Raw genomic sequence first — 56030 nt, 5'->3', positions numbered from 1 at the left:
GCCGTTGAAAGTGAGGAACATGAAGGCGCCGGAATCGACCTTGTCCAGCGCCAGCGCGCTGTTCGCCTCGATCTGCTTCATCGCCGACCACGGGACGTAGTCGATCAGGTCGACATCCCCCGCCGTCAGCGCGGCGACCCGTGCGTTTTCGTCGACATAGGGCGTGATGAGGATGCTTTGCAGATGCGGCAGCCCCTCTTTGAAATAATGCTCGTTGGGCTCCAGCTCAATCCCGACGCCTTTTTCCGCTGACACGATCCGATACGGACCGGCGCCGGTGCCCTGATCCTCGGCATCGGTCGATCCGGCCTTGAGGATCGAGAAGAACGGATAGGTCATCAGCGAGGGGAGGGTCGCCATCGGTGCTTCGGTGGTCAGCCGGAAGGTCAGATCGTCCACCACCTCGAAGCCGGTGATCTTCTTCACCCCGTCATACATATAGGCGCCGGAGTTATCTGCCGCGATCTGCTCGAAGGTCCAGCGCACATCCTCGGCGGTGACCGGGCTTCCGTCGTGGAACATGGCCGCGCGCAGCTTGAAAAGCCAGGTCGTCGGGGACTCCGAAGTCCAGCTTTCCGCCAGTTCGCCGACAAGCTGCCCGCTGGGGTCATAGTTGATCAGGTTGCGGTTGATCAGCGACGAAACCATGTGGCCGGAATAGCCGACCAGAATCCACGGGCGCAGATGGGCCGGATAGGTCGAAAGACCGATGCGCAGGGTCTTGCTGGCCTGGGCGGTGGCGAAGCGGGTTCCGAACATGAAGCTTGCGGTGCTTGCAGTGGCGATCTGCAAGAGGGTGCGGCGGCTGAAATTCATCGGGCGGTTCCTGTTGGGTTGAAGTTGGCCATCGCAATGGCGGTCACGGTGCTGCGTTCTGACCACCCCGACGGGCGGAATGCGCATGTTCCAGTAGGGTCAGGCTAGGGTCACAGCGCGTGAAGGGTCAAGAAAATTCCAACTAAGGGACCGGATATCAACTTGTCAGTCCAATAATCAGATTATACCGTGATGAATTTATGCTCATCCTTGCGGCTTCTGACCGTCAGAAGCAGTCCTCCACATCGTAATGTACCGGAATGGTTGAGACAGAGGCGCTTGGCGGAAGTTCCAGCGCCATACCGACAATCCGTGCCACATCCTCGGGCCGGGTAAGGCGTTCCGAATCGACCCGCCCGCCCGCCGCACCAAGGCCCATGTCGGTGGCGATGAAGCTGGGACAGACCTCCGTCACACGCAGCCCACAGTCGCGCCCCTCTTGTCGCAGGGCGGCAGCCAGCCCTGACACCGCATGCTTGCTGATGCCGTAAAGCCCCGATGCGCGCGATTTGATCCGCTTGCCCGACAGCGACGAGATAACGACGATCCGTCCCACCGGAGGGGCGGCCAGCGCGGGCCAAACGGTTTGCGCCAGCCGCAGCGGCGCTTTCAGATTGACCTCCAGCAGCCGGTCAAGCTCGTCCATCCCGGCCTCAAGCACCGGCGTGGAGGAATGGATGCCCGCATTCAGCACCAGCCCGTCCACCCGCCCGAAATGCGCCAGTGTGGCCGCAAGCCAGGCCTCGCCGGTCTGCGGTTGCAGCGCGTCATAAGGGCAGACAAGGCAATCCGGATGATCCGGCACGACCGGGTTGCGCATGCCCGCACTGATGCACCAGCCACGCGCCAGCAGATCCTGCGCGATGGCATGGCCCAATCCGCGCGAGGCGCCACTGATCATGGCGACGCGACGGGGTTCGTCCATATTCTTCTCCCTGGGGTGTCAGATCGCCTTGGCCTGCCGGTCGGCCTCGTCGATACGGGCCAGTTCTTCCCGCATCACGGCGACGATTTCGAGTTCCTGTTCCTGCGTCAGACTGCCGATCGGGGTCAGCACCGACATGGCGACCTCCAGCCCCAGCCAGGTATCGCTGAGCACCGGCAGCGCCAGTGCCAGCGATTCAATCCCCAGTGTCGAACGCACGCCGCGCACATAGCCTGTCTGGCGATAGGCAGCGATATCGGCCTCGATCTGGTCCAGCGACAGTTTCCATTGCTGCAAGGCACTGGCATTCTGGTCGAACACCACCTGTCGGCTACGGTCGTCCATCTTGGCCAGCATGACGATCCCCGCCGGGCTGACCGAAAGCGGAATCCGCCCGCCGATACCGCTGACGAAGGGCTGTGCCGCAATCACACCCAGCTCCAGATCCAGACAGGCGATATCCACCCCTGCCCGCATCATCAGATAGGTCGACCGCTGCACCCGCGCCGACGTCGCGATCAGCGCCGGGCGGTAACGGCGGATGATCTCGCCCACCGCAGGCACCCGATGCGCCAGCGCATAAAGCGTCGGACCCAGCCGGTAATTGCCGCGCGTCCCGCTCTGGATCACCAGACCACGGCTGCCAAGCGCCACAAGGCTGCGATGTACGGCGGATTTGGCATCGCCGGTCGCCTCGGCCAGTTGCGCCAGCGACATGCCCAACGAACCGGCCTCGCCCAGAATCAGCAAAAGATCGGCCGCGCGTTCGGCGTTGGAGGAGGATTGTCTGACCAAGGTATTCTCGCTGGTTGGGGCGATGGCAGGCTTTCCCGCCATCGCCCCGCTGTCAAGCAGGTAAGCCGCTCAGACCCGGCGCCGTTCCCTGAGGTCGGTGGCACGGCGGTCGGCAGGGCGGCGGGCCGGATCGCCATAGCCACCCGCGCCGGGCGTGACGATTTCCAGCACATCGCCCGGCTGCATGTCGACAGAGTGCCGCTCGAACCCGCTTTTCACCCCATTCAGCGTGAAATAGCCAGATCCGCCCGACTGCCCCCCGGCAAGACCCCAGGCTGCCGTCGACAGCCGCGCGCCCATGACCTGCACCCGGCAGGCGCGTTCCGCACGGTAGACGCGGCGCAGGCCCATGCCGCCCACGAACTCTCCGTCACCGCCCGAGCCGTCCACCAGCTCATACCGGCGCAGGGTAATCGGATATTCGTTCTCCAGCGCCTCGACCGGCAGGTTGGACGTGTTGGTCATATGCACATGCACGCCATCCAGCCCGTCCTTGTTGTGACGCGCCCCGAAGCCGCCGCCGATTGTTTCCAGATAGACCCACAGCGCGCCATCCGGCCGGGTGCCGTTGAAGCTTGCGACATGGACCGAGCCGTTACAGGCCGCCACCACCCGCTCGGGGATCACCTGCGCGAAAGCACCATGGATCAGGTCGACGACCCGCTGGCAGGCGGTGATGCGCCCGTCCACGGCCGCCGGATGGGCGCAGCGCAGGATCGTGCCTTCCTCTGCATTGACGGTAATCGCCCGCGCCAGCCCGGCATTCGGCAGAATGGTCGGATCAACCACGGTTTTCATCGCGTAATAGACGGTGGCGAGCAGCGCGGTGTAAACCACGTTCAGACCGGCGCGCACCTGTGGCGGGCTGTCGAAATCCAGCGTGGCCTCATCGCCGGCAATGGTGATGCGGACCGAAAAATCCAGCGGTTTATCGAGCGATTCACTGTCGAACACATCGGAGAAGGCATAAACCCCGTCAGGGATAGCCCGGATACCCGCACGCATCTTGCGGTCGGCGTAATCCATCAGCTCCTCACCTGCGGCAAGGACATCGGCCAACCCGTACTTGACGCAAAGTTCGGCCATGCGGATCGCGCCCAGACGGTTGGCGGCGATCTGCGCCCGCAAGTCCGAGATCCTTTCGGACGGCACCTGACAGTTCAGCAGGAACAGGCGCTGGATATCCTCTTGCAGCACACCGGCACGATACAGCCGCACCGGCGGGATGCGCAGACCTTCCTGATAGATATGGTCGTGCCCGCGATCCGCGAAATCGGAATGGTGCGCGGTGTTGATCGCCCAGGCGATCAGCGCGCCATCGTGAAAGATCGGCTCTGCCAGAACGATATCGGGCAGGTGGGTGCCGCCGCCCTCGTAGGCATCATTGCCCATGAAGATATCGCCGGGCTGGATGCTGTCCGCCGGGAATTGCCGCAGGATATAGGGGATGAAGCCAATGAAGCTGCCAAGGTGCATCGGGATATGTTCGGCCTGGCACAACATGCGACCCGAGGCATCGAACAATGCAGTCGAACAGTCGCGGCGTTCCTTGATATTGGTCGAGTAGGAGGCACGCACCAGTGCCTCGCCCATTTCCTCGACAGTCGAGGCGAAAGCAGAACCGATGACCTCTACGGTGATCGGATTCAGCTTCGCACGGGAAACCGGGGTCTGCGCATTCATGCCGATTGCTCCAGAATGAGGTTGAGATAGGCATCGACCGTCGCGGTCATGTCGGGGGGCACCACGGTTGTGCTGTCCATCTGGTCAATGATGGCAGGGCCTGCGATGCGGTTGCCCGCCAGCAGCCTGTCGCGGTTGTACAGGGTAGTTTCCACGAAATCCCCGGTCTCGGGCATCCAGACCGGGCGGGTGCCGGTGATCGCAGCGGTGGCGTCCGCCCCGGCATCGGGCTGGGGCTGGAAATCGGCCTTTTCCACCAGCCCGCTTGCCGCGATGCGGAAGGTGACAAGCTGGATCGGCTCGCCTTCGGCGACAAAGCCGTAAAGCTGCCGGTGTGCCGCTTCAAACCCGGCCTCGATCTGGCGCAGGGTTTCCGCCGTCACCGGCCCGCTCGCCACCGGAACCGAGATTTCATAGTTCTGCCCGGCGTAGCGCACATCGACACTGCGCTCGATCAGGCGGGCGCCGGTCAGGATATCCTCTGCGTCGAACCAGGCTTCGGCCTGCGCCTCCAGATCGGCATAGGTCGCCGAAAGCATCCCGTTATCCGCGCCGCTGAGCGGTGTCAGGCTGGTGGCCGAGAAATCGGCGCGCAGATCGGTCATCAGCAGGCCAAGCGCACACAGCACGCCGGGCGTGCGCGGGATCATCACGCGAGTCATCCCCAGCGCGCGGGCCAGCCGCGCCGCCTGCACCGGGCCCGCGCCGCCAAAGGCCAGAAGGGTGTAATCCCGCGGATCATGCCCCCGCTGGACCGAGATCACCCGGATCGCCTTTGCCATATTGGCGATGACGATATCCAGAATGCCGTTCGCCGTTTCCATCAGGCCAAGGCCCAGCTTGTCGGCCAAAGTCTGCACTGCCACCTGCGACAGGCTGCGGTCGATCTTCATGCGGCCATTCAGCAGATATTCCGGGTTCTGGGTCTGCATCAGCACATTGGCGTCGGTCACGGTGGGTTCGGCATTGCCCAGCCCGTAGCAGGCCGGCCCCGGATTGGCTCCGGCCGACCGGGGCCCGACCTTCAGAAGCCCGCCATTGTCGACATAGGCGATCGACCCGCCCCCTGCACCGACCGTATGAATGTCCAGCATCGGCACTTTCAGCGGATAGCCATGCACCACGGATTCGTTCACCACGCGGCATTTGCCATTGCTCAGCAAAGCCACATCGGAGGAGGTTCCCCCCATGTCAAAGGTGATCAGGTTGTCAGTGCCGGTCATCCGGCCGATGGCCTGCGCCGCCACCACCCCGGTCGATGGCCCTGAAAGGACGGTACGCACCGGGTTTTCGGCGGCGGTGTCGAAGGCGATCACCCCGCCGTTCGATTGCGTCAGCTGCGGTGCCACGCGCAGACCCAGATCAGCCAGTTTCTTCTGCAAAGCCTTGACATAGACCTGCATGACTGGGCCGAGATAGGCGTTCACCACCGTGGTGGACAACCGCTCATACTCACGGAACTCGGGCGCGATCCGGTGCGAGATGGCAGCGAAAGCCTCGGGGAATTCTTCCGTCAAAATGGCTGCGGCGGTCTTCTCATGCTCGGCATTCAGGAAGCTGTAAAGGAAGCTGACGGCGACGGATTGCACGCCTTCGGCTTTCAGGCTGCGCACTGCCGCGCGGAAGGCATCAGCATCAAGCCCTTCCTCTACCGTGCCGTCCGGCCGCACCCGCTCGGCCACGCCAAGCCGCAGGTCGCGCGTCACCAGTGTTTCGGGCTTGTCGGCTTGCAGGTCGTAAAGATGCGGGCGTTTCTGGCGGCCGATCTCCAGCAGGTCGCGGAACCCTTCGGTGGTGATCAGCCCGGTCTTCACGCCGCGCCCCTGAATCAGCGCGTTGGTCGCGACCGTCGTGCCATGACCCAGAAACGAAACTTCGGCGGCACTGGCGGAAACCTGTTGCAGACCTTCGGCCACGCCCTGCGTGATGCCCCGCGACGGATCGTCGGGGGTGGAGGAAACCTTCCAGGTGACCACCTCGCCGCTGTCCTCGTCAAAGAGGCACACATCGGTGAAAGTTCCGCCGGAATCGACGCCAATCCGCCAAGTCATGTTCTGATCCTAAGCTGTCCGCAAGCGCGCAAAGGCGCCCTGTCTGCGTTCAGCCAAGCGGCAGGAGGGGTGGAGTGTCAATCTAATTCCAAATTTTAATATTATACGATATTATAAAATCCTATAAAAGGAATAATTTGTGCATTCTCTAGACTTCTACATAGCATCCCGCGCCCGCGCGCCGCCGCCAAGGAAGGTGATTCAACGAGTCAACTTCCGGCAGCAGATGCGAAGCGACCGCGATCAGGCGGAGTTGCTGCACGACATACCAGTCTGTTTTATTGTGGCCTATCTCGGGGCAACAGATGCGGCAGAGTAACCAACACCATAGCAATCCCGCGAAGCATGCCACTGATGGCTCAAAGGTGGTTGCGCCAGTTTCGGCTACCACCGCCGAAGCCGCGCTGAAACCAAGATGCACTGCATCAAGCTTCTCGGGCAGCGCCTGTCCGCGCGGGACTTCGACCGTCAGGTTGCAGAGTTCCAGGTCCGTGTCGCCGTCCTGAACGGGTTCACCGCCCTCGGCACACCCATCACAGAGGTCGCAGGATAGGTCTGTCCGGGGAAAGGGGAGGCACGGCCATCACCCGATTTGTGCAACACAGCCCAACAGAGCCCTCCTGCAGTGCTCCCAAACTGAAACAGCTCGGGCGGTTCTATAATGAACCGGCAGGAGGGGCATCCAATCCATTATTTTAGAATGTGCCCGCGCCACATCAGTTATTCAGATAATGATAGTTATGTTGCATTAAAAATATGTCAGCCCTGCCGTCCGCCACGAACGGCAGCGCTGAGTGTAACGCTTCACATTGTCACGTCGGGCACCGCATGACGCAGGTCGACCGCCTGACCCGTGCGGGCGCTTTCCTGTGCGGCCATGCCGATGGCTACGGCCCACCAGCCGTCGGTCAGGCTGACTTCGGGGGCCTGAGCGCCTGCAACCACGCGGGCAAAACCCTGATGCTGGTAGAAGGTCGACCCGTTGTGATCGCCCGCAGCCAGCAGATCCGGATCCACCGGCACTTCCAGCAAGCGCGGCCCCTTCGGCTCGCGCGGGCTGACAATCACCTGCGGCACCGGCGGGGCACCGAGATGCGCAGGCCAGAACCGGCCCGGCCCCGGTACGAGACATTCGATCTTGCCCAGGGGCCCGACGGCGCTGATCTCTTCCTGATAGCGACTGCCTTCGGCGAACATGCACAATTCCAGCATCGCACGCATGCCGTTTTCAAAATCGACGATGACATAGGCATGATCCCAGATATCTGGCGTCGCGCCCTCGTAACGTTCGTCGAGATGGTTCACCGCCTGCCCGCCAGAAGCCATGACCCGGACCGGATCGCATTGTGCGATCAGGCGCATCAGGTCAAAGAAATGGCAGCACTTCTCGACCAGGGTGCCGCCGGTCCTGGCGTTGAATCTGTTCCAGTCACCCACCTTTTCCAGAAAAGGAAAGCGGTGTTCGCGGATCGTCAGCATGCGAATGCCGCCGGTCGCCGCTTCGGCCTCGCGGATCAGATGCGCGACGGGGGGCATGTAGCGATATTCCATCGCCACCCAGATCGGTGCGGGATAGGCCGCGCGCAGAGCCGCCAGCCGGGGCGCATCGGCGGGATCGGTGAACAGCGGCTTTTCGCACAGCACCGGCAGGGGGCGAATAGCGGCAATTTCCTCAAGCTGCGCCAGATGCAGGAAGTTCGGGCTGGCAATCAGCAGACAATTCACCGCAGCCACGGCCAGAACTGCCGCCACCGAATCGACCAGCCGCGCGCCGGGGCAATGACGCGCCGCCTCGGCCCGCATCGCCGCATCAGGTTCGAATATCGCCACCACCTCGGCATCGGGCAGCAGCGCGATGTTGCGCAGATGTTCCTGCCCCATCATGCCGCAGCCGATGATGCCGTAACGCAAGGTTTTCATGGGAATCCTCATTTCAGCCGCGCGACATAGCGCACGGTATCGGGGTCATACCAGGTGAAGGATGCTTCGGCAGACTGGCCTTCCTGGGACCAGCTGATCCGGGTGATCAACGGCAGCGGCGCGCCGGGCCGGTGGGTAAAGCGCGCAGGCGCCCAGTCGGGGCAAGGGCCAAGGCCGATGCGGTCCTCGGCGCGCGCGATCCACAGGCCAAGCCGATGCCTGTAGAACAGGTAAAGCGATTCCGACAGGTCATCGGCGCCAATCTGCGGAACGATGTCACCATCGAGCCAGATCTCCTCGACCGCCGCGACCTGCCCTGACAGAAAGCGCAGGCGGCGGATGCGGTGGCCTTCGGCGCTGGTGCCGAAGGCTGGCAGATCGGGTGATTTGGCCAGTCGGTCCACCGAAAGCACCTCGGCCGTCGGCAGGCCGCCCCCTTCCACCCGCTCCAGCCGGAACATGGCATAGACCGAAGCCGGGTCCGATTTCGCGCGGATATAGTTGCCTGACCCCTGCACCCGATCCAGCAACCCCTTTTCTGCCAGCGATTTCAGCGCCTGCCGCAGGGTTCCGACCGCGATGCCAAGGCCGGAGGCCATCTCGCGCTCCGGCGGCAGGCGTTCGCCATCCATCAGCCGACCGGCCGCGATGTCACGGATCAGCAGTTCCGCAACCTGTTGATAGACGGGCAGAGAGCCGGGCTTCGCCATGACCACCTCGAATTGATACAGTATTGATCTACATATTGGCGGATGCTACGCAAGAGAAAAGATGCATGTGGAATAGAGAGAATCGATGACTGTCGTTCCCGTAACCTCCGCCGATCTGGATGCCGCCGAAGTCAGCTGGTTCGCGGCGCTTTGCTCCGATGATTATGAATATCTCGGCGTGCCGGACGGCCGCCTGCGCTCCAGCTGGGCGCATTGCTCCTCTATCGTGCAGCGCGCCGAGGGGCACGGGTTTCGCAATATCCTTTGCCCGTCCTCGTATCAGGTCGGGCAGGATACCCTGTCATTCGTGGCAGGCTGCGCGCCAATCACCGACCGCATCAACTTTCTCGCCGCGATCCGCTGCGGGGAAATGCAGCCCGTGATGCTGGCCCGCACCGTAGCGACGCTGGACCACATGTTGCAGGGGCGGCTGACGCTGAACGTCATTTCCTCTGATTTTCCGGGCGAGGTGGCCGACAGTGCCTATCGCTATCGCCGCAGTCACGAGGTGGTCGAGATCCTGCGACAGGCCTGGACCCGCGATCACATCGAATATGACGGCGAGGTGTACAAGATTGCAAAAGTCAGCAGTGATCCGGCCCGGCCCTATCAGCAGAACGGCGGCCCGCTGCTGTATTTCGGCGGCTACAGCCCCGATGCGCTGGAACTCTGCGGGGCGCAATGCGACGTCTATCTGATGTGGCCCGAACCGCAGGAGATGCTGGCCAACCGGATGCGCGCAGTTCACGAGCGCGCGGCGGAGCATGGCCGCACACTGGATTACGGGCTGCGGATACATATGATCGTCCGCGACACCGAGGCAGAGGCCCGCGAATATGCCGATCATCTGGTCAGCAAGCTGGACGATGAATATGGCAAGCTGATCCGCGACCGGGCGCATGACAGTATCTCGCTGGGTGTCGCGCATCAGTCCCGCGCGCGCGAACTGGCCGATCAGTTCGGCTATATCGAGCCGCAATTATGGACGGGCATCGGACGCGCCCGCTCCGGCTGCGGCGCGGCGCTGGTCGGATCGGTCGATCAGGTGCTGACCCGGATCGAGGAATATCGCAGGATGGGCATCCGGGCCTTCATCTTCTCGGGCTATCCGCATCTGGATGAATGCGATCACTTCGGGACCAGGGTTCTGCCGCAGATCAAGACCTGCTCGCTACCCCATGCCTATGGCCGGGTGCCCGCCAGCCCTCCCGCCACGCCCCTTGCAAACGGAGAACGCCGCTGATGATGGAACGCATCACGCTTGGAAACGTCACCTTGTCGCGGCTGGTCTATGGCATGTGGCGGCTGGGGGACGATGCCGATACCTCGCCCGCCCATGTGCAAGCCAAGGTCGAGGCCTGTCTGGCACAGGGCATCACCACGATGGATCAGGCCGACATTTATGGCGGCTATACTGCGGAGGGGCTCCTCGGCGCGGCCTTGCGCGCGGCGCCCGGTCTGCGTGACCGGATCGAGATCGTCACCAAATGCGACATCGTGGCGCCGGTGGGCCGTCATGCCGCCGCGAGGGTAAAGTATTACGACACCAGCGCCGCCCATATCACCGCCAGCGTTGAAACCAGCCTGCGGGAGATGGCAACCGACCGCATCGACCTTCTGCTGATTCACCGCCCCGATCCGCTGATGGATGCGGATGAAACCGGGGCCGCGCTGGATGCGCTGGTGGCCAGCGGCAAGGTGCACGCGGTGGGTGTGTCGAACTTCCGCCCGTGGGATTTCCGCCTGCTGCAATCGCGCATGGCCGCGCCTCTGGTCACCAACCAGATCGAGCTGAATCTGCTGGCGCGCGAGGCTTTTGTAAACGGCGATCTGGCGTTCCTTCAGGAAAACCGTATCGCGCCGATGGCATGGAGCCCGCTCGCCGGCGGGCACCTGCTGGCGGAATCGCGCGAAGGCCTGCGCCTGCGTCTGGCCGAGCTTGGCGCGGCAGCAGGGGCGGACTGGTCGGCGGCGGCAATCGCCTGGCTGCTGCATCACCCTGCGCGCATCCTTCCGGTGCTGGGCACCAATACCCTGTCGCGCATCGCGGGCATATCCGATGCGCTGCGGGTGCCGATGGACCGGCAGACCTGGTTCGAGCTTTACACCCTTGCGCAGGGGCAGGAAGTGCCATGAGTGCAGACGTCGCCTTCACCCCTGACGCGCTGAGCGCCCGTGCCTTCCGGGATGCCCTTGGCTGCTTTGCAACCGGCATTACTGTCGTCACCATCGACAGCGCCGAAGGCCCTATGGGCTTTGTCGCCAACAGCTTTTCCAGCCTGTCGATGGACCCGCCGCTGGTGTTGTGGTCACCTGCCCGCGCCTCGCGCCGCTTCCGCTTTTTCGCGGATGCGCCGCATTATGTGATCCATGTGCTTGCAGAGGATCAGGCCGACTGGATCGCCCGCTTCGGGCGGGACGGGGGCGGATTTTCCGGCCTCGACGTGCCGCGCAACCCGGAGGGTGTGCCGCTGATCCCCGGCGCGCTGGCGCGGTTCGACTGTGCGCAACACGGCACGCATGACGGCGGCGACCATCTGATCATCGTGGGTCGCGTGCTGCGGGCCGCAATGCAGGAAGGCGCACCGCTGGTGTTTTCCCGAGGCAGATACGGGCAGTTCCTGCCCGCCGCCTGAATGTAATGGTTCTGCGCTCCCGGGGAGGGGAGACGTGACAAGGGAGGGGGAATTTCATGGGGGCCTTCACAAGGCTTTTGAACGGTCTGGGCGCCTTCAACGCGACCCTGCTCTGGCTGGGTCGCGTGCTTGGCGCAACCGCCATGGGCCTTATGGTGCTCATCATTCTGGCGCAGGTTTTCTTCCGCTATGTGCTGGGTAATGCGCTGGCCTGGCCCGAGGAGGCAGCACGGTTCCTCATGCTCTGGGCGACCGGGCTGATGATCCCGACCGCCTATCGCCGGGGCGGGTTCGTCTCAGTCGAAATGCTGGTGTCCTTCCTGCCCCGCATCGTCGGGCGGTTGTTGGGCCTTGTGCTTCTGGCGCTGGCGCTGGTTGTCCTGGTCGCGGGCTTTCGCATCGGCCTGTCCGAGGTCACGGGCTTTGGCGGCAGGTTTGCAACCGACAGCCTGAAAGTGCCTGCCTCGCTGGCCCTTGATACCTGGGTGAAGGTGCCGAAATCCTGGATGATGGCCTCGCTCGTCACCGGGCTGGCCATGCTGATCCTCGTCAATGTCGAACTCATGCTGCGCGGGCTGGCCGAACTGACCGGGCAGCATCACGGGCTGGTCGCGATTGCCGATGCCGCCGATCTGAGGGCCGAGTGATGCTGAACCTGTTCCTTCCGCTGTTCCTTGTGCTGCTGCTGATGGGCCTGCCGGTGTTCTTCGGCCTGATCGCGGCACCCGGCCTGCTGCTTTGGGCCAACGGGCAAGAGCGTGATCTCGTCCTGCTTTACCGCAATGTCTACAACGGCATGGACAGCTTTCCGCTGATGGCCATTCCGTTCTTCATGATGGCGGGCGAGGTGATGAACCGCTCGAACATCACCTTGCGGCTGGTCGAGTTCAGCCAGGCCATGATGGGCCATCTCCGCGGCGGGCTGGCGCATGTGAACGTGCTTTCGTCCATGCTGTTCGCAGGTCTTTCCGGCTCCGCCGTGGCGGATGTCTCCGCCCTCGGGTCCATGCTCATTCCGGCGATGGAGAAACAGGGCTATACCCGCCGCTTCGCCGCCGCGATCACCGCCGCATCGTCGATCATCGGGCCGATCATCCCGCCGTCGGGCATCATGATCATCTATGCCTATGTGATGGGCGAAAGCGTGGCCGCGCTGTTCCTTGCCGGGATCGCGCCGGGCATCCTCATCGGCGGTGGCCTGATGCTGGCCATTCATCTGCTGGCCGACCGCTATGACCTTCCGGCGGCCACGCGTCGCGCCACATGGGCCGAACGCGGACAGGCGAGCCTCAAGGCGATCTGGCCGCTGATGACGCCGGTCATCATTCTCGGCGGCATTCTGGGCGGCGTATTCACCCCGACCGAGGCCGCTGCCGTGGCCGTCGGCTATTCAGTGCTGATCGGGATGTTCGTTCTGCGCAGCCTGCGGCTTGCCGATCTGCCCGGCATCCTGACGCGGGCAGGAATCACCTCGGCTGTCGTGCTGCTGCTGGTCGGCGCCGCCATGGCGTTCAAGACCGTCGCCTCGCTGTCGCACACGCCCGAGCTGCTGGCCTCGATCATCCTTGGCCTGTCCGACAATCCGCTGGTCCTGCTGCTGCTGATCAACCTGCTGCTGTTCGTGGTGGGCATGTTTCTGGATGCCGGTCCCGCCATCATCATCCTTGGCCCCATTCTCGGGCCGATCTTCACCTCGCTGGGCGTCGATTCCGTGCATTTCGCCATCGTCATGGCGGTGAACCTGACGGTCGGCCTGCTGACCCCGCCGATGGGGCTGGTGCTGTTCGTGACATCCTCGGTGTCAGGCCTCCGGGTCGAGACCGTAGCGCGCGCCACCCTGCCCTTCCTCGCGGTCGAAATCGTCGTGATCTTCCTGATCACCTATTTCCCCGCGCTGAGCCTGACCATCCCGCGCCTTGCGGGCTTCGTGAACTGACCAAGAGATAATGACAGGGAGGAAAGCATGATCTCGAAGACGCTGAAGGTGCTGCTGCTGGCATCGGCGCTTGCCGGGGCTGCCGGTGGCGCGTTCGCACAGGACATCGTTCTGCGCGCCACCGCCAATTCCAACGAGAGTGACGAGGATTACGACGGGCTCGTCGTATTCAAGAACTATGTCGAGAATGCCTCGAACGGGCAGATCGGGGTCGAACTGTTCATCGGCACCCAGCTTTGCGCCAAGGGCGATGAATGCCTCGCAGGCCTCGCCGACGGGTCGATCGACATCTACATTTCCACCAGCGGCGGGGCGGCGGGGCTGTTCCCCTATATTCAGGTGCTGGACCTGCCCTATCTGATGTCTGATGACCGCGTGGCAGAATCCGTGCTGGAGGGCGATTTCACCCGCAAGCTGCGCGACATGGTGCTTGAGGATTCAGACAGCAAGATCCGGCTGATGACCATTGGCAATACCGGCGGCTGGCGCAACTATGCCAATACCCGCAAGCGCATCGCCGCCCCTGCCGATCTGGCCGGGATGAAGATGCGCACCGTTCCGGCCGATCTGCCGCAGACGCTGGCCACCACGCTGGGCGCCGCGCCAACGCCGATCCCGTGGCCCGAGCTGTTCACTTCGCTTCAGACCGGCGTGGTCGAGGGCACCGCGAACGGGATCACCGATATCATGTCGATGAAGTTCACAGATGCCGGGGTGAAATACCTCACGCTTGACGGGCACAGCTACATGGGCGCCTTCTGGTGGATGGGCAATGACCGCTTCAACAGCCTGACGGACACTCAGAAACAGGTGGTTCTGGACGGGTTCGCGGCGCTGCAACAGGCCACGTTCGCCTCGCCCAAGCGCAAGGAAATTCAGGCTTACGCCGATTTCCGCGCCGCGGGTGGCGAAATCTATGTGCCTTCGGCGGAAGAGAAGGCCGCGTTCAAGGCTGCCGTCGATCCGGTGTTCGACTGGTTCCGCAACAATGTGGCGCGGGGCCCCGAGGTGCTGGACCTGTTCAACGCCGCCGTTGCCGAGGCGCAGGCCAAGGTCGATGCCGACCGCGCGGCCGATCTTAAGTAAGGCCAGACAGGGGCGGGGCGCTGCCCCCGCCCCGTTTCGAGACACGCCATGCACAGCCTTTCCCTTTCCGCGCGCCGTTACTTTCCGGGCCTTGCCATCGCGGCGGTCGTGGCGCTTTCGGCGCAGTTTCTGGCCGATCACTACGGCCCGCCCGCCATGCTCATGGCCATCCTGATCGGGCTCGCCCTCAACTTTCTGGGGGCAGAGGCGCGCACCGCGCCGGGGATCGCGCTTGCGGCGCGTCATGTGCTGCGGCTGGGTGTGGCACTTCTGGGTATCCGCATCAGCGCCGACATGCTGCTGGGGCTGGGGGCGCTGCCGCTGGTGATGGTGGCGCTTTCGGTGCCGCTGATCATCGGCTTTGGCCTGTTGCTGTCGCGTCTGCTGGGCCAGCCGGGGCGGTTCGGCTTTCTGACCGGCGGATCGGTGGCAATCTGCGGTGCCTCTGCCGCCATGGCCATCGGTGCCCTGCTGCCACAGGATGACCGACGCGAAAGGGATATTGCCTTCACCGTCATCGCGGTGACCGTGCTTTCCACCCTCGCCATGATCCTTTACCCGATCATCGCCGCGAACCTTGGCCTGTCGACCACCGCCACCGGGCTGCTGCTGGGGGGCACGATCCATGATGTCGCGCAAGTGGTCGGCGCGGGCTTTTCGGTTTCGACCGAGGTGGGCGAGGTGGCAACCCTGTTCAAGCTGTTCCGCGTGATCATGCTGGCCCCGACCGTGGTGATCGGCGCGCTGATCCTGCGGGGCACGGCGGCGGGCAGCGGCACGCGGCCGCCGCTGGTGCCGGGCTTCGTGCTGGGCTTTCTGCTGCTCGCCGGGGCCAATTCCTTCGGGCTGGTTCCCATGGCCTTGCGCGACCTGCTGGAGCCGGTGGTACGCGCCTGCCTGCTGATGGCAATTGGCGCCGTCGGCCTGCGCACCGATCTGCGCGGTCTGATGTCGGTCGGTATCACCGCCGCGCTGATGCTTCTGGCCGAGACGGTGCTGCTGTTCCTCGTGATCCTCGCAGCGGCCATCTGCCTGCCGCAATGACCCGACAGACAGACCGGCGGCTCAGGCCGCCGGTGCCGCGGTCAGAAACCGGCGCAGCGCGGCAAGCTCCGGCGGCCGGATCTCATGCCCGCCGGGTTCGATCAGGCTTTCAACCGCTGCATCCTGCGCCTTGAACCAGTCAATCAGCGCAAGCGATTGCGGCAGCGGACAGATCGGATCGCTGCGACCGGCGGTGACAAGGATCGGCAGCCCCTGCAAACCGGGCTGCGGCGCCGGAGTCCAGGGGATCAGCGGATGCAGCAACGCCGCCCGGTCGAACAGGCCCGGCTGGCGGAACAGCATGGCGGCAAGGATATTCGCGCCGTTCGAATAGCCGAAGGCCAGAAGTGGACGCGACGGCGCCTCGGCCCGCACATCGGCAACGAAGGCCAGCAGGGCATCGGTGCGATGGGCGAGATCGGCCATGTCATAGACCCCTTCGCCCGTGCGCCGGAAAAAGCGGTTGGCCCCATATTCCGAAACGTCGCCGCGCGGTGCGACGATCCCCGCCCCCGGCATCATTTGCCGGATCAGCTCGACAAACTGGAACTCGTCTCCCCCGGTGCCGTGCAGCGCAAGGATGACCGGCTGGTTCGCCCCGGCGGGGGCACGAAAACTGTGATAGCTCATATCAGCACTCCTCGGCAGAAAGACGCCCCGGCCTGCATGGCCGGGGCAGCGGAGCATCATGCCTCCAGCGGGTCAAGATGCGCCTCGATCCGATCGCGATACTGTTCGTAGCGGCTCGGCAGTTTCAGCGCCTCGCCCAGATGCGCGGCATCTTCATCGCGGTCGAAACCGGGTTCATTGGTCGCAATTTCAAACAACACCCCGCCGGGCGTGCGGAAGTAGATCGCCCAGAAATAATCGCGGTCGATCACCGGCGTAACCTGATAGCCGGTATCCATCAGCGCCTTGCGCACCTCAAGCTGTGCGGCCCGGTCCGGCACCGCGAAAGCGATGTGATGCACCGATCCGGCACCTTGCCGGGCAAACGGCGTGCCCGACAGGGCCTCAAGGTCGATGGTATCGGCACCATTGCCTTCTGGCAGGATGAAGCGGGTCACATTGCCCTCCACCCCCGCCTTCTCATAGCCCATGAAGCCCAGAAGCTCGGCCGTGGCGGCAGTATCGTTCAGCCGCAGGCTGGCCCCCGAGAAGCCACGGATCGCCGCTGCCTCAGAAATACCGCCACCCGTCCAGGCGGCGCGGCTGTCGCCCTCCGTCTCGACCAGCGAGAAGCCGTCACCATCCGGCCCCCGGAACCGGAGCCAGCCTGCCCCGAAGGCCGAGCCCTCTTCCAGACCGGCAACACCGGCGGCCGCAAAATGGTCTTTCCAGAACCCAAGCGCCCCCTTCGGCACCGAGAACCGGGTTTCCCCCACCTCGCCCACGCCGGGGCGGCCCCGCATGATCTGCGGGAAGGGGAAATAGGTCATCACCGTGCCGGGAGTGCCCGCCTCGTCGCCATAATACAGGTGATAGACGCTGGGCTCGTCGAAGTTCACGGTCTTCTTCACCCGTCGCAGTCCCAAAGTCCCGGTAAAGAAGTGGTTGTTCTGCCGGGCATCCGCCGCCATCGAGGTGACGTGATGCAGGCCCTTGATCTGATTCAGCATGGTCTCTGCCTTTCTGCGGCCTTGCCGCGACACGACTGGGTTGCCCTGTAGATAGCCCGCCTGATAGTTTCGCGGAATTGCCGCAAAAATTGCGACAGCATTGCACAGGACGTAATAATCGGCATGAACGACCTCAAGGCGCTTCGCACCTTCCTGCTGGCCACCGAAAAGCGCAGCTTCGCTCAGGTTGCACGCGAGATGGATACCACGCCGGCTTCGGTCACCCGCACCATCGCGGCGCTGGAGGATCAGGTTGGCGCCCAGCTTTTCGTGCGGACCACCCGGCAGGTCTCGCTCACCACGGATGGTGCGGTCTTTGCCGCACGCATCGCCCCGGCAATCCGGGCGCTGGACGAGGCGCGCGCCGATCTGCGCAACGCCCGCAAGGCTGACGAGGGCCGGTTACGGATCAATGCGCCGATGTCACTCGGCCAACGGGTGCTGCCGCAGATCCTGTGTGGCTTCCGCGACCTCTATCCCCGGATTGATGTCGAGATCGCGCTGAACGATCAGCTTCTGGACATGGTGGAGGAAAGCTATGATCTGGCGATCCGCATTTCCGGGCCGCCCTCGGACAAGTTCACCATCTGGCGCAAGATCTGCGAAATCCGCCGCCTGCTGGTGGCAGCGCCGGGCAGTCCCTGGGTCGCCGCCCGGCATCCGAATGACCTGCCCGCCGATGCCTGCCTGGGCTACAGCGGCGAAAGCCGCCGGGAAAGCTGGGTGCTGGCCAATGGCGGCGTCAGCGTCACCTTGTCCGCCGGGCGGGCGGTCAGCGCCAATAACGGCGAGGTTCTGGCGCATCTGGCCGCTGATGGTGCCGGGGTCGCGCTGTTGCCGGTCTTCATCGTGGCCGAGCAGTTGCGGACCGGCCGACTGGTGCCCATCCTGCCGGACTGGCAGCCGCCGCAGCTGTGGCTCACCCTGTTCTATCCGCCCTACCAGAAGCTGCCGCCCCGGATCGCCACCTTCTCGGATTTTTTCGAACGTCAGATCCCCGCGCTGGTCTCTGCCATCGAATAGCGGATCGCGCGTGCCTCAATAGCCCATGTCACGGGCCTTCAGCGCTGCCTCGACCCGGTTCCGCACCTGTAGTTTTTGCAGGATATTGGTCATGTAGTGCTTGATCGTCTTTTCCTGCAAATCCAGCATGCGGGCAATTTCCTTGTTGGACCGTCCGGTCGCCACCAGCCGCAGGATTTCCTCCTCGCGCGGGCCAAGCGCCTCGGCCTCCGGCACGTCGCGCGGCCCATGCCCCTGCATCGCGGCAAGCACCCGTGCCGCCAGCGCGGGCGAGACATAAGAGCCGCCACTGGCCACGCCCTGCAAGACCTCGATCAGTTCGCGGGCAGAAACACCCTTCAGCACATAACCACGCGCGCCCGCCCGCAACGCCGCCAGCAGGTCGTCATCGGCCTCAGATACGGTAAGCATCACGATACGCACTGCCGGAAACTGCTGCGAGATTACCGCCGCCGCCGTCAGCCCCGAACCCGGCATCGACACGTCGAGAAGCGCAATATCGGGCATATGCGCCTCGACTGCCTGCACCGCATCGTCCGCCGTACCTGCCTGCGCGACCACGGCAAAGCCTCCATGTTCGATCAGCGACAAGACCACACCGCCGCGCAACAGCGGATGATCGTCGGCCACGATGATATGGATGGGATCGGTCATCGCATCTCCTCCAGCGGCAGGCTGATCGACAGGCGCACCCCTGCCCCTGGCACAGCACGGATGCGAAACTCACCGCCGATACTTTCGACCCGTTCCCGCATTCCGGCCAGCCCCATCCCCGACCCCGATACGCTGTCGCTGCGGAGATCGGGGTCAAAGCCCGGCCCGTCATCGGCGATATCGACGCGCAGCCGCCCGGCCTCGACATGGCAACCCACCGTCACCCCCGCGCCCGGCGCATGGCGGAAAGCGTTCATCAACCCCTCCTGCACAAAACGATAAAGGCAGATGAGAATAGGGTGTGGCGGCGCGACCTCCGGCCACGGCCCGGCGGTGTCGTCGCGCTGCACCGTGGTGCCGGTGCGGCGCTCATGTGCTCCTATGGCGCGATCAAGGGTCTGCGCCACGCCCAGCCCTTCCAGTTCGGGCAGTGTCAGCCCCCGGCACAGGTCGCGCACATCGCTGAGTGCGGCATTCAATGTTTCGCGCAGCGCCCGCGCCTCCGCGTCATCCCCCGCCACCGAGGCCCGCCGCAACAGGCTGTCCAGCCGCAGCGAGGCCAGCGCCAGGGCCTGCGCCGGACCATCGTGCAATTCGGCACTGATCCGCCGCATCTGCCGCTCGTTCATCTCGCTCACACGTTGCGCCGCCCCCTGCACCCGTGCCCGCAGCGCCACGTTCTGCGCCGAGACCCGTGCCAGATCCTCCAGCCGCCCGGCCAGCGCGCGGTTTTGCGCCGCAATCGTCCGGCTGCCCGCCCGCACGATGCCAAACAGCGCGGCAAAGGTGACCGCCGTGACCGCCGCCACCATGGCCCAGGCATTGGCCTTTGCCGTCCACAGATCGGCCTCAAGCTCTGGCGCGACCAGATAGAACTCCGCCACCGCGATCACCTTGCCGGTCAGGATCGAATGGATCGGGTTATAGACCTCCAGCAATGGCACGCCGCTTTGCCGCTCTGCCGCGCTTTCCGCGCCCTCCAGCTCGTCGAAGGTCGCCGAAAGCTGGCCTTTCCAGGCCGCCCGCAATTCATCGCCCGGCGGGAAGGTTTGCCCGATCAGAGCGGCATCGCTGGCAAACGCCACGAAACCGCCCTCGCGCCAGATCTTGACCGAACGCACCCGCTCGGACAGCGGCGGCTGCTCCAGCAGGGCACGCATCCGGGCCAGTGTGACCGGCGAGAACTGCCGCGCCTCGGCAAGCTCTTGCGACAGCGGCGCGATGAAGCTTTCCATGTAGACCGCGCTGGAAATTGCCGAATTGCGCACCACCCCGCTTTCGATGGAGCGGCTGACCAGATCGCCCACCACCAGCATACCGATCAGACTGACGAAACTGCCGACCAGTGCAAAACGGTAATGCAGCGGAAGAGTGGCAAAACGGTCGCGCATCGCCCGCCACAGGGGCGCGCGTGCAGGGGCGGAAACGGGGCGGTCGGCAGGGCGCATGCTGGCAGACTGACGGATTTTGCGCCCGCACGCCATGGGGCGACCGGGCCACCCGACCTTGGTCCGATGCCGCACCGCCGCTGGTCGGACCGGCGGGCGCAGAGGTCGGGATGATCTGGTGCGACTCTGCGAAGACAGGCCTGATACAGTCATCGGCCACCCTGACCCAATCGGAGGATTGTTCATGACGATGATTTCCCTGCGCCGCCTCGCCACTGTCAGCCTGTCACTGGGCCTCCTGGGCCTCGCCGCCCCTGAACCCGCCGCTGCCGCATGGGATTCCACGCTGCCGCAGGCAGGCGTGACCACCGCAGCGCAGCCCACGCCCAAACGGATCGAGACGGCCCGCCGCGGACGCGGTGCCGATGACGGCCCCGGGCATCAGCGCGGCGGCAAGCGCCGCGGTCGGGGCGCCGACGACGGCCCGAACCACGGCTGAGACCCGGCACTGGTGGCTCTTGTCCGGGGCCACCCTGAACACGGAGAACCGCAATGAAGCTTCTGATGATCACCGGCCTGTTGACGCTTGTCGCCACTATGGCAGAGGCAGATCCCGCCACGATCGCGCAAACCGCCAAGGGCGCCACCTATGTCGATGCCGCGGGCATGACGCTTTATACCTTCGCGAAAGATGGCCCCGGCACATCCGCCTGCGAAGGCACCTGCGCAAAGAACTGGCCCCCCTTTGCCGCTTCGGCTTCGGATCATGCCAGCGGGGAATGGACCGTGATCCAGCGCAGTGACGGCCTGCGGCAGTGGGCCTACGAGGGCCACCCGCTCTATACCTGGATCAAGGACGCGGCCCCCGGCGACATCACCGGCGACGGCTTTCTGGACGGGGCATGGCAGGTCGCACAACCCTGACCCGGAAAACAGCCTTTCCTGCGCCCGGCCGCCCTGCGGACCGGGCGCTTTTTCTTGACGATCGGGCCCGGAACGGGCTGCCGGCTCGCCCCTGCCCCCAAGATCCATTCTCAATCTGCGCGAATGGATTGAAGCCAGCGGTCCAGACTGAGGCACGAAAACCGATGGCGGGGCTGTTTCAGCAGTGGCCACCCCTGCCCGACCTTCTCATAAAATCACATAAAATCATATAGATATAATTTTTCCCGCCTATTCTCCCACATACCACGCAGCGAGCCGAATCCGCTCTCGATATCACATTATGCATCCATAAGCTTGATCTTCATATTTTTCTCTCATTAATTATTGACATTTAATAACACTGAAATCTATCTTCCGCCAGAACCTGCGAAGGCACTCCGACAGTCGCGCAGCGACCGCACCGCCGGGCGCGCTCAGGTAACGCGACGAGACCATCGCCCCGCGCAGACACCGGCCCATCAAGTGAGGAAAGGACGCCCGACATGGCAGCCAGAGTTATCCCCGTCGTCACCCGCGCCCTCGCGCTGGACGACAGCACGCAGCAATCGGGCGAATGCGTCCGCCGGTCAGGCGTCAGCCCGCAGAACACCCCGGCGACGAAGATCTGGTTCGGCCGTGTCTCGAACGAACCCGGCCACCGCTCGCCTCCGCATCACCATGAGGAATGCGAGACCGGGGGCTATGTGCTGAAAGGGCACGGCCGGATCTACTATGGCGAAGACTACAGTGAATATGTCGACCTTCACGAAGGCGACTTTGTCTTTGTGCCGCCCTTCATGCCGCATGTCGAGGTGAACATGTCCACGACCGAGGAACTGGTGTGGCTGACCTGCCGCACGCCGGACAATCTGGTGACAAACCTGCCCGACGTGCCGGATTCGGCGCTGGAAGGCTATCGCCGGGCCTGACTGCGGCGCAACACCAGCGGGCGCGCAGCAATGCGCGCCCAATATTCACTCCCATCAAAGTATCGCATTGCGATAGTGATTTTTAGACATGCCTACGCCAAACAACTGGCAGGCAACTCCTTCCCTCTAACGGCTCGACGCAAAAATCTGCATAATTCACTGAATTTATGAAAGTTTTCGCTCAACCCTACGATCACCCTGACGCAAGACCTGCAAGAAACATATATTACCCATTAATAATTTATTGACATCAAATCTCACTATCTGCGAAACAGGTATCGCGCCGCAAGGAAAGCGGCCATAACGCTCTGGGAGGAGTCATGACCAACTTTAAGGCCGCCACCGCGGCATCCCTGATCGTGCTTGGCGCCACCGCGGCGCAGGCGGATGTGATCAAATTCAGCTATCCGGTGGCCGAGGACAGCACCATGGGCCAGACGGTGAACAAATTCGCCGAACTGGTCGAGGCCAAGACCGGCGGCGCGGTCACGGTCAAGGCATTCCCGAGCGCGCAGCTCGGCAATGAAATCCAGTCGATCTCGGCCGCGCAGGGCGGCATCGTCGAGGCGGCGGTGACGACCACGGCGGGTCTTGCCGCCATGGTGCCCGAATTCGACATGTTCAACGCGCCCTTTACCTTTGACAGCTATGCCCAGCTTGACGCTGTGACCCGCAGCGCGGTCGGCAATGACATTCTGGCCAAGCTGGAGCCGAACAACATCGTCGGCCTGTGCTACTGGGACTACGGCTTCCGCAACATCACCAACAACAAGCGCCCGGTGAAGACGCTGGAAGATGTCAGCGGCCTGCGGGTGCGCACCATCCAGAACGCCGTCTATATCGACTCGCTTCAGGCCATGGGCATGAACCCGACGCCCCTGCCCTTCCCTGAAACCTTCACCGCGCTTGAGACCGGCGCCATCGACGGCAACGAGATCGCCAATGACGTGACCCGCGCCGGATCGTTCTTCGAGGTGCAGAAATACCTGACCGAGACCCGGCATTTCACCACCCTGTCCGTGATGTATGTGTCGAAGAAGCTCTGGGACGGGCTGGAGCCCGCAGAGCAGACGGCCGTGCGCGAAGCCTGCCTCGAAACCTCGGAGTTCAACCGCCAGATCATCAATGACGGCGCGCAGGGCACGCTTGATTTCCTCGCGGAAAAAGGCATGCAGATCGACGAGATCGCCCCCGAGGAGCTGGCACGTTTCCGCACCGCCGTGGCGCCGGTGGTGGAAAAGATCAATGCCCGGTTCGACCCTGCCTTCGTGCAGGCCTTCCAGGCCGAAGTCGAAGCCAACAAGGGCAACTGAGCCCGCAGCGGCAGGGGCATAGCCCCTGCTGCCCCCCAAGGAACAGGAGAGAGCGCGTGCTGTTGCAAGGTCGGACCGCCATCGTCACCGGCGCCGGTAATCTGGACGGGATCGGCTTTGCCGTCGCCCGCCTTTTCGTGGCCGAAGGCGCGCGGGTCATACTGGCGGACCGCGATACGGAAGGTGTCGCCGAAGCGGCCCGTGCACTGGGTCCGGCGGCGCTTGGCTCGGCAACCGATGTGACGGATGCCGAAGCCTGCGCCGATCTTTGCGCCCTTGCCCGCGACCGTTTTGGCGGGCTGGACATTCTGGTCAATTCCGCAGGCCGCGTTCAGGCGCGCCGCACCGTCGACATCACACGCGAGGATTATGACGCGGTGATGGATGTGAATCTGCGCGGCACCTTGCAGATGTGCCAGTCCGCGCTGGGGCTCATGGGGGCCGGCGCCTCCATCATCTGCATCGCCTCCATCGCTGCACAGCGCGGCGGCGGGCTGATGGGCGGGCCACATTACGCCGCCTCCAAGGCCGGGGTTCTGGGGCTGGTCCGGGCCATGGCGCGCGATGTCTCGCCGTCCGGCATCCGGGTCAATGCCATCAATCCCGGCGTGATCCTGTCTTCGATGACACGCGGCTTCTATGACGACGACCTGACCGAGAAGGTCATGTCGCAAATCCTGCTGCGCCGCTTTGGCGAAACCGAGGATGTGGCACGGGCCTGCCTGTTCCTCGCGTCGGATCTGTCATCCTACATCACCGGATCGTCGCTCGACGTGAACGGCGGCATGCACATGAACTGAGGCCGCGCGCCTGTCGCGCGCCCGCCGGGGAGGAGCCGATGACGACCCTGTTCCAACTTTATCTGCGCCTGCTGAAGGGCTTCATCGTGTTTTGCCTTGCCGGCATGGTGGTGCTGGTCTTCGGCAATGTGGTGTTGCGCTATGCTTTCAACTCGGGCCTGACCATGTCCGAGGAATTCTCACGCTGGCTGTTCGTCTGGATGACCTTCGTCGGCGCCATCGTGGTGCTGCATGAAAATGGTCATCTGGGGCTGGATTTCATCGTGAACGCCCTGCCCCGCCCGCTGCGCCGCCTGTGCCTCGTGCTGGCGCACGGGCTGATGGTCTATGCGACATGGCTGGTGCTGGCCGGAAGCTGGGTGCTGGTTTCGGTCAACCGCAATTCCTATGCCCCCGCCACCGGCCTGCCGATGTCGCTTCTGTTCGGGGTCGGGCTGGTGTTCGGCCTGTCAACCGCCGCGATCCTGCTGTGGCGGATCTGGCTGATCCTGACCGGACGGCTGGACCGCATCACCATCGTGGACGAAGAGGCCGCTGCGCTGCATCAGGCCGGGGTGAAGTGACATGACGCTGCTGATCTTTCTGGGCTGCCTGCTGGGCGGCATGGCAATCGGGATGCCCATTGCCTATGCGCTGATCATGTCCGGCATCGGACTGATGGTCTATCTGGATTTTTTCGATGCGCAAATCGTGGCGCAGAACCTGCTGAACGGGGCAGACAGCTTCCCGCTGATGGCCGTGCCCTTCTTCATGCTGGCGGGCGAGGTGATGAACACCGGCGGCCTGTCGCGCCGCATCGTCAACCTGTCGGTGGCGGCGGTGGGCCATGTGCGGGGCGGGCTGGGCTATGTTGCCATTCTGGCGGCGGCGGTGCTGGCCAGCCTGTCGGGTTCGGCCGCGGCGGATGCGGCGGCGCTGTCGGCCATTCTGGTGCCGATGATGGTGCGCGCCGGCCATGGGCCGGGCCGGTCAGCCGGGCTGATTGCCTCGGCCGGGATTTCGGCACTGATCATCCCGCCCTCCATCGGGTTCATCCTGCTGGGCGTTGTGGGCAATATCTCGATCACCCGGCTTTTCATCGCCGGGATCGTGCCCGGCATCCTGATGTGCGGGGTTCTGGCGCTGACCTGGATGCTGGTGGCCCGTCACGACCGGGTAGAGCCGCTGCCGCGCGCACCCCGCGGCGCCGTGCTGGCCGAGGCGCGCGCCGGGATCTGGGCACTGATGCTGCCGGTGATCATTCTGGTCGGCCTGCGCATGGGCGTGTTCACCCCGACCGAAGCCGGGGTTGTCGCCGCCGTCTATGCGCTGTTCGTGTCGATGGTGATTTACCGCGAGCTGAAACCGGCCGACCTCTATCCGGTGTTTCTGGGCGCCGCCAAGACGACGGCCATGGTGATGTTTCTTGTCGCCGCCGCCATGGTTTCCAGCTGGATGGTCACGATCGCGGGCCTGACAGACCAGATCGCCGCACTGACCGCCCCCTTCGCGCATGATCCGCGGCTTCTGATGCTCGTCGTGGTGGCGCTGGTGCTGGTGGTCGGCTGCGCGATGGATATGGTGCCGATCATCCTGATCCTGTTCCCCGTGCTGCTTCCCGGCGTCAAGGCGGCGGGGATCGACCCGGTCTATTTCTCGGTCGTGTTCATGATCGCCACGGCGGTCGGCCTGCTGACCCCGCCGGTCGGATCGGTGCTGAACGTGGTGGCGGGCGTGTCGCGGGTGCCGCTGACGCGGGTGATCGGGGGGATCTGGCCCTTCATCCTCGCACAGCTTCTGGTGCTTGCGCTGCTGATCCTGTTTCCTGCAATCGTGATCGTACCCGCCGGGTTTATCTCGGGGCAGTGAGGAGAGGGTGATGCAGGACGATGACGGCGGCGGCAAATCGAACAGCCTTGAAAAGATGCTGGCCATCCTGGACGGGTTCGACGAGGACCATGTGGTGCTGGATGTCGGTCGCGCGGCAGAGCTTTCGGGCTCGTCGCGCCCCAGCGCCTACCGCTATCTTCAGGCGCTGACACGCTCGGGCCTGCTCACCCCGGCCAGCGGCGGCACCTATGCGCTGGGGTCGCGGGTGATCGAGCTGGAGATGGTGCGCCGCGTCAATGATCCGCTGTATCGCGCCTCGCATCACCTGATCCGTCATTACAGCCAGACCACCGGGCTGAATATCATGGTGTGCAGCTATTACGGCGACAAGGTTCTGTGCACCGATTTCGCCTGGGCAGACCGCAGCACCCCGGATATCTACCGCCCCGGGCGGTCGATGCCGCTGTTTCGCGGCGCGATGGCCAAGGTCATTCTGGCCAATCATTCGCTCGCACTGCTGAAATCCATCTGGACCCATAACGAGGCGCAGATCCGCGAGGCCGGGCTGGGTGACAGCCTTGCCGTCTTCCTTGACCAGATGGCGGCGATCCGCGCCGCCGGGGCGCTGGTCACGCGGGCCGAGGTCTTTGCCGATCTGGTCGGCGTCGCGGCGCCGGTGCTGGATCTCAACGGGCAGATTCTGGGCAGCGTCGTCTTCGTGCTGACGGTACAGCGCTACCAGACCTCGGACCCTGAGCAACTCGCCGAGGAAATCCGCGAGCTGTCACGAGGCATCCAGCGCGGGATCAGCCGCGCCAACCGTTTCGATGCGATCACCCCCGGCGCCGCCGCCAAGCCGCGCCGCGCCCCGGTCTATCGAAGCTGAAGCACCGGGCGGGCGGCCCGGCAGGAAAGGACGAAGGCATGAAACTGATGCGAGTGGGCCCGCTGGGCCAGGAAAAACCGGCGCTGCTGGATGCGGCTGGACGGATACGTGATCTGTCGGCCCATGTTGATGATATCGCTGGCGCCGCACTTTCTCCCGAGGGGCTGGCGCGTCTTGCGGCGCTGGACCCTGACAGCCTGCCGCTGATCGAGGGCAAGCCGCGCATCGGCGCCTGTGTGGGTGCGGTGGGCAAGTTCCTGTGCATCGGTCTGAACTACGCCGATCACGCCCGCGAAACCGGCAAGGAACCCCCGGAGGAACCCGTGGTCTTCGCCAAGGCCACCAGCGCCATCTGTGGCCCGGACGACGATGTGGAAATCCCGCGCGGATCGGAAAAGACCGATTGGGAGGTTGAACTGGGCGTGGTCATCGGCAGCCGGGCCAAATATGTCTCCGAGGCCGAGGCGATGGACCATGTGGCGGGCTATTGCCTGATCAACGATCTGTCGGAACGGGCCTTCCAGTCGGAACGCGGCGGGCAATGGACCAAGGGCAAGAGCCATGACACCTTTGGCCCCATCGGCCCCTGGCTGGTGACGCGCGACGAGATCGCCGATGTGCAGTCGCTGTCGATGTGGCTCGATGTCGATGGGGTCCGGCGTCAGACCGGCTCGACCGCCACCATGATCTTCGGCGTGGCGCATCTTGTCAGCTATCTGTCGCAGTTCATGACCCTGCTGCCCGGCGACGTGATCTCGACCGGCACGCCGCCCGGCGTCGGGCTGGGGATGAAGCCGCCGGTCTATCTGCGCGCGGGTCAGGTGGTCACGCTGGGGATCGAGGGGCTGGGCACTCAGCGCCAGCGGATGATCCCGGCATGACCGGCCCCGCAGAATGGCGGCAGGCTCTGACCGATCTGTCGGGCAAGACCGCGATTGTGACAGGCGGCGCGCGCGGGCAGGGCGCGGCTGAAGTGCGGCTTCTGGCAGAATGCGGAGCGCGGGTGCTGATCTGCGACGTGCTGGATCAGGACGGCGCCGCTCTGGCAGCGAATCTGGGCGAAGCCGCGCGCTTCCTGCGCCTTGACGTGACCAGCGCCGAAGGCTGGGCGGATGCGATCCGGACCTGCCGCGACTGGACGGGGCGGCTGGACGTATTGGTGAACAACGCCGGCATCATCAACCGCACGCTGATTGCCGACACCACGCCCGAAGCCTGGCGGCGCCTGCTGGATGTAAACCTGACCGGCGCTTTCCTTGGCATTCAGGCGGCGGCGCCACTGATGGCGGAAGGTGGTGGCGGGGCGATCATCAACATTTCGTCCAACTCGGCCTTCAGCGGCCATGCGGACCCGGCCTATACCGCAAGCAAATGGGGCCTGCGCGGGCTGACACGCTCGGCCGCAATGGAATATGCCGCGCAGAACATCCGGGTGAATGCGGTCTGTCCCGGCCTGATCGTGACCGACCTCAACCGCGCCTCGCCGCATCTGCAACCGATGATCGACCTGACCCCGGCCCGCCGCTCGGGCGAGGCGGAGGAGGTGGCGCAACTGGTGTTATACCTTGCGTCCCCCGCCGCACGCTTCGTCACCGGCGAGGATTTCCTGATTGACGGCGGTTTCATTGCCGGGGCCGCCTATCGGCATGTTGCGGTCAGGACCGGGCTTCTGCCGGAGTGAGGGGTGGCAGCGCGCCCGGCCAGATGATGCCGCTGCGGTGCAGGATTTCGGCACAATAGGCACTGACGCGTGGCGGAAGGGAAAGCCCTTCCACCACCGCCAGGGTGCGCAGCACCGGAAACAGCAGGATGTCATCCAGCCCGGTCCGCGCGGGATCGGGCAACAGCGGCTCTAGCGCGGCCAGGCCTTCGGCCAGTTCGGCAAGCAGACGGTCGGTGCCTGCCCGCAGTGCCGGAAAGGAACCATGGCGCTGCTCTTTCGCCGCCGTAAAAGCCGCCCGCGCCTGCGCGCTGCGGAATTCGGGGAACCGCGGGTCCGCCACGCGCGGCAGCACCAGGTCCCAGATCACCGGCTTCCAGGCTGTGATCCAGCCGGTGATCGCAGCACTTTCCGGGCCATCGAACAGCCGCGCGCCCTGCATCCGGTCGATCTTGTGCAGGATATCCAGGCTTTCGCCCATATGCCCCTCGTCGTCCTGCCATATCGGCAGCATCTTCCGCCCGATCAGACGCAGCGGCGTCGCCGCATCATCATAAGGCAGATAGATCAGCTCCACCGGCAGCGCCTTCAGCCGCGCCCCAAGCAGGACGCGAATGCAGTAAGGGCAGTGATCATAAAGGTAGAGCCGCATGGACTGCCCCCCCGGTTCAGGCCGTCACATCCACCACGACCCGACCCTGCACACCGCCTTTCAGAATCTCGGCCCCCAAGGCTGGCAGGTCGGCCAAAGTCGCCTCGTGGATCATGCTTTCCAGCAGGTCGAGTGGCAGATCCTGACCAATCCGCTGCCAGGCCGTGACGCGCCGTTCCTGCGGGCACATCACGCTGTCGATCCCCAGAAGGTTCACGCCACGCAGAAGGAACGGGATCACTGTCGCGGGCAGCGCCGCGCCGCCCGCCAGACCGACCGCCGCAACCGAAGCGCCATAGCGCATCTGCCCCAGCACCCGCGCCAGCATCGGCCCGCCCACCGCATCGACGCAGCCCGCCCAGGTTTCGGCCTCCAGCGGACGCTTGACGGTTTCCGCCAGATCGGACCGGGGCACAATCCGGCTGGCGCCAAGCCCGGTCAGATAGCTGGCGGTTTCCGGGCGCCCGGTCACGGCGGCAACCTCGTACCCCAGCCGCGACAGGATCGCGGTCGCCACCGAACCCACGCCCCCCGCCGCGCCTGTCACCAGAACCGGGCCCTTGCCGGGGGTCTGGCCGTGTTCCTCCAGCGCCATGACTGCCAGCATGGCGGTAAAGCCCGCCGTCCCCACCGCCATGGCTTGCCGCGTGCTCAGCCCATCGGGCAACGGCACAAGCCAGTCGCCCCGCACGCGGGCGCGGGTGGCGTAGCCGCCCCATTGCACCTCGCCCACGCGCCAGCCGGTCAGCACCACTGCATCACCCGGCGCGAAGCGCGGGTCCGACGACTGCGCGACCCGCCCCGCGAAATCAATGCCGGGCACATGCGGATAGCTGCGCACCAGCCCGCTGCCCGGCCCGAGACACAGGCCGTCCTTGTAGTTCAGCGTCGAATATTCCACCGCGACGGTCACATCTCCGTCGGGCAGCGCCGTGTCCTCCAGCATGCGGATTGCAGCCGATGTCGCCCCCGTTTCATCCTTGGATACCACCAAAGCACGAAATCCCATGTCACCCTCCCAGGCATGGCCGGGGCAGTGCCCCAATTTCTGATTATTACCAGAATTAAGTTGACGCCCGACAGGCTGTCAAGGACAATAGATCCGGACCGGGCCGGTTCTATTCCGGCCCTCCCCAAAGGCCGGATGCGGCACCCGCTGGCCGCCGCATCCGGCGGGAATACAGGCAGGTTCGCGGGACGGAAGAGGAGCCAGCCCGCTTTGACAGAGGAGGTATACATGACACAACAGGTCGCCATCATCGGCGCCGGACCCGCCGGTCTGGCCGCCGCACGCTGGCTGAAACACTGCGGTCTCGCGCCAGTGCTGATCGAGGCGCATTCAGGGATAGGCGGCCAGTGGGACGGGACAAACCCGATGTCCGGTGTCTGGCCCGAGATGCGCACCAATACCGCCCGGATCACCACCCAGTTTTCCGATCTGGATTTCCCGGAGGAGGTGGCCGTTTTTCCGCGCAATCAGGAGATGCTGGCCTATCTGCGCCGCTATGCCGCGATGTTCGGCCTGCTGGACGGGGCGCGGCTGGGTCACCGCGTGACCCGTCTGACCCGGCAAGGCAGTGGTTATCGGCTGGAGCTTGAGGGGCCGGACGGCGGCGAAACGCTGGACGTGCCGTATGTGATCGTCGCGCCGGGGCGCTACAACAAACCGGCAATCCCGCCAATTCCGGGGCTGGACAGCTTTACCGGCGCGCTTGGTGCGCATCACGCCTTTTATTACAAATCGCCCGACGCCTATCGCGGCAAGCGCGTCGTGGTCGCAGGCGGCTCGATCTCGGCGCTGGAAATCGCCTCGGACCTCGCAATGCTGGGCAGTCGCGCAGTCTGGCTGGCACAGCGCCGGCAACGTTATGTCATGCCCAAGATGGTGCGCGGTATCCCACTGGAATATTACGCCTTTACCCGCGGCGGCGCGCTGATGCGCGACACCGCCACGCCGGAAGAGCTGGATCGCGCGCAGCAGGAATTCGTGCTGGCCCATGGCGGCGACCCGGCGCGCTACGGCGCCCCGAAACCGCATCCCGATATCCGCAAGGCGGGCTTTACCGGCAGCCAGCATTATCTGAACCTTGTCGCGGAAAACCGGCTGTCGGTCCGGCCTTGGATCGCGCGGGTGTCCGGGCAGGCGGTCGAATTTACCGACGGCAGCTCGGTGGAGGCCGATGCCATTCTGATCGGCACCGGCTTCGATCTGGATCTGCCCTGGCTTTCAGACGAGATCGGAAAGACCCTGCACTTGGACATCAAGGGGATGGAGCTGAGCGACTTCACCTTCCATCCTGATCTGCCAAGACTGGCCGTGATGGGGATGTGGCCCCAGCAGGGCCCCTATCCGGTGCCACTGGAACAGCAGGCGCGCTACATCGCCTATGTCTGGGGCGGCGTGATCCCGGCGCCGGACCGGCAGCGGCTGGAGGCAGGGGTCTCTGCCTGCCGGTCAGAGGCGCATTTCGGGGATTACCGCGACCAGAATGAGATGGCGCTGCGGTTCGCCCGGCTGTGCGGCACCGATCCCGGCCAGATCGACGATCCCGCACTGCAACGGTTGCTGGAGGCCTCTGCCACCACTGCAATCATGTTCCGCCTCGCCGGTCCCGACGCCCTGCCCGATGGGGTGCAGCGGTTCCGGGACCAGTTTCGCCGCTATGGCCCCTCATTGGCCGAAGCCTGCTGAAAAAGGAATGGCGGGCCAGGGGCCCGCCATCCGCCGCCGTCCCTTTCAGTCAGGATCTGAGGGGCAGATCCTGCATGGCCCGGCGGGTCTCTGCGAAGGAATGGAGCTTGCCCTGCGACCCCAGACCCATGGCCACCAGCGCTGCGGCGGCATTGGCAAAGCGCAGGGTTTCCTCCAGCGGCCAGCCATGATGCAGGCCCGTGATAACCCCGGCGGTGAAGCAATCGCCACAGCCCGTGGTATCCACCACCGCGATGTCATGCGCGGGCAGGCGCAGCACCTGCCCGCCTGCCGTCAGGGCCAGCACCCCCTCGCCGCCCAGGGTCAGCACGACATTGGCCGCACCTTTTGCCTGCAAGGCCCGCGCCGCCGCCTCAGGCGTTGGGGCGCCGGTCAGCTCCCGCGCTTCCTCGATCGAGGGGATGAACCAGTCGACGAAGGGCAGCATCGCAGCCACCGTCGGCGCGATTTCGGGCGTTGCCTGAATTAGGTCCAGCGTCGTGACCAGCCCCCTTTCGCGGGCGGCCCGCAACAGCGCAAGGCTGGGCGCGCCATCAAAGCTGCGCAGCAGCCCGGTGCCCCCCAGATGCAGGATGCGCGCATCCAGCACCGCATCAAAGGCCGCGGGCTCCAGAGTGAACTCTGCCGCCGTGCCCGGCACATGCAGCGCAGGGCGTTCGCCGTTCGGCCGCACGGGCAGGATGGTGGCCGAGGTCTGAGCCCGCCCGCTGCGCCCGATACAGGCGCAATCCACTCCCGCCGTCTCCAGCGTGGTGACCATATAGTCCCCCAGCGCATCCTGCCCGACCAGCGAAACCGCGCGGGTGTGCAGACCCAGCAATGCACAATCCAGCGCCGTGGCCCCGGCCGTGCCCGCCACCGTCATGCAGATTTCCTCGATATATTCTGCCCGGCCGCCTTCGGGGATGCGCGTCACCGGACGGCCGAGGATATCGACGATGTAAAGCCCGACGGCACTGACGTCGAAACGTGCCATCAATGCCCCCTGCCGCGCAGACCGAAGCTCAGCGCCAGTACCGAAAAGACCAGAACGCCGATGCCAACCTGTTGCCAGTAGAAGTTCCAGCCGACCAGCAGCAGGCCATTGCGCGTAACCGCCAGCAGCAGCACCCCGATCAGCGTGCCCAGCACACTTGGCCGCCGCTCCGACGATATGGTCGTGCCAATGAAACAGGCGCCGATGGCATCCAGCAGAAAACCATCCCCCGACAGCGGCACATAGCTTTTCACGGTCGAGGACAGCAGGATACCCGCCACCCCGCACAGGCCTGCGGCGAGGATATAGACGATGGAGGTGTGGAACGGCACCCGGATGCCCGAAAACCACGCCACCCCCGGCTGTGCGCCGAGCGCCTGCACATAGCGCCCGAACACCGAACGGTGCAGCAGCACATAAACCGCCACCGCCAGCACGAGCAGCACGAACATTGGCGTCGGTATACCCAGCACACTGGATTTCACGATGGAATCGAAGGTCGGGGCATATTGCGCATTGGCCAGATAAATCGGCTTGCCGCCGCCCGAGGCAATCTTCTGCACCGACTGGCCGATGAACAGGATGCCGAGCGTTGCAAGAAACGGGCTGATCTTCAGCCGGGTGATCAGGATGGCATTGACCAGCCCAACGATCAGCGCCACCCCGATGCCGGCGCCAAGAGCCACCCCCAGCAGCGCGCCGCCCTTCAGCAACATGATGAAGGCCATCGAGGCCATGTCGACCGAGATGCCGACCGACAGGTCGATCCCGCCGGAACTGACGACCAGCGTCATGCCGATGGCGACAATGGCCAGCAGGACGACATTGTTCAGGACCAGGTTATAAAGGTTCGCGGGCGTCAGGAAACTTGGCGCTGCAAGGGCGAATGCGGCCACGATCATCAGCAGGGCCACGATCACCGCATAGTTTGCGGCATTGCGCAGACGCTCGCCCGGCGGCACCCGGAAGTTGGTTACATCGACCATCTCATTTCCCCTGCGGTTTGGCGAAGGTTGTCACGGCCACCACCATGAGGATCAGCACGCCCTGCACGCCATTGACCCAGTAGTAAGACACATTCGACAGTTGAAAGCCGTTGGCCAGAAAGCCGATGAACAGCGTGGCGAGGATGGTGCCCCCTGCCGTCGGCACGAAGCGGCGTGAAAACACGGTACCCAGCAGCGCGGCGGCAAGGATGGCCAGCAGAAGTTGCCCCGTCGCCGTGGTCGAGGCCGAAAGCCGTGCCACCAGCAGGATGGCCGCCAGACCGGCGCAGAAGCCGGAAAAGGCATAGGTTCCGGCCACATAAAGCCCGGTATTGATGCCCGCCGCCCGTGCGGCCTCGGGGTGTCCCCCCACCGCGTAAAGCCGCAGGCCGAGCCGCGAGTAATGGATCACCCAGGTCATCACCGCCGAAAACAGGATGAAGATCCAGGCCAGGGTGGACAGGCCGAGGAAGCGGCCCATGGCGATGAACTGGATCAGCGGCGAACTGGCCCCGATCACCGCGTTTTCGGTCACTGTCAGCTCCAGCCCGGCGACAATGTTCATCACCGCCAGCGTCGAAAGCAACGGCAGGATGCCCAGCCGCACCACGGCAAAGGCATTCAGCAACCCCACGGCAATCCCGGTCGCCAGCGCGGCCCCGGCCGCCACCAGATCACCCTGCCCGCCAGCCAGAAGCGTTGCATAGACCGCGGCGCAAAGCCCGGCATTGGCGGCGATCGACAGGTCGATCCCGCCCGTCTGCACATCGGTGCCACCGCCGATCAGCACCACCGCCATGCCGAAGGACAGAACCCCCATCACGGCGGTCTGCTCGATCACGTTGAAGAGGTTGAAGGGCGAGGCGAAGCCACGGGCGGTCAGGGCGAAATAGGCCATGATCAGCCCGAACATCGCCAGCGCGCCCAGACGCAGGAACAGGGTGCCCTTGCGGCGCCCCGTGCCGGTGGCGGGGCGTCCGCCTTCGGCTGTATCAACGGCATAGGTCATCGTCATGCTGTCTCCTTCGCGGAAGCACGGGCCGCGCCCGAGGCGGCGGCAAGCAGGCTGTCTGTATCGGCCTCGCTCCGGGTAAATTCGTCGATCAGCTCGCCGCGATAGACGACAAGCGTGCGGTCGCACATGCCGACCAGCTCTTCCAGTTCCGAGGACATGAGCAGGATGGCCGCACCTTCGGCCGCCAGCCGGTTCAGCAGCGTGTAGATTTCCACCTTCGCGCCCACATCCACCGCCACCGTCGGCTCATCCAGCACATAGATGCGCGACTGGCAGGACAGCCATTTGGCAATCGCCACTTTCTGCTGATTGCCGCCGGAAAGGTTGCGCACCAGATTGTGCCGGTTCGGGGTCTTGATCGACAGGTCGCGGATCAGCGCGTTCACGATCTCCGCCTCCTTGCTGCGCGAAACCAGGCCGCCGCGCGCATAGCGCCCGAGCGAGGCCAGCGCGATATTGTCGGCGATGGACAGATCCAGCGCGACACCATGCGCGCGGCGATCCTCGGGCAGCATGGCGATGGAGCGACCCACCGCCTGCACCGGACTGCCAAGCGCCACCTCCTGCCCCTCGATCACGATGCGGCCGCTGTCGGGGCGTTCCAGCCCGAACAAACATTGCACCAGTTCTTTGACGCCCGATCCCAGAAGCCCGGTGATGCCCACAACCTCGCCCGCGCGGACGGTCAGGCTGACATTGCGGAAATGGCCCTCCAGCGAGAGGTTGCGCACCTCCAGCAGCGGATCGCCCGGACGGACCTGCCGGGCGGGATACATCTCGCCCATGTCACGGTTGATCATCATGGCGACGATGCGGTCGATCCCGGTGCTGCGCGGCTCTACCACGCCGACATCGGTGCCGTTGCGCATCACCGTCACCTCGTCACAGATCTCCTCGATTTCCTGCATGTAATGCGAGATGAAGATGACGGCGATGCCGTCATCGCGCAGCCGCCGCAGCACGCGGAACAGACTGTCAACCTCGCGCTTGACCAGCGCGGCCGTGGGTTCATCCAGCACCAGAACCTTCGCCTCCTGCGCCAGTGCGCGGGTGATCTGAACGATCTTCTGCTGCGCCGTGGTCAGATCCTGCACCAGCGTGTCGGCGGGCAGTTCCAGATCGAAATACTGCTTCAGCAGCTCGGCCGCGCGCCGCCGCATCAGCCGCAGATTCAGGAAAGGACCGATGCGCGGTTCGTGGCGCAGAAAGATGGCCTCACTGATGGTGGCGGTCGGCACCAGAAGCCGGTCCTGATGGATGAAATGAATCCCCAGCCGTTCCACCATGGCGGGGTTCAGGCGGCTGACCTCTTGCCCGTCAATACGGATCGTGCCGCTGTCATTGCGCAGGATTCCGGCCAGAACCTTGATGATTGTCGATTTCCCGGCCCCGTTCGCCCCGACCAGACCATGTATCGTGCCCCGGCGGATGGTCAGGCTGGCGTCTTCGAGAGCCCGGATCGGGCCGAACCGCTTCGAGATGCCTTGCATCTCGATAATCGGCGGCGTGCTGTCCAGCGGCATCTTCCCCTCCTTCATGCTGGTTGCCGGGACGCACGGGTGACCCGCACGTCCCGGCCGGATCACCTGTCGGCGTCAGTCGGTTTCGGGCAGCGTCGGGATGACCTCGGCGGCATTGGCCTTGGTCACCATGATATGCGGCACGAAGGTGAAGGGTGGTACCGGCTCGCCCGCAAGATGACGCGCGACATTCTGCACCGAGGCCTTGCCCATTCCCACCAGATCCTGAATGACCACCGCCCCCGCAGCGCTTTCCGGGTCCTCGATCATCGACATGAAATCGGCGGTGCCATCCACGCCATAGGTGCGGATGCCCTTACGCCCGGCCCCGTCGATGGCCTGTGTCACGCCGATCAGCGGCACATCCCAGCACGCCCAGACCGAACCGATGTCCCCGTCATTCGGCATTTTGGTCAGCATGTCCGTCGTGTCGGAATAGGCGCGCTGCGCGGTGTTCGGGATCACGTCGCGCAGTTCCGGTTCGATGATCTTCACATCGGGAAAATTGGACACGACATATTTCATCTGGTCGTAACGAATCTTGCAGGGCGGAACGCTGTAGAAGCCATTGAAAACAAGGATATTCCCCTTGCCGTTCATGTCGGCCACCATTTGCAGCGCCAGTGCCGAGCCGATGGCATAATTGTCGGAGGCGACCACGTTGGTGGCATGCGGGGTGGTGGTGTCGATGGTGAAAAGCGGGATGCCCGCGCTTTTCACCCGTTCCAGCCATGGGTTCAGCACGTCGATGTTGCCCAGAATCTCGATCACTGCATCCGGCTGCTGCGCAATCAGCGTCTGAATCTGGCTCACCTGGGTCTGGTCGTTGGATTGGGCATCCAGCGCGATGACCTCGGCGCCCAGCCGTTCGGCCTCGGCGATGGCGCTTTGATAGAACAGCCGGTCCGCCTGATTGTCAGAGCGGATCGTGGTGATCCCGACCACCTTGCCCGCCAGCGACAATTCTTCCGCGCTGGCGGCCTGCATCGAGAGCATCAGCGCCAGCGCCGTGCCGCAGAATGTCATTGCCTTCGTTCTGTTCATGACTTTCTCCCTGTTGCGGCGGCTTTTGCCGCCTGTTGCCCCGGTTTTCCGGGGGTGTCCGGCCCCTCCTCCGGGCCGGACGGATTCTTCAGACCTGGGCGTAGCCGCGCATCGCGGTCCGCACGCCCTCGATCTCGTCATCGGAAAGCCGGGGCGGCTCGCCCAGTTGCAGGCTGGTCAGATACATGCGCGCCAGCACCTCGATCTCTTCCGCCAGCCACAGCGCCTGTTCCAGCGTGCGGCCAAGCGCGATGATCCCGTGATGCGCCAGCAGGCAGGCGGTGCGCCCCTCAAGCGCCGCAAGCGCCACATCCGACAGCCCCTGCGTGCCGAACCGCGCATAGGGGGCACAGCGGATATCCGCGCCGCCCGCGATGGCCACCATGTAATGCACCGCCGGAATACCCCGGCCATGCAGCGCCAGCGCGGTGGCATGCACCGGATGGGCATGAACCACGGCATTCACATCCGGCCGGTGGCGCAGGATATCGTGATGGAAGCGCCATTCGCTTGACGGGCGCCTTTCGCCCGAGGCACGGCCATCCGGCCCCACGGTCACCAGATCCGCCGGTTCCATCCGGTCGTAGGCCAGCGAGGTCGGCGTGATCAGCATTCCATCGCCCTGACGCAGGCTGATATTGCCTGACGTACCCTGATTGAGCCCGCTGGCATTCATCGCGCGACAGGCGGCAATGATGCTGTCTTCCGGCGTCACGAAGTCGCGCCGCGGCGGCGGCGTTTTGCGGATGTGCATCGCAGTATTCCTCCATTACTGCGCGCGAGGTCTTGTCTGGATGTGCCGGATCGTTTCGGTGCCCGGTGCCCTTTTCGCGTTGGGATCAGGCTAAGTGACAGGGGAGAAACCTGTCAATCTGGTTATTACCAGAAAAAGATGAAATTGATCGCCGAACCTGTCCCACAGCCGCCCCGGCAGGCCAAAAGTTCCGTCAGACGGAAATATGGATGCGGGCGTGGTTCGAATCGTAATAGGCAGAGTAAAATTCCACCGGCTCTCCGGCCTGGTCGTAAGAGATTGATTCGATCACGATGACAGGCAGCATCGGGTCAATCTTCATCAGCTTCACCGCCTCGGGCGACGGCATCTCGGCTGTGAACCAGCGTTCGGCGCGCTGCACCTCGATCCCGTAGGTGGCGCGCAGCGTCTCGTAAAGCGAGCGGTTGGTGATATCGAGCTTTTCCATGTCGGGCACGCGGTGGCCGGGAAGGGAAATCCAGCTCAGCGTGATCGGGTGTCCATCCATGCGGTACATCCGCCGAATGCGGATCACGGTGCCCGCTTCCGGCAGGTTGAACACCTGCCGTTCCCTTGCGTTGCAGGGGGCGCGATAGAATTCCAGCGTATCGGTCGAAACCTTGATGCCCTTGGCGGCCATATCGCCAAAAACGCTGATATTTGCGTTGAGAAAGTCGGTCTGACGCCGTTCGGGCGCCACGAACATGCCCTTGCGCGGCAGCTTGACCACGCTGCCCTCGTCCGACAGCGCCCGCACGGCAGCGCGGACCACGGGGCGCGAAACTTCCAGCAGCAGGCACAATGCCTGCTCGGAGGGCAGACGAGATCCCGGCGGCAGGCGACCCTCGCGGATCGCGGCGCCGATCTGGTTCTTCAGCTGCACCCAGAGCGGCGCCGGGGAGTTGCGTTCCAGCAGGAAACCCGCGCTGAGATCGCGGAAGTTTTCGGCCGCCGCCTGATCCTCAAGGTCATAGCTGGGCCGCCCCCGGCCACGCGCAGACCGGGTTGCAACGGTTTCCGAACCTTTTACATCCGCATTCACACCCGTGCTCCTTCATTCGCATGGATGTTACTTATCATTCTTTGACAGATCAGCCCAACCGCGAAGCGAGTGCCCCGTCCGGCGTTCCGCCAGACGGGACAGTCTTCAGCGCAGGCCGCGTGCAAGAGCCTCGCAGAAGATGGTGAAGGTCATCGCCCCCGGATCGGGATGCCCCAGCGAGCGTTCTCCCAGCGCACGCGCCTTGCCGGTGGTCGCCACCATGTCACGCGTCGCCTCCATCCCCGACCGCGCGGCGGCGGCCATTGCCTCCAGCGCGGCGGGCAGCGCGCCCTGCTGCTGCGCCAGCGCGGCAATGGCGGGTTCGGCGGCATCGATCATCGTCTTGTCGCCGGCCTTGGCGCGGCCCCGATCCTTCACGGCCTGCAAGCCCGCCGCGAAAGCCGCAGCCAGAGCGGTTGGATCGGGTTCGGCTTCGGCCTCCAGCGCATTGCCGGAGGCGGTGTAGAATGTGCCGAAGATCGCGCCCGAAGCCCCGCCCCCGGTCATCATCAGCGCCTTGCCCCCGGCCTGAAGGCAGGCCGAAGCCCCCGCATCATCCAGTTTCGCCAGGGCATCGGCAAAGGCGCGGAAGCCCCGCGCCATACCGATCCCATGATCCCCGTCACCGATCGCCTGATCGGCGCGGGTCAGCACATCCTTCGATGCCACCACGGCCTCGGCCGCCGCGACCAGCGCCGCCTTGAAGCCTGTCCTGTCCATCGTGATCACCCTTTCCTCCCCTTCATGCGCGGTCACGGCCGCAGGAAACTTTCATTGGCTGCCGGACGCGCCAGCAGACGCTCGATCTCGGCATCGGTGCGCAGCAGGGTCAGCGAGAAACCCGCCATTTCCTGCGTGGTGCAATAGGGGCCGATCCATGTATCGACGACCTGCACCCCCAGATCGGCCAGCCGCTGATGCGCGCGCCGGGTCACGACATACAGCTCCATCAGCGTGGTCGCCCCCATGTCATTGACCAGAAGCGCCACCCGGTCGCCCGCAGCCAGCGGATAATCCCCGGCCAGCTTGTCAATCATCAGATCGGTCAGCGGATCGGCCTTCGCCATCTTCAGCGTGGCAACCCCCTTTTCACCATGCACCCCCATGCCGACCTCGATCTCGTCTTCCGCGATCTCGAAGGTTTTTTCGCCGGTATCAGGCAGCGAGCCGGGCGAGAAGGCCACTGAAAGCGAACGCAGGTTATCCGCCACCCGCTGCGCGATTTCCGCCGCGCGGTCCAGATCGGCCCCCTCGCCGCAGGCCGCGCCCGCCACCTTCAGCGTGAAGAAAGACCCTGCCAGTCCCCGCCGCCCCAGTTCGGGCGCCATCGAGACGTCCTCGCCCGTGCGCACGGTGCGGGTGGTAAACCCCTCGTCCGCCGCCATTTCCGCCGCGATTTCATAGTTCATGTTGTCGCCGGCGTAATTCGCCTGAAGGTACAGCACGCCTTTGCCCTGATCCGCCTCGCGCGTGGCGGCAAGGATCACGTCGGGCGTGGGCGCGGCAAACATGTTGCCGCAGGCCACCGCATCCGCAAAACCCGGCCCGATCAGCCCCTGATACATCGGCTCATGCCCCGAGCCGCCCCCGACCACGATGCCCACCTTGCCCGGCTCGATTGCGGTGCGCACCAGGACCGGCAGCCCCTCGGTCAGCCGCACCCGGCCATGCGAGGCGAAAACCACGCCCTCAGCAATCTCGCGCACCAGGGTTTCGGGGTCGTTGATCGCTTTCTTGATCACCATTTCAGTTCATTCCTGCCTGTTGCGCAGCGAGGGCGAGACCTTCCACTGCCGAAGCTGATAGACCGTGCCGGGCCGCTTGATTTCCTTCGCCGGGTTCTCCAGACGGCGGCGCAGGCTGTGGATCGGTGTCGCCTTCGGATCGCTGCGCACCTCGACCACGGACGGGCCATCATAGGCAAAGGCCGCCTCCAGCACCTCGTCGATCTGGTCGGGACGCTCCACCAGAAATCCCTTCAGGCCCAAACCGGCTGCCGCTGCCGCATAAGAGGGCCGCGCGTGATTGGATTCAAGATCCACCGACAGGCGGGTGCCGTTGTAGTAGATATGTTCCCACATCTGGAGCCAGGCAATGATCCCGTTGTTGAAGATCAGGTTGACCACTTTCATGTTGTGCTGCGCCTGGGTGGCCAGCTCACCGATATAGAAGGACGAACCGCCGTCGCCCGCAACCGTCAGCACCCGCACATCGGGACGGGTCATCGCCGCGCCCAGCGAGGCGGGCACCGAATAGCCAAGACTGCCCTGCCCGCGCGCATAAAGGAAATGCCGCCCGGCCCCCTGCGCCAGCAGATATTGCCCGATCCAGCCCGACGAGAAGCTGGCATCCGAAATGACGATATCCTCGGGCCGCAGCTTCTGCGCGACGGTGCGCAACACCCGGCCCGGATGGATCGGTGTCGCCTCGTTTTCCCAGTCCCCCCGGATGAGCGCATGCTGCGTATCGCGCACCGCATCGCATTGTGCCGCCCAGTCCGGCAGGTCGCGCGGGGACAGCAGCGGGATCAGATCGCGCAGGGTTTCGCGGATGTCCCCGAACAGCGTGACCGTCGGGCGGAAGGTGCGGCCATGTTCCTGCGGGTCGTCGTCCAGCGTGATGGTGGCCTGCGTTGCGGTGGGCAGGGTCCAGTTGTTTGCCGTGTTCTGGCTGGCCTTCGAGCCGCACCAGAAGATCAGATCGGCCTGCGGCGCGATATCCAGCGCCGCTTTCGAGCCCATCGGGTTCAACACCCCCATCGACAGCGGATCAAACTCGCTGATGACGCCCTTACCCGACAGCGAGGTCACGATACGCGCGCCGGTAACGCGCGCGAGTTCGGCCAGTTCGTCATAGGCCTGCGAGGCATGGACCCCGCCCCCCGCCACGATCAGCGGGCGCTCCGCCGCCGCCAGCTCCGCTGCGGCCGCCGCCAGATCAGCCGACAGCGCGCGGGCCCGGTGGGCAGGCGCGCGAATATAGCGGTCGTCGATCAGGATGGGCTGGGTCTCGGGGTCCCAGGGGTGATCCATGATATCATGCGGCACGATGATCGCGACCGGGCCGGGCCGCGGCGAAGTCGCCACCCGCCAGGCAGTGCGCACGATCTCGGCAAAGGATTGCGGCGTCGGCACCAGAAATGCCTCTTTCGAGATGGATTTCAGGTAGGACAACTGGTCAAAGCCCTGGCTGGCCACGCCCTTGGCCTTCAGCGGCAACCAGTCGCGCGGCAGTTCACCCACGATCGCGATCAGCGGGATCGAGGCATTCATCGCCTCGACGAAGCCGTCGGTCAGCTTGGTTGCGCCGGGGCCGACCGTCACGTCACAGACCCCCGGCTTGCCGGTCAGCCGGGCATAGGCGTCAGCGGCATAGACGCCATTGCGTTCGTCGCGCACCAGCACATGATTGATGCGGTCGCGGCGGTTGCCGATGCCCTCGTAAAGGCCGCAGGTCTGACCGCCCGGCATGCCAAAGACCACCTCGACCCCGTAACCGATCAGCATTTCGGTCAGCATGTCGCCCATATGCAGGGCTGTGCCCGTCTGGTTCTGATCCTTCATGTCATTCCCCTCAGGTCAGTGCGCCATAGCGGCTGTCGCGGAAATCCAGCGCCTTGCGCAGGCCCTGTTCGCGCACCAGCGTGACAAATTCGGTCTTTTCCGGCGCCTGCGCCGCGTTCAGCGTCGCCGCGAGGTCGAGATTGGTGTTCACCGCGTTGCGCAGGCCCATCGCCTCGTAAGCCCGCGTCAGCGCGATCTTGGTCAGCCGCAGCGTGATCAGCGGCGTCAGCGCGATCTTCTGCGCCAGTTGTGCGACCGTCTGGTCCAGTGCCTCGGGCGCTACCACGCGGTTGATCATGCCCAGCCGCTCGGCTTCGGCGGCGCTGATCGTATCGCCGGTCAGCAACAGCTCCATCGTCTTCTTCTGCCCCAGAATGAAAGGCATGAGCAGCGTCACCGGGCCTGAGCCGAAGCGGATTTCAGGCTCGCCGAACTGCGCGTGATCGGTGGCCACGATCATGTCGCAGGCCATGGCAAGTTCGCAGGCCCCGGCAAGGCACCAGCCGTCGACTGCTGCAATCGTCGGTTTCTGCGAGGCCCAAACCGCCATCGACAGACCGACGTTGTTCGACAGCGCCCCGTGCCAGTCTTCGGGGCGGGCAAGGCCGACCTCCACCTCTTCCGAAATGTCGTAACCGACCGAGAAATGGTTGCCGCTGCCCCGCAGCACGATCACCTTCACACGGTCATCGGCCTGCAGGTCACGGACATGCGCGGTCAGCGCCTGCACCACGCCCGAAGACAGCGCGTTGATCTTCTTCGGCCTGTTGATCGTGAGCCAGGCAACGCCGTCACGGATCTCGCAACCGACGATCTCCGTCGGCAGGTCAGTGCTTTCCATGTCTTCCTCCAGTTCAATTTCTCTGCGGTCCGGTCATCCGCCGGTCCCACCTGCGTTCAGGCCGGGGTGGCGGCCCCGATCTGCTCGATCTGCAAATCCCCGTTTGCCAGCATCCGCCGCATGGCCACCTTGTCAGCCTTGCCGACCGTGGTGCGCGGCAGGCTGTCGAGCCGCGCCCAATGCGCGGGCACCCACCATTTCGCGACCCGCGCCGACAGGTGCGCAGGCATCAGGTCGGGCGAGAAGCCCGGCCCCGCCACCACCAACGCAAGGGGGCGTTCCTGCCAGCGCGGATCGGGCATGGCAATGACCGCCACGTCCAGAACCGACGGATGACTGCGGATCGCCTCTTCCAGCGGCAGCGAGGGAATCCATTCGCCACCGGATTTGATCGCGTCCTTCACCCGGTCGGTCAGTCGCACCCGGCCTTCGGCATCCAGCGTGCCAATGTCGCCGGTCCGCAGCCAGCCATCCTGAAATCCGTCCTCCGCCGCGCGCCGGAAATAGCGGGCGGTCACCCAGGGGCCACGGATCTGCAATTCGCCCGGCGTCCTGCCGTCTGCGGGCAGGGGCACGCCCTCCAGCGTAGCGGTGCGCATCTCCAGCCCGCAGACCACCCGACCCGCCGCAGCAACCTGACCGGAAGGCGCACCGATGGCCGACATGGACGAGGTTTCCGTCATGCCCCAGGCGGTCTGGGTTTCCACCCCCAGCGCACCCCAGGCCGCGACCAGCGTATCGGGCACCGGCGCCCCGCCGGTAACGATCCGGCGCAGCTGCGGCGGCGCAGGCAGCCCTGCCGCCTTTCGCGCCGCCAGCATATCCGACCAGATGGTCGGCACCCCGGCGGCCAGCGTCACGCCCTCTTCATCCAGCAAGGGGTTCAGTACCGCTGGCTGAAACCGGGTACCTGGCAATACAAGTTTCGCCCCCGCCATCATCGCGGCATAGGGCAGACCCCAGCCATTGACGTGATAGAACGGAACGGCGGGCAGGATCACCGTCGCCTCACCAATCCCCAGGGAATTGGCGGTGCAGAGCGAGATGGCCTGCAACCACAATGACCTGTGACTATAGGCGATGCCCTTGGGCTGGCCGGTGGTGCCCCCGGTATAACACAGGATCGCGGCGGCATTTTCGTCAGGGTCGGGCCAGTCGCTGCGTGGCAGTCCTTCGACCAGCAGCGCCTCATATCCGATGGTTTCAACCGGCAGACCGGCGAAAGACACCGGCGCGTCCTGCCCGGTCACGATCACCAGTCGCACCGCTCCACGCGCCAGCCCTGGCGCCAGTTCGGCAAAGCGCGCGGCCAGCGCCCCGTCGACCAGAATGACCCCTGCGCCGGATTCGGCGACCATCGCGGCAAGCTGGTCGTCATGCAGCCGGATGTTGAGTGTATGCAGCACGGCACCCATCGCAGGCACCGCCAGATAGGCCTCCAGATGTTCAGGGGAGGCGGCGGCGAAGGAACAGACCACATCGCCCGTCGCAATCCCGCGCCGCGACAGGGCATCGGCAAGCCGGCCGGCCCGCAGCGCCAGGTCGCCAAGGCGGCCACGCCAGCGCCCGCCATCGGGCCGCGCCGCCACCAGCGGCGTACCGCCGGTCACCGCTGCGACATGGCGCAACAGCCGGGCGATACCCAGGGGGGCCTCCTGCATGGTGCTTTGCATGGCGGGTTCAGCCCCGCGCCAGCCGGGCCCGGCCCATCGCATCCACCGCAAGCAGGCTGGCCAGAATGCCCTCCGGCGTCAGTTCGGCATCCGTGGCATGGGTTGCCTCGCCAGGGTTGAGCGCCGCTTCCGAGGCGCGCAGCAGGTCTTCCCGTGTGGCCGAACCCAGCCCCATCGCCTCCAGTGTGGTCGGCAGGCCCATGTCCTCGCAGAAAGCGAAAACCTCGTCCAGTTCGGCCTGCGGGCGGTCCTCCAGCACAAGAAGGCACAGCGTTCCGAAAGCCACCTTCTCGCCATGCAGTTTCGAATGGCAGCCCGGCAGGATCGACAGGCCGTTATGGATGCCATGCGCCGCCGAACAGCCGCAATTCTCGAAGCCCAGACCTGACAACAGCGTGTTGGCCTCGATGATATTCTCGACCGCAGGGGTCACCAGCCCTTCGCGGGCCGCCGCCACTGCGCCGCGTGCATCGCGCATCAGCGCCTCGTGGCAGGCGCGCGCAATCGCCATCCCGGCCAGCGGCATCCCCTGGCCGCCCGCAATGTAATTCTTCGACCGGCTGTCGCGGTTGGACCGCGCCTCGTACCAGGTCGACAGTGCATCCCCGATCCCCGCGATCAGAAAACGCACCGGCGCCCGGACCACCAGTTCGGGGTCGACAATCACCATGTCGGGATGCCGGGTCAGGAAGATCGGCCGGTCGGTGCGGCCGTCCTCGAAATAGCGCATCGCCAGCCCCGAGGTCGGCGCATCGGTCGAGGCGACAGTGGCAAAGCACAGGATGCGGGCGTCAAGCTCTGCGGCCACCAGCTTGGCAGTATCCAGCGTCTTGCCACCACCGATCCCGGCGATGGTGGCAGGGCGGCTGTCACCGGCTGCCGCGACGATCCGGTCAACCTCGCCTTCCCAGCATTCCCCGCCGAAGATCACTCTCTGCACCGCAACCCCGGCCGCCGCGATCGAGGCATCGACCCGCGCGCCATAGGTTTCGTCGATGAAAGGGTCCACGATCACCAGCGCCGAAGCGCCAAGGCTGGCCAGATGTTCGCCCACGCGATCAATCTCGCCCCTGCGCTGGATGTATTTGGCGCAGCTTCCATATCCACGTTCAGACATCGGCATTCCTCCCCGCCGGTTGTCGCAGGCGGCGCGGAGGCTCTCCCCTCCGCCGCGCCACCGATGTTGTGACTCAGGCCGTCTGGCGCTGCTTCAGCCCGCCGGTGACCGGCACACCATGCACCGCCGTCATCGCATTCGGGCTGAACTCGAAAGCGGTGCGCGCGATGTCCTGCAAGGTTGCCTCGTCGGCATCGCAGTCGGCGTCGATTTCATAGGTCAGACCGGCCATCTTGATCTGCGCATCCGGGCGCAGGTTCAGAAAGCCCGCCAGATCCAGCGAACCGCCCATCGTGACCCGGACCGAGCGCAAGGCCACACCCTTCACCGCCGCATTGACCACGAAACCCACCATGATGCAGGCACCCACGCCCGACATCAGATATTCCTGCGGCGTCGGCCCCGTCGACTGACCCAGAAGCTGCGGTGGCTCGTCCACAACCCAGGTGAAGTTGCGCGCGATCTCCTCCGCACCGACCTTCATGGTCAGGGCGCGGGCCTCGATCTGCGTGCCCTGCTTCCAGTCCAGCGCCACGCCATACCGCGCGATGCCCGCTGCCGGTTCGGCCCGGATCGCATCGCGTGCCCCGGCCAGCCCGGCGGTATCGATTCCATTCAGCATATGTCCTCCCATCCGGCGGAACCCGCTGCGGGCCGCGCCTGTCGCTGTCTGTCGTCTTATTTTTGGGTATACTCAGATTTCAGTTGCGATTAAAAACCAGATCGTCAAACTGTCAACACGAAATCGAACGCCGCACCGAATTTCTCGAATCTGGCGGGAATGCACCATCCGGTTGCCATCAAGGCACTGGAAAAAAAGGATTTTGCCGCGAGACAGGCGCGAGGGGCCGGCTGGAGGACCACCCCCCGCGATCTGCGGCAAAACATCAGGAAAAACAGGAGGAACCATGTATCTCGAACTTTATCGACTGAAGGATCGCGTGGCGGTGGTCACTGGCGGCGGCCGGGGCATCGGCCAGGAGATCGGCCGCGCCCTGGGCGAGGCAGGTGCCCGAATCGTGGTCGCAGACATTGATCCCGCGACGCGGGAAGCCGCCGCCGCCCGCCTGCGCGACGAAGGGGTCGAAGCCGTCGCCATGCCGGTCGATGTGACAGATACCGCCAGCGTGAACGCCCTGGCCGAAGCCGTGATGGACCAGTTCGGCCGCGTCGACATTCTGGTGAACAATGCCGGGGTCTCGCGCCTGACCGATGCGCTGGACATGACGGATGATGAATGGCGCTGGGTGATGGAGGTCAATGCCAATGCAGTGTTCTGGTGCGCCCGCGCCTTTGGACGCCACATGGTCGCGGCGGGCAAAGGCTCCATCGTCAACCTTGGCTCGATGTCGGGGCTGATCATCAACCGCCCGCAATTCGCCGCGCATTACATGGCCAGCAAGGCGGCCTGCCACCACATCACCAAGGCGCTGGCGGTGGAATGGGCGACCAAAGGTGTGCGCGTGAATGCCATCGCGCCGGGCTATATCGGCACCGAGATGACGATGCAGCTGAAGACCATGCCCGAGGTCTATGCCAAGAACGTCGAGATGACGCCCATGGGCCGTTTTGGCGAACCGCGCGAGATCGCCTCGACCGCATTGTTCCTTGCCTCGGATGCATCCAGCTATTTTACCGGCTCGATCCTGTCGGTGGATGGCGGCTACACCGCCTGGTAGCGCGATGGCCCCCGAACCGGACAGCGACAGCTTCGCGGAACGGCTGGCGCGCATCCTTGATGTCTTCGCCCTGCCGCCGCACGAGCTGGGCTTCATGCAGATCGTGCGGCTGACCGGGCTTCCGCGTGCCAGCGTGCACCGGATCGTCGGGCAGTTGCTGGCCATCGGCTATCTTCAGCCCTGCGAGTCCGGGCGCAGCTATCGGCTGGGCACGCGGCTCTGCGGTCTTGTGCAGGCCAGCCTCGACATGACGGGGCTTCAGGATCTGGCGGCGCCAGTGCTGAACGATCTGGCGCGCCGCTTCCGTATGACGAGCTTCGCCGCCCGGCTGACGGGGGGCGAGGTGATGCTCTTCGCTTCGGCCAATCCCGATGATCCGGGTGAGCCACATCTGCATCCTGCCCACGGACGGCGGCCGCTGCATGCCTGTTCCTCGGCGAAGGCCATTCTGGCCTTCCTGCCCGACGAGTTTCGCGCGGGCCTTCTGGCCAGCGCCCCGCGCGAGGGCTTCACCCACCGCACCCTGACCGGGGACACCGCCCTGCATGACGAATTCCGCCGCATCCGCGCCTGTGGCTATGCGGTCTGTGACGGCGAGATCCACGAGGGCATCGTCTCGCTTGCCGTGCCGGTGCCGCTTGGCCGCACTGAAAGCCGCCTTGCGCTGGGGCTGATCGGGCTCGGTGCCCGGATGCCACCGGAGGAACGGCAGTCCACCTCAGAAGGTCTGAAATTCGCGGCGCGGCGTCTGGCTGCGCTGCTGCTTCCCACCGGGGGATTTCCCCCAGCCGAAGGACATTCCCATGACACCGCATCTTGAAAGGTTCTACATCAACGGCCGCTGGGTCGACCCTGTGGCGGGTCGCGACGCGCCCCGGCTGCCGGTGATCGACCCGGCGACGGAAGAGCCATTCTGCGCCATCGTCCTTGGAGGCGCTCAGGACGTGGATCGCGCCGTTGGCGCCGCCCGCGAGGCATTCCCCGGCTACGCGGCCCTGCCCCGGCAGCGCCGCATCGCGCTGTTGCAGGCGATCCTTGCAGTCTACGACCGGCGCAGCGACGATCTGGCCCGCGCGATCAGCCGCGAGATGGGCGCGCCCCTGCCCTTCGCCCGCGAGGCTCAGGTCGGCATCGGTCGCGCGCATCTGACGCAGATGATCACCACGCTGGAAAGCTATGCGTTCTCGCAGATGCGAGGCGGCACTTGTGTGCTGCGCGAACCGATCGGCGTGATCGGCATGATCACCCCATGGAACTGGCCGATGAACCAGATCGTCTGCAAGGTCGCCCCTGCGCTGGCAGCGGGCTGCACCATGGTGCTGAAACCTTCGGAGGTCGCGCCGCTGTCAGGTCTGATCTTTGCTGAAATCCTGGACGAGGCCGGTGTGCCCGCAGGCGTGTTCAATCTGGTCAGCGGCGACGGGGCGGGCGCGGGCGCTGCGCTTTCCCGGCACCCCGATGTCGACATGATGTCTTTCACCGGATCGACCCGCGCGGGTATTCTGGTGGCCGAGGCCGCCGCTGCCACGGTCAAGCGGGTCAGTCAGGAACTGGGCGGCAAATCCGCCAATATCCTGCTGCCCGATGCCGATTTTCCGACTGCGGTCGCCAAGGGCGTGGCGGGATGTTTCGGCAATTCCGGGCAATCCTGCAATGCGCCCACCCGCATGCTGGTGCCCGCCGACCGGCATGACGAGGTGCTGGAACTCGCCGCGCGCGCCACGGCCACCTTTCGCACCGGCCCGCCCGAAGCGCCGGAAACGCAGCTCGGGCCAGTAGTCAGCGCCGCGCAGTTCGGGAAGATCCAGCAGCTGATCGCCACCGGGATCGCCGAGGGCGCCACACTCGTCGCCGGAGGGCCGGGCCGCCCCGAAGGCTTGAACAAGGGCTTTTATGTGCGCCCCACTGTCTTTGGTCATGTCACCCCCGACATGACCGTGGCGCGCGAGGAAATCTTTGGCCCGGTGCTGTCGGTCATCTCTTACCAGACCGAAGACGAGGCCATCGCCTTGGCCAATGCCACCGAATACGGGCTGGCGGCCTATGTGCAGTCGGCCGACCCCGACCGCGCGCGCCGTGTCGCCACGCAGATGCGGGCAGGGACGGTTTATCTGAATTACCCCGCCTGGGATTCCGCCGCCCCCTTCGGCGGCTACAAACGCTCGGGCAACGGACGGGAATATGCGGATTTCGCGCTGGATGATGTGACCGAAATCAAGGGCGTCGTCGGCTGGGGCTGAGACGCGGAAGAAAGGAGCACGATATGAAAAAGACCAACCCCCTTGGCATTCACTGGCTGGTGCTGTCGAAAACATGGGATGCCGAGGGCGCGCGCCATGCGATCCGCGAGGCCCGGCGCATCGGCTATGACTTCATTGAAACGCCCCCCACCCCGCCCGAAGCTGATATCACCCGCATCACCCGCGATGCGCTGGCCGAGGCCGGGCTGGCCGCCACGGTCTGTCTGGGGCTTTCCGCAGATCAGGATCTGACCAGTCCCGACCCCGAAATCCGTGCCCGGGGGGAGGCCTTTCTGATGGAGGCCGTGGACACCTGTGCCCGCATCGGCGGTTTCATGGTCAGCGGCATCACCTATTCCGCCTTCCAGAAATATCTGGCGCCCTGCACCGCCGAGGGCCGCGCCACGTCGGTCGAAGCGATCCGGCGGGTGGCGGAGCGGGCGCAGCCGCATGGAATAGAGATCGGTCTGGAAGTGGTGAACCGCTATGAAACCAACCTTCTGAATACCGCCGAACAGGCGCTGGCCTTTTGCCGGGATACCGGGATGGAGAATGTGAAGATCCACCTCGACAGCTATCACATGAATATCGAGGAAACCGATATCGGCCGGGCCATCCGCAATGCGGGTGACCGGATCGGGTTCTTTCATATCGGGGATTCCAATCGGGGCTACCTTGGCGCCGGGAACATCGACTTCAACCCCTATTTCCGCGCGCTGTGCGAGGCGGGTTATGCCGGGCCGGTCTCGTTTGAAAGCTTCTCATCCACGATGATCGACCAGCCGCTGCTGGGGATCCTCGCGATCTGGCGTGACACCTGGGAAGACGGTCAGGATCTGGCCGAACATTCATTCGAGGTAATGCGGGCTCTGGTGAAGTCGGGGGACGAGGCGCACCGCCGCGCGCTTGGCTGAACTTCACCGTGCCGGGTGCCCTGGCGCCCGGCCAATCGGGAAAAGGAACATCCGATGGGACGACTGGACGGAAAGGTGGCGCTGATCACCGGCGCAGGATCGGGCGTGGGCCGGGCCGCCGCCGCGATCTTCGCCCGCGAGGGCGCCCGCGTGACAGGCGTGTCGCGCACCGCCGCCGCGCTGGAGGAGACAGGCGCGCTCCTGCGGCAGAACGGCCACGACTTTGGCCATAGCGCGCAGGATATCAGCCTCGCGCCGGGCGCCGAGGCGGCGATGGCCGCAGTTCTGGCACAGCATGGCCGCATCGACATCCTGCTGAATGCTGCAGGCGTCGGCTATAGCTGGCAGCGCCAGTCGCCGGGGTCGATGGAGGATGTGGCCGCCACCGACCCCGCGAAATGGGACGAGGTCATGCGGATCAACCTGACCTCCTGCTATCTGATGTCGCGGCTGGCGGTACAGCAGATGCGGCGGCAGGGCGGCGGCGGGGCGCTGGTCCATGTGGCCAGCGTATCAGGGTTTCGCGGATTGCCGCGCGCACATGCCTATTGCGCCGCCAAAGCCGGGATGATCAACCTGTCCAATGCCATGAGCTGCGCCTATGTCGCGGAAGGCATCCGGTCCAATGTAGTGGCTCCGGGCTATATCGCGACCGGGATGGTGGAATCGCTGCTTGAGGGTTTTGACGACCCGGCGCAGGCGCGGCAGATGTCCCCCATGCAGCGGCCCGGCCGCCCCGAAGAGATCGCGGCGGGATGCCTGTTCCTTGCCTCTGACGAGGCCAGCTATTGCAGCGGATCGGTGCTGGTGATCGACGGCGGCATGACGGCCATGCAGGGCTAGCGGCGCGGCGCGCAGGCAGGTTTGCGGGCGACCCTGCGGCAAGTGCTCGTTTTGGGGCCACGATGGGTGGTTTCAACCGGGCGAAGCCGGTAAGGTCCGGCACAGCGGGCGGAACGGCCCGCCCTGCCGAAGGATACCCCATGAAATCCGAACATGTCGCGCTTGCCAAAGCCTCGATCCTGCTCGCCTCGGCGCCCGAACCTGTCGTGCAATCGGTGCTGGAGGAAGCACGGATACGCCAGTTCCCGCGCGGCGGCACGATCTTCCTGCAAGGCGAACGCGCCAGCGCGATCTATATTGTGGCCGAAGGCTGGATCAAGCTCTACCGCATCGCGCCAAATGGCGCCGAGGCGGTGGTGGGCGTGTTCACCAATGGCGAATCCTTCGGCGAGGCGGTGGCCTTTCGCAGTGACACCTATCCGGTCGCGGCGGAGGCGGTCACCGACTGCACGCTGATCCGCATCGAGGCCGACAGCTTTTTGCGCCAGATCCGCAACAACCCGGAAGTCGCCATCTCGATCCTGTCGGCGACCTTTACCCATCTGCACAGCCTTGTGGCGCAGGTCGAACAGCTCAAGGCCCGGACCGGCGCGCAGCGGGTGGCAGAATTCCTGCTGGAGCTTGCACCCTGCCCGGCCGGCGCCTGCGAGGTGACGCTGCCCTATGACAAGGTGCTGATCGCCGGGCGGCTTGGGATGAAACCGGAAAGCCTGAGCCGGGCCTTTGCACGGCTGAAGGAACAGGGCGTCACCATCCGGCAGAATATTGCCCGGATCGAGGATCTGGAAACGCTGCGCAACTATACCGAGGAAGACCCCGCAATGGCCTGGTCGCGCTGATCCCGTCAGGGAATCGCAACCGCGAGGCCGGTCAGGGCCAGCATGAACAGCGCAAGCCCCAGTGCGAATCCCCGCGCGATGTTCTGAGCCTGCGCAAGATGCAGATAGCGGTTCAGGATCAGTTCCGCCTTGGCCCAGGCAAGCGCAAGCACCACCAGTGCCAGCCAGCGCCCGGAAAGGCCAATCGCGGCAACAGCGGTGGAGGTGGCGGTGAGGGCGATCAGCCAGGCCCAGGCACGGGTGACGCTCATATCAGGTAAACCACCGGAAACAGCAGCACCCAGACCAGATCGACCATATGCCAGAAGGCCGCCCCCGCCTCAACGGCGCGGGGGGTGGCCAGCCAGCCAACCAGACCCAGCAGCACGATCCCTGCCAGCACATGCGCCGCGTGAAAGCCGGTCAGCAGCATGTGGAAGGTGTAGAACGCATGGCTGTCAAAGGTCAGACCGGCGGCCCAGAGATCGGCATACTCCTGCGCCTTCAGAAACAGGAACACGCCACCCAGCAGTGCCGCCCCGGCCAGCAGCGCCCGCAACCGGGTACGCCGCCCTGCCCGCGCCGCCTCCAGCGCCAGTGCGGCCAGCCAGCCGGAGGTCACCAGAACCAGCGTGTTGATCCCGGCCCCGGTGCGGTGCAGATGCGTCTGCGCCTCGGCAAAGCCTGCCGGATCGGTCAGCCGCACCGCAAGAAACCCCATCAGCCCGGCGCCGAACACCGCGAGTTCCGACAGGATCAGCACCCACATCATCAGATCGCCGGGCAGATCGTCCAGCACGGATGCCTGCGGCGTGGTCATGCCGTCACCAGTTGCCGATAGAGCGCGGGCAGCGCACGGGTCAGCTTTTCGGGATCGGCGATCACCGCATAGGCCCCCGCGCCGAAGATGCGCGGAAACCAGTCCTTGCCGTCGCGGTCCACCGTGATGCCAAAGACGGAATGCCCGGCGCGACGCGCCTCCTGCACCGCTTTGCGGCTGTCCTCGATACCGTGACGACCCTCGTAATGGTCCAAGTCGTTGGGCTTGCCATCGGTCAGCACCAAGAGAAGCCGCCGCTTGCGCGTCTCGCGCGTCAGCCCGGCCGAGACATGGCGGATGGCCGCGCCCAGCCGGGTGTAATGGCCGGGCCGCAGCCCGGCGATGCGCTGTTCGGTGCCGGCCGACATCGGCTCGGAGAAACCCTTGACCTCCTGCACGAAGACCCGCTGGCGGCGGAGCGAGGAAAAGGCGTGGATGGCGAAACGGTCGCCGCAGGCATCGAGCCCCCAGGCCAGCGCCGCCAGTGCTTCGCGTTCGATGTCGATGACGCTGCGCCCGTCATGGCCGTGCCCCGGCAGCGCGCTTTCGGTGCTGCGCGAGACATCCAGCAGGATCGACACCGCGAGATCGCGGCGTTCGGCTCTTGTCTGGCGCCAGACCCGGTCTGTCCCTTCGCCGGTTGCCAGAAAATCGACCCACGCGCGCACCGCCCGTTCGGTGTCAAGCACATCGCCCTCCGGGTGGCCAGCCGTCGAGACGAAGCCGGGACGCAGGGCCTCGAACTGGCGGCGGACGGCGCGAATGCGGGCGGCGGCGCGCGGATCGTCCCGAAACGCAGGTATTGCCGGGCTTTCCTCGGCCCGTGACTGCAACACCCGGACATGCGCGGGCAGATAGACCCCGCCGCGCACATCCCATTCGGGATAGGTGGTAACGCCCGACAGCGCCTCGCGGTCCACATCCTCGGGCGCAAGGTCGAGATGCAGTTTCAGCCGCGTGGCCGGGGCTTTGGAAATCTGGGCCAGACCGATCTCTTCCTGATCGTCGGCGGCCTTGCCGGCGGTATCCTCGTCGTCGTCCTCGATCCGGCGGTTGAGGTTGAGGAACTCGGTCATCGACAGGATCGCCTCGAACTTGTGGAGGATGAAACTGTCCTTGCGATCCGCCTGATCGGCCTTGCGGCGGCGGGCGCGGCGGGCGGTCTTTTCCTCGGTCAGCTCGGGCGTACCCTCGGTCGCGCGGGTTTCGACAGCAGTGGCCTCGGACCGCGACAGCGCCCGCAGATCGGGCCAGAGCGGCACCGGCCGGAACGGGCGATAGCCGCGCGAGGCACGGGCGGGCAGCGGCGGCAGATCAAGCGTCGCGCCAAGCGCCGCGCGGATGCGCGCCTCCACCGCCGCCTCGGCGGGCGGCAGGGCGGGCGTGCGGCGCAGCGCCAATACGGCGGCGCACAGATCGCGGTGCAGCGGGCGGAAGCCCGGCGCATTGGCCAGCGCGGTTTCGGTCATCTGCCGCGCCAGATCCAGCGCCGCCAGATCGGCCAGCAGCGGGTCAGCCTCGACCTGCGGCGCGCGGTCTTGCAGCGCCACCGCCACCGCCGCGAGCCACAGGTAAAGCGCTGCATTGGCCTCGGCCGCCGGAAAGATGGCAAGCGACTCGGGCAGGCGCAACGTGGCGCCGTCAAAACTGGCGCGGGGAATTTCGTCGCGCCATGTGCCCAGCCTTCGCAGCAGGCTCAGCCGGTGCGCGCTGGTTTCCGCCGCCACCGGCTTGATCTCGACGGCGCCATCCCCGCCGAGGCCGCGAAACAGGACTGCCAGCCGCCTGCCCACCTGTGACAGCGGGACACGGGCTCCATCGTGGACGGGATCAGCGTCCAGTCGGCTGGCAAAGGCGTGCCACAGTTTCCCGACGGTTTCTTCGGGTTCCCATGGCTCGAACTCGATCCGTGACATGGCCTGCCTCACCCGAATACGGCCGTCACGAGATCGCGGAGCCCGGCCTTCACATCCGGGTCATCGGTCAGCGGTTCAATCATCGCCGCGCGGATCGCGGCCTCGGTCGCCATGCCGCCGGCGATCAGCGAGGCGCAATAGATTACCAGCCGGGTGGAAACCCCTTCCTCCAGATCCTGCCCCTTCATGGCGCGCAGCTTGCCCGCCAGCCGTACCAGCGGCGCCACCCGATCCTCGGGCAGGCCGCTTTCACGGGCGACCACCGGGATTTCGTGTTCCGGTCGCGGGAAGCCAAAT

Annotated in this window: 56 protein-coding genes and 1 pseudogene (2 of these 57 cut by a window edge); 26 read left to right on the top strand and 31 right to left on the bottom strand. The window is 65.0% G+C overall.

The window, feature by feature from the left end:
• The 5 genes from IE126_RS13240 to IE126_RS13220 all read right to left on the bottom strand — a co-directional run.
• Positions 1-816 carry the 5' portion of an ABC transporter substrate-binding protein gene (locus IE126_RS13240; protein ID WP_054302067.1) on the bottom strand. 714 nt of this gene lie to the left of the window's left edge, so only the first 816 of its 1530 coding nucleotides appear in the window; its start codon is at positions 814-816; the stop codon falls past the left edge of the window.
• Between the two features lie 226 nt (positions 817-1042).
• On the bottom strand, positions 1043-1741 hold the full coding sequence (locus IE126_RS13235; protein ID WP_189381279.1) for an SDR family NAD(P)-dependent oxidoreductase: 699 nt from the start codon (positions 1739-1741) through the stop codon (positions 1043-1045).
• Positions 1742-1759: 18 nt separating this feature from the next.
• Positions 1760-2536, bottom strand: coding sequence for an IclR family transcriptional regulator (locus IE126_RS13230; protein WP_161805997.1), 777 nt, complete (start codon positions 2534-2536; stop codon positions 1760-1762).
• Positions 2537-2605: 69 nt separating this feature from the next.
• Complete coding sequence (locus tag IE126_RS13225) at positions 2606-4219, bottom strand: hydantoinase B/oxoprolinase family protein (RefSeq protein ID WP_189381278.1); 1614 nt, start codon at positions 4217-4219, stop codon at positions 2606-2608.
• The gene (locus IE126_RS13220; RefSeq protein ID WP_189381277.1) at positions 4216-6270 is read right to left on the bottom strand and encodes a hydantoinase/oxoprolinase family protein; all 2055 of its coding nucleotides are present in this window, start codon (positions 6268-6270) and stop codon (positions 4216-4218) included. Before IE126_RS13220 ends, IE126_RS13225 begins: the two co-directional genes overlap by 4 nt.
• 382 nt (positions 6271-6652) lie before the next feature.
• On the opposite strand from IE126_RS13220, the pseudogene IE126_RS13215 reads away from it, so the two are divergent.
• Positions 6653-6823 (top strand): annotated as a pseudogene (locus IE126_RS13215) (IS5/IS1182 family transposase); the annotation flags it as partial.
• A 251-nt stretch (positions 6824-7074) separates the two neighbouring features.
• Here IE126_RS13215 and IE126_RS13210 read toward each other — a convergent pair.
• Together IE126_RS13210 and IE126_RS13205 are read right to left on the bottom strand one after the other, a co-directional pair.
• Complete coding sequence (locus IE126_RS13210; RefSeq protein WP_054302061.1) at positions 7075-8190, bottom strand: Gfo/Idh/MocA family protein; 1116 nt, start codon at positions 8188-8190, stop codon at positions 7075-7077.
• An 8-nt stretch (positions 8191-8198) separates the two neighbouring features.
• On the bottom strand, positions 8199-8900 hold the full coding sequence (locus tag IE126_RS13205; RefSeq protein ID WP_189381276.1) for a GntR family transcriptional regulator: 702 nt from the start codon (positions 8898-8900) through the stop codon (positions 8199-8201).
• Between the two features lie 85 nt (positions 8901-8985).
• Here IE126_RS13205 and IE126_RS13200 point away from each other — a divergent pair, with 85 nt between their 5' ends.
• Genes IE126_RS13200 through IE126_RS13170 form a run of 7 tightly spaced genes read left to right on the top strand, consistent with a single transcriptional unit; the run spans position 8986 to position 15602 of the window.
• Positions 8986-10143: an LLM class flavin-dependent oxidoreductase gene (locus IE126_RS13200; RefSeq protein ID WP_189381275.1), complete on the top strand. Its 1158-nt coding sequence runs from the start codon at positions 8986-8988 to the stop codon at positions 10141-10143.
• 2 nt (positions 10144-10145) lie between these two features.
• Positions 10146-11036, top strand: a complete 891-nt coding sequence (locus IE126_RS13195) for an aldo/keto reductase (RefSeq protein WP_189381324.1) — start codon at positions 10146-10148, stop codon at positions 11034-11036.
• Positions 11033-11536, top strand: coding sequence for a flavin reductase family protein (locus tag IE126_RS13190; protein ID WP_189381274.1), 504 nt, complete (start codon positions 11033-11035; stop codon positions 11534-11536). The genes IE126_RS13195 and IE126_RS13190 overlap by 4 nt, the downstream gene beginning before the upstream one ends.
• 56 nt (positions 11537-11592) lie before the next feature.
• Positions 11593-12183 (top strand): TRAP transporter small permease, encoded by a 591-nt coding sequence (locus IE126_RS13185; protein WP_189381273.1) that lies wholly within the window; start codon positions 11593-11595, stop codon positions 12181-12183.
• Complete coding sequence (locus IE126_RS13180) at positions 12183-13472, top strand: TRAP transporter large permease (RefSeq protein WP_189381272.1); 1290 nt, start codon at positions 12183-12185, stop codon at positions 13470-13472. The genes IE126_RS13185 and IE126_RS13180 overlap by 1 nt, the downstream gene beginning before the upstream one ends.
• 27 nt (positions 13473-13499) lie before the next feature.
• Positions 13500-14558 (top strand): TRAP transporter substrate-binding protein DctP, encoded by a 1059-nt coding sequence (dctP, locus tag IE126_RS13175; RefSeq protein ID WP_189381271.1) that lies wholly within the window; start codon positions 13500-13502, stop codon positions 14556-14558.
• A gap of 48 nt (positions 14559-14606) precedes the next feature.
• Complete coding sequence (locus IE126_RS13170; protein WP_189381270.1) at positions 14607-15602, top strand: YeiH family protein; 996 nt, start codon at positions 14607-14609, stop codon at positions 15600-15602.
• Positions 15603-15623: 21 nt separating this feature from the next.
• On the opposite strand, the gene IE126_RS13165 is transcribed toward IE126_RS13170, so the two are convergent.
• Together IE126_RS13165 and IE126_RS13160 are read right to left on the bottom strand one after the other, a co-directional pair.
• Entirely contained in the window at positions 15624-16232 is a 609-nt protein-coding gene (locus tag IE126_RS13165; protein WP_189381269.1) for an alpha/beta hydrolase, read from the bottom strand.
• A gap of 56 nt (positions 16233-16288) precedes the next feature.
• On the bottom strand, positions 16289-17221 hold the full coding sequence (locus IE126_RS13160; protein WP_189381268.1) for a VOC family protein: 933 nt from the start codon (positions 17219-17221) through the stop codon (positions 16289-16291).
• Positions 17222-17344: 123 nt separating this feature from the next.
• On the opposite strand from IE126_RS13160, the gene IE126_RS13155 reads away from it, so the two are divergent.
• Positions 17345-18244, top strand: a complete 900-nt coding sequence (locus IE126_RS13155) for a LysR family transcriptional regulator (protein ID WP_189381267.1) — start codon at positions 17345-17347, stop codon at positions 18242-18244.
• A 15-nt stretch (positions 18245-18259) separates the two neighbouring features.
• Here the strand turns inward: IE126_RS13155 and IE126_RS13150 are convergent, their stop codons facing one another.
• A complete protein-coding gene (locus IE126_RS13150) occupies positions 18260-18898 on the bottom strand; it encodes a response regulator (RefSeq protein WP_189381266.1) in 639 nt (212 codons plus the stop codon).
• Entirely contained in the window at positions 18895-20289 is a 1395-nt protein-coding gene (locus tag IE126_RS13145; protein WP_189381265.1) for a sensor histidine kinase, read from the bottom strand. Before IE126_RS13145 ends, IE126_RS13150 begins: the two co-directional genes overlap by 4 nt.
• 241 nt (positions 20290-20530) lie before the next feature.
• Here IE126_RS13145 and IE126_RS13140 point away from each other — a divergent pair, with 241 nt between their 5' ends.
• The 10 genes from IE126_RS13140 to IE126_RS13095 all read left to right on the top strand — a co-directional run bounded on the left by IE126_RS13140 (position 20531) and on the right by IE126_RS13095 (position 28628).
• A complete protein-coding gene (locus IE126_RS13140) occupies positions 20531-20785 on the top strand; it encodes a hypothetical protein (RefSeq protein ID WP_189381264.1) in 255 nt (84 codons plus the stop codon).
• 53 nt (positions 20786-20838) lie between these two features.
• Complete coding sequence (locus IE126_RS13135) at positions 20839-21210, top strand: COG4315 family predicted lipoprotein (RefSeq protein WP_054302048.1); 372 nt, start codon at positions 20839-20841, stop codon at positions 21208-21210.
• A 503-nt stretch (positions 21211-21713) separates the two neighbouring features.
• Positions 21714-22139, top strand: a complete 426-nt coding sequence (locus tag IE126_RS13130; RefSeq protein ID WP_054302047.1) for a cupin domain-containing protein — start codon at positions 21714-21716, stop codon at positions 22137-22139.
• A 320-nt stretch (positions 22140-22459) separates the two neighbouring features.
• Positions 22460-23452 carry a TRAP transporter substrate-binding protein DctP gene (dctP, locus tag IE126_RS13125; RefSeq protein ID WP_189381263.1) on the top strand — a complete coding sequence of 331 codons (993 nt, stop codon included), beginning with the start codon at positions 22460-22462 and terminating at the stop codon, positions 23450-23452.
• Between the two features lie 56 nt (positions 23453-23508).
• Complete coding sequence (locus IE126_RS13120) at positions 23509-24252, top strand: SDR family NAD(P)-dependent oxidoreductase (RefSeq protein ID WP_189381262.1); 744 nt, start codon at positions 23509-23511, stop codon at positions 24250-24252.
• Between the two features lie 38 nt (positions 24253-24290).
• Positions 24291-24815 (top strand): TRAP transporter small permease, encoded by a 525-nt coding sequence (locus tag IE126_RS13115; protein ID WP_054302044.1) that lies wholly within the window; start codon positions 24291-24293, stop codon positions 24813-24815.
• A 1-nt stretch (position 24816) separates the two neighbouring features.
• Entirely contained in the window at positions 24817-26100 is a 1284-nt protein-coding gene (locus IE126_RS13110; RefSeq protein WP_054302043.1) for a TRAP transporter large permease, read from the top strand.
• A gap of 10 nt (positions 26101-26110) precedes the next feature.
• Entirely contained in the window at positions 26111-26947 is an 837-nt protein-coding gene (locus IE126_RS13105) for an IclR family transcriptional regulator (RefSeq protein WP_189381261.1), read from the top strand.
• A 38-nt stretch (positions 26948-26985) separates the two neighbouring features.
• Positions 26986-27828 (top strand): fumarylacetoacetate hydrolase family protein, encoded by an 843-nt coding sequence (locus IE126_RS13100; protein WP_189381260.1) that lies wholly within the window; start codon positions 26986-26988, stop codon positions 27826-27828.
• The gene (locus IE126_RS13095; RefSeq protein WP_189381259.1) at positions 27825-28628 is read left to right on the top strand and encodes an SDR family NAD(P)-dependent oxidoreductase; all 804 of its coding nucleotides are present in this window, start codon (positions 27825-27827) and stop codon (positions 28626-28628) included. The genes IE126_RS13100 and IE126_RS13095 overlap by 4 nt, the downstream gene beginning before the upstream one ends.
• Here IE126_RS13095 and grxB read toward each other — a convergent pair.
• Together grxB and IE126_RS13085 are read right to left on the bottom strand one after the other, a co-directional pair.
• Positions 28603-29259, bottom strand: a complete 657-nt coding sequence (gene grxB, locus IE126_RS13090) for a glutaredoxin 2 (RefSeq protein ID WP_189381258.1) — start codon at positions 29257-29259, stop codon at positions 28603-28605. The two genes, IE126_RS13095 and grxB, sit on opposite strands and share 26 nt — an antisense overlap.
• Before the next feature lie 16 nt (positions 29260-29275).
• Positions 29276-30268 carry an MDR family oxidoreductase gene (locus IE126_RS13085; RefSeq protein ID WP_189381257.1) on the bottom strand — a complete coding sequence of 331 codons (993 nt, stop codon included), beginning with the start codon at positions 30266-30268 and terminating at the stop codon, positions 29276-29278.
• A 228-nt stretch (positions 30269-30496) separates the two neighbouring features.
• Here IE126_RS13085 and IE126_RS13080 point away from each other — a divergent pair, with 228 nt between their 5' ends.
• Positions 30497-31951: a flavin-containing monooxygenase gene (locus tag IE126_RS13080; RefSeq protein ID WP_189381256.1), complete on the top strand. Its 1455-nt coding sequence runs from the start codon at positions 30497-30499 to the stop codon at positions 31949-31951.
• A gap of 49 nt (positions 31952-32000) precedes the next feature.
• On the opposite strand, the gene IE126_RS13075 is transcribed toward IE126_RS13080, so the two are convergent.
• The 14 genes from IE126_RS13075 to IE126_RS13010 form a co-directional block, all read right to left on the bottom strand.
• On the bottom strand, positions 32001-32948 hold the full coding sequence (locus IE126_RS13075) for a carbohydrate kinase family protein (RefSeq protein WP_054302036.1): 948 nt from the start codon (positions 32946-32948) through the stop codon (positions 32001-32003).
• Positions 32948-33934 carry an ABC transporter permease gene (locus IE126_RS13070; protein WP_189381255.1) on the bottom strand — a complete coding sequence of 329 codons (987 nt, stop codon included), beginning with the start codon at positions 33932-33934 and terminating at the stop codon, positions 32948-32950. Before IE126_RS13070 ends, IE126_RS13075 begins: the two co-directional genes overlap by 1 nt.
• 1 nt (position 33935) lies before the next feature.
• Positions 33936-34949, bottom strand: a complete 1014-nt coding sequence (locus tag IE126_RS13065; protein WP_229825480.1) for an ABC transporter permease — start codon at positions 34947-34949, stop codon at positions 33936-33938.
• Positions 34946-36472: a sugar ABC transporter ATP-binding protein gene (locus tag IE126_RS13060; RefSeq protein ID WP_229825479.1), complete on the bottom strand. Its 1527-nt coding sequence runs from the start codon at positions 36470-36472 to the stop codon at positions 34946-34948. Before IE126_RS13060 ends, IE126_RS13065 begins: the two co-directional genes overlap by 4 nt.
• A 72-nt stretch (positions 36473-36544) precedes the next feature.
• On the bottom strand, positions 36545-37513 hold the full coding sequence (locus IE126_RS13055) for a sugar ABC transporter substrate-binding protein (RefSeq protein WP_229825478.1): 969 nt from the start codon (positions 37511-37513) through the stop codon (positions 36545-36547).
• 88 nt (positions 37514-37601) lie between these two features.
• Positions 37602-38267: a class II aldolase/adducin family protein gene (locus tag IE126_RS13050; RefSeq protein ID WP_189381254.1), complete on the bottom strand. Its 666-nt coding sequence runs from the start codon at positions 38265-38267 to the stop codon at positions 37602-37604.
• 193 nt (positions 38268-38460) lie between these two features.
• Positions 38461-39309: a GntR family transcriptional regulator gene (locus IE126_RS13045; RefSeq protein ID WP_054302031.1), complete on the bottom strand. Its 849-nt coding sequence runs from the start codon at positions 39307-39309 to the stop codon at positions 38461-38463.
• Positions 39310-39414: 105 nt separating this feature from the next.
• Positions 39415-40029 (bottom strand): dihydroxyacetone kinase subunit DhaL, encoded by a 615-nt coding sequence (dhaL, locus tag IE126_RS13040; protein ID WP_189381321.1) that lies wholly within the window; start codon positions 40027-40029, stop codon positions 39415-39417.
• A 32-nt stretch (positions 40030-40061) separates the two neighbouring features.
• A complete protein-coding gene (locus IE126_RS13035; RefSeq protein ID WP_054302029.1) occupies positions 40062-41054 on the bottom strand; it encodes a dihydroxyacetone kinase subunit DhaK in 993 nt (330 codons plus the stop codon).
• 6 nt (positions 41055-41060) lie between these two features.
• The gene (locus IE126_RS13030) at positions 41061-42872 is read right to left on the bottom strand and encodes a thiamine pyrophosphate-binding protein (protein WP_189381253.1); all 1812 of its coding nucleotides are present in this window, start codon (positions 42870-42872) and stop codon (positions 41061-41063) included.
• Between the two features lie 10 nt (positions 42873-42882).
• A complete protein-coding gene (locus tag IE126_RS13025) occupies positions 42883-43713 on the bottom strand; it encodes an enoyl-CoA hydratase/isomerase family protein (protein ID WP_189381252.1) in 831 nt (276 codons plus the stop codon).
• Between the two features lie 56 nt (positions 43714-43769).
• Positions 43770-45374, bottom strand: coding sequence for an AMP-binding protein (locus tag IE126_RS13020; RefSeq protein WP_189381251.1), 1605 nt, complete (start codon positions 45372-45374; stop codon positions 43770-43772).
• Positions 45375-45393: 19 nt separating this feature from the next.
• Positions 45394-46503, bottom strand: a complete 1110-nt coding sequence (locus IE126_RS13015) for a glycerol dehydrogenase (protein WP_189381250.1) — start codon at positions 46501-46503, stop codon at positions 45394-45396.
• A 73-nt stretch (positions 46504-46576) separates the two neighbouring features.
• A complete protein-coding gene (locus IE126_RS13010; protein ID WP_189381249.1) occupies positions 46577-47125 on the bottom strand; it encodes an OsmC family protein in 549 nt (182 codons plus the stop codon).
• A gap of 286 nt (positions 47126-47411) precedes the next feature.
• Here IE126_RS13010 and IE126_RS13005 point away from each other — a divergent pair, with 286 nt between their 5' ends.
• The 6 genes from IE126_RS13005 (at position 47412) to IE126_RS12980 (ending at position 53018) form a co-directional block, all read left to right on the top strand.
• A complete protein-coding gene (locus IE126_RS13005) occupies positions 47412-48182 on the top strand; it encodes an SDR family NAD(P)-dependent oxidoreductase (protein WP_189381248.1) in 771 nt (256 codons plus the stop codon).
• Positions 48183-48186: 4 nt separating this feature from the next.
• Positions 48187-49002, top strand: a complete 816-nt coding sequence (locus IE126_RS13000) for an IclR family transcriptional regulator (protein ID WP_054300899.1) — start codon at positions 48187-48189, stop codon at positions 49000-49002.
• Complete coding sequence (locus tag IE126_RS12995; protein WP_189381247.1) at positions 48986-50422, top strand: aldehyde dehydrogenase family protein; 1437 nt, start codon at positions 48986-48988, stop codon at positions 50420-50422. The genes IE126_RS13000 and IE126_RS12995 overlap by 17 nt, the downstream gene beginning before the upstream one ends.
• 23 nt (positions 50423-50445) lie before the next feature.
• Positions 50446-51336 carry a sugar phosphate isomerase/epimerase family protein gene (locus IE126_RS12990; RefSeq protein ID WP_189381246.1) on the top strand — a complete coding sequence of 297 codons (891 nt, stop codon included), beginning with the start codon at positions 50446-50448 and terminating at the stop codon, positions 51334-51336.
• Between the two features lie 54 nt (positions 51337-51390).
• A complete protein-coding gene (locus tag IE126_RS12985; protein WP_189381245.1) occupies positions 51391-52179 on the top strand; it encodes an SDR family NAD(P)-dependent oxidoreductase in 789 nt (262 codons plus the stop codon).
• A gap of 140 nt (positions 52180-52319) precedes the next feature.
• Positions 52320-53018: a Crp/Fnr family transcriptional regulator gene (locus IE126_RS12980; protein ID WP_108129647.1), complete on the top strand. Its 699-nt coding sequence runs from the start codon at positions 52320-52322 to the stop codon at positions 53016-53018.
• A gap of 5 nt (positions 53019-53023) precedes the next feature.
• On the opposite strand, the gene IE126_RS12975 is transcribed toward IE126_RS12980, so the two are convergent.
• The 4 genes in view from IE126_RS12975 to IE126_RS12960 are tightly spaced (at most 8 nt apart) and all read right to left on the bottom strand, a layout consistent with a single transcriptional unit that may run on beyond the window.
• Positions 53024-53269, bottom strand: a complete 246-nt coding sequence (locus tag IE126_RS12975; protein WP_189381244.1) for a cytochrome C oxidase subunit IV family protein — start codon at positions 53267-53269, stop codon at positions 53024-53026.
• Positions 53266-53817, bottom strand: coding sequence for a cytochrome c oxidase subunit 3 (locus tag IE126_RS12970; protein WP_229825477.1), 552 nt, complete (start codon positions 53815-53817; stop codon positions 53266-53268). The genes IE126_RS12975 and IE126_RS12970 overlap by 4 nt, the downstream gene beginning before the upstream one ends.
• The gene (locus tag IE126_RS12965; protein ID WP_189381243.1) at positions 53814-55733 is read right to left on the bottom strand and encodes a nitric oxide reductase activation protein NorD; all 1920 of its coding nucleotides are present in this window, start codon (positions 55731-55733) and stop codon (positions 53814-53816) included. The genes IE126_RS12970 and IE126_RS12965 overlap by 4 nt, the downstream gene beginning before the upstream one ends.
• Before the next feature lie 8 nt (positions 55734-55741).
• Positions 55742-56030 carry the final stretch of a CbbQ/NirQ/NorQ/GpvN family protein gene (locus IE126_RS12960; RefSeq protein ID WP_189381242.1) on the bottom strand. The gene runs 518 nt beyond the window's last position, so only the last 289 of its 807 coding nucleotides appear in the window; its start codon lies off the right edge, out of view — the gene reads right to left on this strand; the stop codon is at positions 55742-55744.

Origin of the sequence: Gemmobacter nanjingensis (assembly GCF_014652195.1) — a bacterium.
GTDB lineage: Bacteria > Pseudomonadota > Alphaproteobacteria > Rhodobacterales > Rhodobacteraceae > Gemmobacter > Gemmobacter caeni.
The sequence above is the reverse complement of the archived record's forward strand: the minus strand, read 5'-3'. Positions and strand labels throughout refer to the sequence as shown.

Bases quoted from the DNA above. Each gene is read 5' to 3' on its own strand.
- dhaL (WP_189381321.1), bottom strand. From the start codon at position 40,029: ATGGACAGGACAGGCTTCAAGGCGGCGCTGGTCGCGGCGGCCGAGGCC.
- IE126_RS12990 (WP_189381246.1), top strand. From the start codon at position 50,446: ATGAAAAAGACCAACCCCCTTGGCATTCACTGGCTGGTGCTGTCGAAA.
- IE126_RS13235 (WP_189381279.1), bottom strand. From the start codon at position 1,741: ATGGACGAACCCCGTCGCGTCGCCATGATCAGTGGCGCCTCGCGCGGA.
- IE126_RS13100 (WP_189381260.1), top strand. From the start codon at position 26,986: ATGAAACTGATGCGAGTGGGCCCGCTGGGCCAGGAAAAACCGGCGCTG.
- IE126_RS13030 (WP_189381253.1), bottom strand. From the start codon at position 42,872: ATGAAGGATCAGAACCAGACGGGCACAGCCCTGCATATGGGCGACATG.
- IE126_RS12980 (WP_108129647.1), top strand. From the start codon at position 52,320: ATGAAATCCGAACATGTCGCGCTTGCCAAAGCCTCGATCCTGCTCGCC.
- IE126_RS13150 (WP_189381266.1), bottom strand. From the start codon at position 18,898: ATGACCGATCCCATCCATATCATCGTGGCCGACGATCATCCGCTGTTG.
- IE126_RS13025 (WP_189381252.1), bottom strand. From the start codon at position 43,713: ATGGAAAGCACTGACCTGCCGACGGAGATCGTCGGTTGCGAGATCCGT.
- IE126_RS13205 (WP_189381276.1), bottom strand. From the start codon at position 8,900: ATGGCGAAGCCCGGCTCTCTGCCCGTCTATCAACAGGTTGCGGAACTG.
- IE126_RS13180 (WP_189381272.1), top strand. From the start codon at position 12,183: ATGCTGAACCTGTTCCTTCCGCTGTTCCTTGTGCTGCTGCTGATGGGC.
- IE126_RS13065 (WP_229825480.1), bottom strand. From the start codon at position 34,949: ATGACGATGACCTATGCCGTTGATACAGCCGAAGGCGGACGCCCCGCC.
- IE126_RS13080 (WP_189381256.1), top strand. From the start codon at position 30,497: ATGACACAACAGGTCGCCATCATCGGCGCCGGACCCGCCGGTCTGGCC.
- IE126_RS13155 (WP_189381267.1), top strand. From the start codon at position 17,345: ATGAACGACCTCAAGGCGCTTCGCACCTTCCTGCTGGCCACCGAAAAG.
- IE126_RS13015 (WP_189381250.1), bottom strand. From the start codon at position 46,503: ATGTCTGAACGTGGATATGGAAGCTGCGCCAAATACATCCAGCGCAGG.
- IE126_RS13095 (WP_189381259.1), top strand. From the start codon at position 27,825: ATGACCGGCCCCGCAGAATGGCGGCAGGCTCTGACCGATCTGTCGGGC.
- IE126_RS13135 (WP_054302048.1), top strand. From the start codon at position 20,839: ATGAAGCTTCTGATGATCACCGGCCTGTTGACGCTTGTCGCCACTATG.
- IE126_RS13165 (WP_189381269.1), bottom strand. From the start codon at position 16,232: ATGAGCTATCACAGTTTTCGTGCCCCCGCCGGGGCGAACCAGCCGGTC.
- IE126_RS13130 (WP_054302047.1), top strand. From the start codon at position 21,714: ATGGCAGCCAGAGTTATCCCCGTCGTCACCCGCGCCCTCGCGCTGGAC.
- IE126_RS12975 (WP_189381244.1), bottom strand. From the start codon at position 53,269: ATGAGCGTCACCCGTGCCTGGGCCTGGCTGATCGCCCTCACCGCCACC.
- IE126_RS13220 (WP_189381277.1), bottom strand. From the start codon at position 6,270: ATGACTTGGCGGATTGGCGTCGATTCCGGCGGAACTTTCACCGATGTG.
- IE126_RS13140 (WP_189381264.1), top strand. From the start codon at position 20,531: ATGACGATGATTTCCCTGCGCCGCCTCGCCACTGTCAGCCTGTCACTG.
- IE126_RS13210 (WP_054302061.1), bottom strand. From the start codon at position 8,190: ATGAAAACCTTGCGTTACGGCATCATCGGCTGCGGCATGATGGGGCAG.
- IE126_RS13000 (WP_054300899.1), top strand. From the start codon at position 48,187: ATGGCCCCCGAACCGGACAGCGACAGCTTCGCGGAACGGCTGGCGCGC.
- IE126_RS12970 (WP_229825477.1), bottom strand. From the start codon at position 53,817: ATGACCACGCCGCAGGCATCCGTGCTGGACGATCTGCCCGGCGATCTG.
- IE126_RS13110 (WP_054302043.1), top strand. From the start codon at position 24,817: ATGACGCTGCTGATCTTTCTGGGCTGCCTGCTGGGCGGCATGGCAATC.
- IE126_RS13005 (WP_189381248.1), top strand. From the start codon at position 47,412: ATGTATCTCGAACTTTATCGACTGAAGGATCGCGTGGCGGTGGTCACT.
- IE126_RS13055 (WP_229825478.1), bottom strand. From the start codon at position 37,513: ATGAACAGAACGAAGGCAATGACATTCTGCGGCACGGCGCTGGCGCTG.
- IE126_RS13035 (WP_054302029.1), bottom strand. From the start codon at position 41,054: ATGGTGATCAAGAAAGCGATCAACGACCCCGAAACCCTGGTGCGCGAG.
- IE126_RS13145 (WP_189381265.1), bottom strand. From the start codon at position 20,289: ATGCGCGACCGTTTTGCCACTCTTCCGCTGCATTACCGTTTTGCACTG.
- IE126_RS13020 (WP_189381251.1), bottom strand. From the start codon at position 45,374: ATGCAGGAGGCCCCCCTGGGTATCGCCCGGCTGTTGCGCCATGTCGCA.
- IE126_RS12995 (WP_189381247.1), top strand. From the start codon at position 48,986: ATGACACCGCATCTTGAAAGGTTCTACATCAACGGCCGCTGGGTCGAC.
- IE126_RS13075 (WP_054302036.1), bottom strand. From the start codon at position 32,948: ATGGCACGTTTCGACGTCAGTGCCGTCGGGCTTTACATCGTCGATATC.
- dctP (WP_189381271.1), top strand. From the start codon at position 13,500: ATGATCTCGAAGACGCTGAAGGTGCTGCTGCTGGCATCGGCGCTTGCC.
- dctP (WP_189381263.1), top strand. From the start codon at position 22,460: ATGACCAACTTTAAGGCCGCCACCGCGGCATCCCTGATCGTGCTTGGC.
- IE126_RS13195 (WP_189381324.1), top strand. From the start codon at position 10,146: ATGGAACGCATCACGCTTGGAAACGTCACCTTGTCGCGGCTGGTCTAT.
- IE126_RS13050 (WP_189381254.1), bottom strand. From the start codon at position 38,267: ATGCACATCCGCAAAACGCCGCCGCCGCGGCGCGACTTCGTGACGCCG.
- IE126_RS12985 (WP_189381245.1), top strand. From the start codon at position 51,391: ATGGGACGACTGGACGGAAAGGTGGCGCTGATCACCGGCGCAGGATCG.
- IE126_RS13010 (WP_189381249.1), bottom strand. From the start codon at position 47,125: ATGCTGAATGGAATCGATACCGCCGGGCTGGCCGGGGCACGCGATGCG.
- IE126_RS13105 (WP_189381261.1), top strand. From the start codon at position 26,111: ATGCAGGACGATGACGGCGGCGGCAAATCGAACAGCCTTGAAAAGATG.
- IE126_RS13185 (WP_189381273.1), top strand. From the start codon at position 11,593: ATGGGGGCCTTCACAAGGCTTTTGAACGGTCTGGGCGCCTTCAACGCG.
- IE126_RS13200 (WP_189381275.1), top strand. From the start codon at position 8,986: ATGACTGTCGTTCCCGTAACCTCCGCCGATCTGGATGCCGCCGAAGTC.
- grxB (WP_189381258.1), bottom strand. From the start codon at position 29,259: ATGCGGCTCTACCTTTATGATCACTGCCCTTACTGCATTCGCGTCCTG.
- IE126_RS13190 (WP_189381274.1), top strand. From the start codon at position 11,033: ATGAGTGCAGACGTCGCCTTCACCCCTGACGCGCTGAGCGCCCGTGCC.
- IE126_RS13170 (WP_189381270.1), top strand. From the start codon at position 14,607: ATGCACAGCCTTTCCCTTTCCGCGCGCCGTTACTTTCCGGGCCTTGCC.
- IE126_RS13115 (WP_054302044.1), top strand. From the start codon at position 24,291: ATGACGACCCTGTTCCAACTTTATCTGCGCCTGCTGAAGGGCTTCATC.
- IE126_RS13085 (WP_189381257.1), bottom strand. From the start codon at position 30,268: ATGGGATTTCGTGCTTTGGTGGTATCCAAGGATGAAACGGGGGCGACA.
- IE126_RS12965 (WP_189381243.1), bottom strand. From the start codon at position 55,733: ATGTCACGGATCGAGTTCGAGCCATGGGAACCCGAAGAAACCGTCGGG.
- IE126_RS13070 (WP_189381255.1), bottom strand. From the start codon at position 33,934: ATGGTCGATGTAACCAACTTCCGGGTGCCGCCGGGCGAGCGTCTGCGC.
- IE126_RS13060 (WP_229825479.1), bottom strand. From the start codon at position 36,472: ATGCCGCTGGACAGCACGCCGCCGATTATCGAGATGCAAGGCATCTCG.
- IE126_RS13160 (WP_189381268.1), bottom strand. From the start codon at position 17,221: ATGCTGAATCAGATCAAGGGCCTGCATCACGTCACCTCGATGGCGGCG.
- IE126_RS13225 (WP_189381278.1), bottom strand. From the start codon at position 4,219: ATGAATGCGCAGACCCCGGTTTCCCGTGCGAAGCTGAATCCGATCACC.